Source organism: Paenibacillus sp. 1182, from assembly GCF_017833915.1.
Classification (GTDB): Bacteria; Bacillota; Bacilli; order Paenibacillales; family Paenibacillaceae; genus Paenibacillus; species Paenibacillus polymyxa_D.
Genome location: NZ_JAFICR010000001.1, coordinates 1 through 57671 on the forward strand (window position 1 = coordinate 1; position 57671 = coordinate 57671).

Genomic DNA, 57671 nt, shown 5'->3' on the forward strand with positions numbered 1-57671 from the left:
CCTGAATCTAGTGCAACAGCTTCTACTTGAAAACCAAAACGTTCTCTTTGGCGATCCAAACGGGACAAATAGGGGACAGAATCATGTACATTCCCCGGTGTCACATGCACGTCCGTAATCAGATTGTACTTCATATCCACCGTGCGGTGGTCCAGATAGAAGAAGCCTTCGGGCTTGCCATCACGGATCATATAGCCGCTGTCCGGGTCTGTTTTGCTCACTTTAATTTCTTTTTCTTCGTTCACTTCCTCTCGGGATTTTAAGGCTTTTTTCCGTGGTTTCTCCGGTCATCCTTCACCGCTTCGTTCAGCTCGTCCATATAGTCTTTAGTATTCTGCAACACTTGTTCTTTGGTGTACTGGTGCCTGTTAGCATTGGCTTTGACGTGTGTGGAATCGGTGACGAGAACACGCCCACCCACCATTCGGTGAGAGATCGCCTGCAGCACAATTTCATCGAAGATATCTTGAAAGATCGTGGTGTCTTTAAAGCGAGTACGACGATTCCAGCTAATCGTCGTATGGTCCGGAACTTTATCCGTTAAGCCCAACCTCAGAAACCAACGATAAGCTTGAATTTCTCGCTCGAGTTGCCGTTCTGAGCGAATGCCATAGAAATAACCGAGAAAGATCATTTTAAACAATACGGTAGGATCAATGGCAGGACGCCCGTTGTCTGCACAATACAGTGGTCGAACTTTATCATCGATAAACGAAAAATCGATATACTTATCTACTTTGCGGAGCAAGTGATCTTGAGGAACCAGATCTTCGATGGAAACAAATTCGTAGGATTGTTGTTTTTCGCGGTTGGAGCGTAGCATATCAACACCATCCGTTCTACAATAGTTACCTATATTATACAACATTAACGCGGTGTCGTCTTAAACAAAATTAACATAAAATAGGCTGTCGAGACTTTCTCGACAGCCTGAGCAGACCTTAGTAGGTCTTCTTTTTTTGGACTTAGATGCCCCTGTATACAAGGAATATGATGAACAAAGCAACATTCTGTCTTTTTTTGGCGCCTGAACGATGTATAATATAGAAAATGAAAAACAATAAGGAGGCCGTTCATAGTGCGGAAATTTCGTTGGATTTCAGCAGTTACAGTCTTCATATTTGTAGCCACCGCGCTTCCGGTTCAGGCGGCGACCATTCCTGCCGCCGCGGAAACGACGGATAAGCAGGTTGGGTCGCTAACTCCGACAGTGGTAAGCCGTTTAGAAAAAGCGGTGCAAGAACTCATCGGCTCGAAGACAGCATTTCAATTTGACGATGTGACGGATATGGGGAAAACTTGGATTGTAGAGGGCGGACTAGAAGATGGAACTGCTACGTTGCAGACAGAATATAATAAAGAAAAAAATAGAGTAGATTCTACAACCATACGATATAAAATAAGCAGCTTGGGAAAAGCGATGAACGCGCCACTCAAGACGAAAGTGCTAAACAGCGCCAAAGCGTTTGACAGCAAGCGTCCTTTGCAATTTGAAGCATTTTGGCGGGTCAAATCCCCTTATCAGTCCAACAAGCCATCAAATTACTGGGTATTTTGGGGCGCAGGAGAACAGGCTTCCTCGTTGTATGTGGATGTGGATCGAAGTAACGCTATTACCATCAACGCGGACTATGCGCTGAAGCGGGTGGACCCTCTGATACTGAACCGTGCAATGAATACATTTAAGCGTGTGAGTGGACAGCCAATTAAGGTGCAGCACGCTTCACGGTACAAGGACGAAGCGAAGGGGCTTTCATATTGGTCGTTTGAGGATGCAAACGAGGCCAGTGAGGTCAAAATTAGCGCGGTAACCGGTAAAGTGCTGGCCGTATCCACCTATGGGGTGGACTGGAATGATGACGCAGATTTCAAAAAAACATTTGCAAGCCCGAAATATACTGCCTCAGAAGCTTTGAAGCTAGTCAAGCCCAAGGCTCAGATGTTATTTAATATCAATTTGACCGGCTATAAAGTGAAAGTTCAAGGGAATCAATATACGTTCTACAAGCAGCAAAAGGGAACGGATTCTATTGTGGCTAAAGTGAATAAAAAAGGGACTTTTTACGCTTACTCTCTCCATTCTTCCAATGGGAAAATGTAGTGGGAAATAGAAAAGATGAATCAAGCCGCTCCACTCCTGATATCATATTGTCGGGGAGTGGGGCGGCTTTTTTAGTTTTTGGCTTATGTTTGAAGTCTCTTTATGTTACATTAGTATGAAAATAAAGAGCGGGGTGGAGCAGAGGACATGAAACCGGATTTGCGTACTGTGCTGAATCGTGAAATTATTGTCGGAGACGGCGCAATGGGGACTTTTTTATATCAGCTAGGATTTCCAGTAAATACGTCTTTCGAAGAACTGAACATCACTTCGCCTGATGTTATATCAGACGTGCATGGTCAATATTTAAGTGCAGGAGCTCGATTGCTGGAGACTAATACATTTTCTGCAAATGATTATAAGTTAGCCCGGTTTGGACTGGAATCTAAGGTAGAAGAGATCAATCGTGCTGGTGTGAGAATTGCCAGAGATGCGGCCGGACCTGAACATTATGTGGTAGGTGCAGTGGGTTCCATATGTGGGGGAAAGCGGCTTAACATATCAAAGCTGGAGCTGGCAAGAAACTATGAACAGCAAATTGATGCCCTTCTCTCCGAAGGAGTCGACGGTATTTTGTGCGAAACGTTTTATTCGCTGGATGAAATACGCATAGCGCTTCACAGTGTACGTAAATATAGTGATATTCCGGTGATTTGTCAGTTTGCGGTCGATCAGGTTGGTCGTACTCAGGATGGTTTTTTAGTGGCGGAAGCTTTTTCGGTGCTGCGTAATGAGGGGGCAGACATCCTTGGATTTAACTGTCACTCGGGTCCGCAGGGAATTATGAGTGTAATGGAGCAGCTGGACGGCCCTTTGTCTGTACCGTTGTCCGTATATCCGAATGCGGGACTAGCAGATTATGTGGACGGTCACTATGTATACGGTGCATCACCTGAATATTTTGGAGAATGTGCCAAATCCTTTGTAGACCTGGGAACGAGGCTGCTCGGTGGTTGCTGCGGAACTACACCGGATCATATTGCTGCTATATCCAAAGCCTTGAACCGTTTGCAACCGCCTCCTCTTGCTTCAAAAGAAGCTTTGTCGAAAGAGTCCTTTCAAGTGGCGGAGCAGATTGCAGATGAAGGGGAACGAGGAAATGGCAGACATACCAGTGAGCCCAACATCGTGGATCTTGTAAAGGAACGACATACGGTCATTGTAGAACTGGATCCTCCGCGCGATCTGGACATTACGAGGTTTATGCAAGGTGCTCATGCGTTGAAGAAAGCCGGGGCTGACGCGCTTACACTGGCTGACAACTCGCTTGCAGTCACTCGCATGAGCAACATGGCGCTTGGACATTTGGTCAGTATTGAATCAGGCTTGCGTCCATTAATTCATATAGCATGTCGTGATCGCAATCTGATTGGTACTCAATCCCACATGATGGGTTTTGACGCGCTCGGTATTGACCATGTACTGGCGGTTACTGGAGATCCGGCGCGGTTCGGTGATTTGCCAGGCGCCAGTTCGGTGTATGATATGACCTCTTTTGAAATCATACGCATGATCAAGCAATTAAATGATGGTGTCGCATTTTCCGGTAAGCCACTGAAGCAGAAAGCTAATTTTGTGGTAGGTGCCGCATTTAATCCTAACGTCAAGCATTTGGGTAAAGCCGTACAGCGGTTGGAGAAGAAAATTGCCTCCGGAGCCGACTATGTTATGACTCAGCCCGTATACGACCACGAGTTGATTGCAGCCATCGCGGAAGCGACACGACATTTGGAAGTACCGATTTTTATCGGTATTATGCCGCTGGCTAGTGGGCGCAATGCAGAATACTTGCACAATGAAGTACCAGGCATTCAGTTATCCGATGAGGTGCGTGCACGTATGTCTGGCCTTGAGGGTCCGGAAGGACGAGCAATGGGTGTGTCTATTGCCAAGGAGTTACTCGATACGGCAATGGAACATTTTAATGGTATCTATTTTATGACTCCATTTATGTTCTATGAAATGACAGCTGAACTGACTTCTTACGTATGGCAAAAATCAGGCCGCGCACAGGCCCCCTTGTTTCGACTATAATAATCAATTACAATAGTATAATGGATGTGATGCCGATGTCATTGAGTATGACCGGATACGGTCAAGCTATCCTTCATTATGAGGGCTATAAAGTGCGCTTGGAATTGAAATCGGTAAATCACCGCTATTGCGAAGTGATGATGAGAATTCCGCGCGAATGGACTCGTTACGAAGATGGCTTGAGAAGAACGGTTCAACAGCAGATTAAACGCGGTCGTATCGATGTCTTTATCCACAGGGAACGTGATGAAGAACAGATGCCCGCCGCGCGGTTAAATGACACTGTGGTGCAGGCTTACCTGCATGCAGCGGAGCAGCTGGCGGATCGTTATGGAGTGAAAGGAACGTTAGGGATAAGCGATATTCTTGCTTTGCCTGACGTTCTGGGTGAGCCTGGAGAGGCTTTCCATGGAGACGAAGAGGACTGGGAAGAGCAACTACAGCGAGCTTTGAATGAAGCTTTGCAAGGTTTACTGGAGATGAGAAGGCGAGAAGGCAGGCATTTGGCGCAAGATGTGAAATCCCGTATTTTACGTCTGGAATCCCTGCATCATGAAATGACGGTGCTGGCTCCTCATGTTGTGAGCGACTACCGTAACAGGCTGAAACACAGGCTTAAAGAGCTTCAGGACGGTTCATTTACGCTTGATGAACATAAGTTCGGAATGGAGATTGCGTTATTCGCGGATCGCAGCAATATTGATGAGGAACTTACCCGGCTTCAAAGTCACTTTGGGCAGTGCAAGGGGTTGCTGCTATCGGACGAGCCGGCCGGTCGCAAATTAGATTTTTTAATCCAGGAAATGAACAGAGAAGTCAACACGATCGGCTCCAAGGCTAATCATCTCAACTTGGTTAATTTGGTCGTTGAGATGAAAGCAGAGCTCGAGAAAATTCGTGAGCAGGCTGCAAATATTGAGTAGCTACCTGGTAGCGGCACGGCTGCAAGAGTCACATGTATAGGGGGAAAGACCTGAATATGGCAATCAAATTGATCAATATTGGTTTCGGCAATATCGTGTCGGCCAACCGAATTATCTCCATCGTCAGTCCGGAGTCTGCTCCGATCAAGCGGATTATACAGGAAGCCAGGGACCGTCATATGCTAATTGATGCTACCTATGGCCGCCGGACGCGGGCTGTTATTATTACAGACAGTGATCATGTAATCCTGTCTGCGGTGCAGCCGGAGACGGTCGCTCATCGCCTATCCACTAAAGATGATGACAATGACGAATAAAAATGGAGTGTACTATGGCTAAGGGATTATTATTTGTAATATCCGGACCTTCGGGTGTCGGTAAAGGGACGGTAGGCAACGCATTGCGTGACAAGCTACCAGAGATAACGTACTCCGTTTCTGCTACAACTCGAACACCTCGTTCAGGCGAACAGGATGGAGTGACCTATTTTTTTAAAACGCGTGAAGAATTTTTGGGTATGATTGAACGAGATGAAATGCTGGAGTATGCTGAGTATGTAGGGAACTATTATGGTACTCCACGTGATTTTGTAGATCAGACGCTTGCGCAGGGAAAAGATATTTTTCTGGAGATTGAAGTTCAGGGAGCGCTAAAGGTTAAAGAAAAATTTCCAGAAGGCATATTCATTTTTCTGCTTCCGCCTTCGCTAGATGAATTAAAGGATAGAATCCGGGGACGGGGCACAGAAACTCAAGCGACCATAGACCACCGTATGTCGGTAGCTGTGGATGAAATGAATCTGTTGCGTCACTATGATTATGCGGTCGTCAATGATGAGATTGATTTCGCTTGTAAACGAATAGAATCCATTATTATCGCCGAACATTGTAAGGTTCATCCTTAAACGAGGGCTTTACATATGCCAAGCGTACCTAAAGAGAAATAATACTGTATAAGCTGAGCTTGAAGGTGTACACTGGAGTTCAGCTTATACAGTCCTAAAACTACATGAAGAGGTGTCTATTCGTGCTGTATCCTTCCATTGATGAAATGATGAAAAAGGCAGATAGTAAGTATTCGTTGGTTGTAGCGGCTTCACGTCGTGCCAGACAGTTGCGCGAGGGTGAAAAGACGACCCTCAAGAATCCTAAATCCCACAAACAGGTTGGAGTAGCTTTGGAAGAGATCTATGCAGATCATCTTCTACTTGAAAGCGGCGAAGAAGAATAAGAATTATAGACAATCATTATAACCGGGCGTAATGCCAATTCCTTTGACAACCGCAAGGTTGTTATTTTTTTAGGTCAGGGGGAGTTAACGATGTTGAAGGGGAAAGTTATTATTCTTGGTATAACCGGTGGAATTGCTGCTTACAAAGGGGCTGCGTTATGTAGTAGGTTGACACAAAAGGGCGCCGATGTTCATGTGATTATGACAGCCTCTGCTAAGGAGTTTATTACCGAGCTTACACTGCAGTCGCTCTCTCGTAATCCGGTGTACAGTGATACGTTTGATGAAAGAGAGCCGTCCGTCGTATCCCATATTCATCTGGCAGATGCGGCTGATTTGGTGCTTGTTGCACCTGCAACTGCGAATATTATCGGAAAAATGGCGCATGGCCTTGCTGATGATATGTTGTCTACAACGTTGTTGGCTACAACAGCGCCTATTATGGTGGCACCTGCGATGAATGTACATATGTACACTCATCCGGCAGTCATGCAAAATATGGAGACGCTTGTATCACGTGGTGTGAAGATGATTGAGCCTGGTGAAGGATTACTGGCTTGCGGTTACGTTGGCAAAGGACGTTTGGAAGAGCCGGACACAATTGTGCAAACGATAGAGCACTTTTTTGATCAGCAAGCCCAGGAACAAAAAAACAACATTAAGTCTGAATCCCGATGGTTTGGTGGCGAATCTGTGGAGGCTCAAGTGCCTGAGTCACCTGTGAATGAGAATGAATCGGTGTTTTCAGGTAAAAAAGTCATTGTAACGGCTGGAGGCACGATCGAGCGAATTGATCCAGTGCGTTATATCACAAATGATTCATCTGGAAAAATGGGCTTCGCCATTGCAAAAGTGGCTCAAAAGATGGGGGCAGAGGTGCACTTGATTGCTGCCAATACCAGTGCGGAACCGCCTGCTGGTATTATGCTTGAAAGAGTCCAGTCGGCTGAAGACATGTACGCAGCTGTATTAAAACAATGGGAAACGAGCGATATGGTCGTTATGGCTGCTGCAGTTGCAGATTATCGACCACGTGAGATAGCACAGACCAAGATCAAGAAAAAAGATAGTGTATTTACGCTAGAGTTAGTGAAGAACGTCGATATTCTAGAATCACTCGGACGGAGTAAGAAACATCAATTTTTAATTGGCTTTGCAGCTGAAACTGAACATTTGGAGACGTATGCGAAAGATAAATTAGAACGTAAAAATTGTGATTTGATCGCGGCAAACGATGTAACTGTGAATGGTGCTGGTTTTGGCGTCGATACGAATGCTGTTCAAATTTATGACCGAAGCGGGATCGTTGAGCGTATTCCTGTACAGTCAAAGGAAGAAGTTGCGCGTAAGTTGCTTACTATAGCCGCGGGACGCATGGGTGGGGTGCTGCATTAATGGAGACGGGCAATTTAGTTGCCAAGGTCATTGTCGATGTACCTGCCAAGGATACGGACCGCACCTTCGATTATCTGATACCGGATTCAATGAGACCTTGGATTGAGCCGGGTAGTCGGGTAGCTGTGCCATTTGGCAAACGGACGGTGCAGGCTTTCGTCATCTCGGTAGTCCCAGCTGAGGAACCACCGAAATACAGGATGAGAGCGATTCAGGAGTTGCTGGATTTGGTGCCACCTTTATCTGCCGACCTAGTCGAACTGGGCAAGTGGATGAGTGAACGTTATGCTTGTAATCAAATTATGGCATTGCAAGTGATGATTCCTACCGCGCTCAAAGGCAAAGCAGAACGTTATATCTCAATTGCGGAACAGCATGAGTTAACGCATCCACAGCGTAGTATACAACCGAATCAGGGCGATGAGCTCGAATGGGCACTTCTGACCGACGATGGTATGAGTGATCCGACAGAGCGTCGGATTGTCAGCTTCATTCAGGAGAAGGAGCAAGTCCCGTTGCAGCAACTCAGTCGACGTTTCCCTGAGGAAGCGGAGGTTATTAAATCACTGTTACGCCGGGGTGTGCTTCAGGAAAGTCAAGTTATTAAAGACAAGCTTGGCAAAAAGACCATGAAATCCGTTGATCTGGCTATCGGCATAGACGAGGCATCAACGGTACTGGAGCAATTTTCTGCCAAAGCACAGCGTCAGCGGGAGGTACTTGCTTTTTTGCTGGAACGTAGCGAGTTTTTGCCTCTGTCGCTCAAGGAAGTCATGACCTCATTGAGTGTGTCTGCTGCAACGGTTAAGGCGCTGGAAGATAAGGGCTATGTGTTGCTGGAGGATGTCGAAGTGTTCCGCGACCCGTACCGGGGCAGACACTTCAAGCCTACAGAGCCACTCCCTCTCACAGCAGAGCAGCAGTCGGTGTATGAACGGATTATTCGCCAGCTGGACACGCGTGAGCAAGGAGCTTATTTGTTGCATGGAGTCACGGGGAGCGGTAAGACGGAAATTTATCTACAGACGATTCAACGTTGTATCGAGCAGAATCGGCAGGCCATTGTGCTGGTACCTGAAATATCGTTAACCCCACAAATGGTTGAGCGTTTTAAAGGTCGGTTTGGCGATCAGGTAGCAGTGATGCACAGTAGGTTGTCTGGAGGAGAACGGTACGATGAGTGGCGCAAAATACGCGAAGGCCGTGTGAAAGTGGCGATTGGTGCTCGCTCGGCAGTATTTGCGCCTTTTCGTGAGTTAGGTCTTATTATTATGGATGAGGAGCACGAAACGTCCTATAAGCAGGAAGAGACACCTAAATACCATGCGCGTGAGGTCGCCATTCGCAGAGCCCATCAGCATGGGGCTGTCGTTATTCTCGGCTCGGCTACACCGTCGCTGGAAAGCTACTATGCGGCTCGCTCACAAAGCAACGACGAGTTTGCGCCGTTGCTACTTGAAATGCCAACTCGCGCATTGGGGAACACGCTACCCGAAGTACATATCATGGATATGCGTGAGGAACTGCGTGCTGGCAACCGCTCTATGTTTAGCCGTGCGTTGCATAATGGGATTGCAGAGCGGTTAGAGCGTAAGGAGCAGACGGTGCTCCTGTTGAATCGGCGTGGACACTCCACATTCGTCATGTGCCGTAGCTGTGGCTATGTGGCGGGCTGTCCGCATTGTGATATTTCGCTTACGTATCATCAGCGGTCGAACAATTTACGTTGTCATTACTGTGGTTATTCCGAGCCTGTGCCTCAGACTTGCCCTGAATGCGGTAGTGAGCATATTCGCTATTTCGGTACAGGTACCCAGCGAGTGGAAGAAGAGCTGGCGAAGCTATTCCCCGGTATACGTGTTGTTCGAATGGATGTTGATACAACGACAGAAAAAAATGCCCACGAAAAGCTCCTCAAGCAATTTCGTGATAAAAAAGCGGACGTGCTGCTCGGTACTCAAATGGTTGCCAAAGGCCTGGACTTTCCCGATGTGACACTGGTTGGTGTCATTACTGCGGATTCAGCTCTCAATTTACCGGATTTTCGGGCTGCGGAAAAGACATTTCAGCTGTTAACACAAGTAGCTGGACGTGCTGGGAGACATCAATTGCCAGGGGAAGTATTCGTACAATCCTATACTCCAGAGCATTATTCGGTGATTCACGCAAGTCGCCATGATTATGCTTCTTTTGTGAGGGAAGAATTGAAACACCGCCGCAATTTGCACTATCCACCATATTGCCGTCTTATTTTGGTAACCTTTTCTCATGAACAACTCCCGGTGCTGGTCCGGCTGGCAGAGAATTATTCAGCAACACTACAGGGACGGGCCAGACAACGAGGCTGGTTCGGGAATATGGATCGTCTTACATCGGATGTACTCGACATTTTGGGGCCAGTAGCTTCTCCCATTTCGAGAATCAAGAATAGATACCGATTTCAATGTATGATAAAATGGCGTGGAAATATCGACGCGATTAGTTTGGCTCAGCAAGTAGCTGATGAAATGGCCGAATCCGCACAGGCGCAAAAGTTGCTGATTAGTCTGGATGTTGATCCACAAATGCTTATGTAGAGCGTTGCCACAAAAGTTATTAGCACAATTAATGCGGACAAGTCGTCCGTACATAGGATAATGTAGCAGTCGCGTTTGTGATGAATACAGTTAAGCCTAAACGAAGGAAAAAGGATAAAGAGGAAGGTGTTCTGTTGTCATGTCAATTAGAATTATAGTGTTGGAGCCGGATGATGTATTGCACAAAGTAGCAAAGGAAGTTACTAAAATTACACCTAACGTGCAAAAGCTGCTCGACGATATGGCAGATACGATGTATGAAGCGGAGGGTGTAGGTCTTGCTGCTCCGCAAGTAGGTATTTTGAAGCGTCTCATCGTTGTAGATGCTGGAGATGAACATGGTTTGATTAAAATGATCAACCCAGAAATCGTGGCCGAAGAAGGGGAGGACTTGGGTCCAGAAGGCTGCCTGAGTATACCAGGGTTGAACGGGGATGTGCGTCGTGCCGAGAAAGTTACAGTCAAGGGACTGGACCGCGAGGGTAAGGCCATTACCGTTACAGCGACAGGATTGCTTTCTCGTGCTTTTCAGCATGAAATCGACCATTTAAATGGAATTTTGTTCACGGATATTGCAGAAAAAGTATATGAGGTTGCGCTGGAACAGCCAGGACCGAACCGTCAGATAGGAGAGTGAGGTTCGATGAGTCAAGACATTCGTATTATCTTTATGGGTACGCCTGAGTTTGCAGTGCCATCGTTGAACATGTTATTGGATAATGGTTATAACGTGGTCGGTGTGATTACACAGCCCGATAAGCCACAGGGACGGAAAAAAATATTGACGCCTACACCAGTTAAGGAAGCGGCAGAAAAACGCGGATTACCTGTACTGCAACCGACCCGCCTGCGCCAGCCAGAAGCGGTGGCTCAGGTGGCGGAGCTGCGTCCTGATCTGATCGTAACCGCAGCCTATGGGCAAATTTTGCCAAAATCCGTACTAGACCTGCCTCGTTTCGGCTGCCTGAATGTGCATGGTTCGTTACTTCCCCGTTATCGGGGAGGTGCACCGATCCAGCGTGCGATTATTAACGGTGAGACCGTGACGGGTGTGACGCTGATGTATATGGCGGAAGGACTGGATACTGGCGATATGATATCGCGAGTTGAGGTTGCTATAGGACCGGAGGATACCTCCGGTACGATTTTTGAGAAGCTAAGCGTAGCTGGAGCAAAGCTTTTGCAGGGCGAGCTGCCTAAATTGCTGGCTGGGCAATCAGACCGTACGCCGCAAAACGAGGACGAGGCGACCTATGCTCCGAATCTGAACCGCGACGATGAGCGTATTTCGTGGAGTGACAATGCACAGCAGATATACAACCGGATCCGCGGCCTTGTTCCTTTTTCGGGCGCGTTTACGCTTTGGGAGGAAAATGTTTTTAAAATATGGGCTGCTGAGCAGCCTTTCATAAATAATGAAGTGAGTGGCTCAAATGCTCCAGCACCCGGAACGGTTCTTCAATTGACCGCTCGTGGCATTGAGGTGCAGACAGGCGAAGGAACTCTTTGGCTGACTCAGGTTCAACCGGCTGGCAAAAAGGTTATGGATGCCGGAACCTTTGCGCGCGGCGGACAGATGAAGCCAGGCACGGTGCTCGGATGAGCGGGAGTCACTCCCGTCAGGGAGGCAAAGGCAAGGGAGTGGGTGCCAGATCCGGCAATACTCGCAAACAGACGGCGCGGGAAGTTGCACTTGATGTGTTGACCGGTGTGGAGCAAGAGGGTGCGTATAGCAATCTTGAGTTAAATCGTCGACTTCAGCAGGCAGGTTTATCTGCAAGTGACGCTGGTCTGGCGACTGAACTTGTATACGGTACAGTCGCACGCCGAAATACACTTGATTATTTTTTGAATAAATTTGTTCAAAAAGGAACGGCCAAGCTTCAGGCTTGGGTACGTTCGTTGCTGCGGATGAGTGTGTATCAGGTGGTGTATCTGGATCGAGTTCCGGATCATGCAGTCGTTAGTGAAGCGGTGACCATTGCCAAGCGTCGTGGGCATCAGGGGATTTCCGGTATGGTCAACGGCGTGCTCCGCAGCATGCTGCGTGAGCCGGACAAGCTGCGTATTCCTGACGATTTGTCACCAGAGGAACGGATTTCATTAGAACATTCTCATCCACAGTGGCTGGTTAAGCGTTGGATTAAGCAATACGGTGCAGATACTGCTGAGGCTATCTGTCAGGCTAATAATGAGCCCCCTGCGGTCAGCGTACGGGTGAATACGACAATGACCAGCCGTGATCAGCTGCTGGACGAGATGCGCTCAAAAGGACTTGATGCCGTTCCTTCGGCAGTTAGTCCCTATGGGATTGTTGTTCGTAGCGGTGGCAATATGGCGCTTACCTCGTGGTATACGGACGGCTCGCTGTCCGTACAGGATGAAAGCTCTATGCTCGTTGCCGAAGCAGTTGCTCCTGAGCCCGGTATGCTGGTACTGGATTGCTGTGCCGCTCCAGGCGGCAAAACAGCTCATATGGCTGAGCTGATGAAGGATCGCGGTCGGATCGTTGCAAATGATCTGCATGCCCATAAGCATCAATTAATCCGTGAACAGGCTAAACGACTTGGCCTGGATGCCGTGGAAACAGTCACTGGTGATGCGCTAGAACTGAAGGAACGATATGCCCCAGCTTCTTTTGACCGTATTTTGCTGGATGCACCATGCTCTGGCTTTGGAGTAATTCGTCGTAAACCGGACCTGCGTTGGAGCAAAACTGCGCAGGATGTTCGCGACATTACACAGCTTCAGCATGAGCTGCTGGATAGTGTGGCGGGACTGTTGAAGCCAGGTGGCATTCTGGTATACAGTACATGCACGATTGAGCCGGACGAAAATGAAGGACAATTGACTCGGTTTTTAAGCGAACATTCGGAGTATGAATTGGCAGAGGGTCATTCCTTCCCGGACGTGAGCCGCGAAATGGATAGTATACAGGGAGGCTCGGTACAGCTGTTACCGCAGCATTTCCACAGCGACGGATTTTATATCGCGCGCCTACGTCGGGTGAAATAGAGCGGAAGAGAATTCCATGCAGCTGCCCACCAGCATTTCCACATTCCGCCGGAACATTTCCGGCGGTTTTTTGCATGAAGACGAAAAATTTTTACCCCCTCAGGGATTTGTGCTAAAATAGGAAGAATGAAAAATACGATCTGCGATCAAACAGAACTTAATGAAGAAGGAACGGGTGCAAACATTGATGAAACCTTTTATATATGATTTAACTTTGGAGGAGCTTCAGGACTGGGCCAAGAACAATGGCGAGCCTGCTTTTCGTGGAGGACAAATTTTTGACTGGCTGTATGTGAAGCGGGTCAATGATTTCAGCGAGATGACGAATTTGCCCAAGGCGCTGAGAGAGAAGCTTGAGGAGCAATTTAGTTTTGTGACGCTTAGTGAAATTACAAAGTTGGAATCTAAGGACGGTACAGTAAAATTCCTGTTCGGTTTGCATGATGATCATGCCATTGAAACGGTCATTATGAGACACAATTACGGAAACAGTATTTGTGTAACGACACAAGTGGGTTGCCGAATTGGTTGTACTTTCTGCGCTTCGACGCTTGGAGGCCTCAAACGGAACCTGACAGCTGGTGAAATTACTGCACAGGTAGTACAGGCTCAGAAAATTTTGGATAAAACGAATGAACGAGTGAGCAGCATCGTGATTATGGGCTCGGGCGAGCCTTTTGAAAACTATGAAGCGACCATGACGTTTTTGCGTACAATGGTTCATGAAAAAGGTCTGAACATTGGTCAACGTCATATCACAGTGTCGACCAGCGGTATTGTACCGAATATTTATAAATTTGCCGACGAGGATACCCAGATTAATCTGGCAATATCCATTCATGCGCCTAATGATGCACTTCGGTCGAAGCTAATGCCTGTAAATCGGCGTTATCCCTTTAAGGATGTTATGGATTCTCTACGTTACTATCTTGCTAAGACGGGGCGGAGAATTTCGTTTGAATATGCCCTGATTGGTGGGGTAAACGATCAGGCAGAACATGCTGAAGAGCTAGCGGATGTGTTAAAGGACATGCTGTGTCACGTTAATTTGATTCCAGTCAACCATGTGCCTGAGCGCAAGTATGTGCGCACATCGCGTAGCGATATTTTTAATTTTCAACGTATTCTTGCCGAAAAAGGCGTCAATGTGACGATCCGGCGTGAACAGGGTCACGATATTGCCGCTGCCTGCGGTCAGTTGCGTGCAAAGCATATGGAGTTGGGGTGAAACCATTTGATCAAAACAGTTCATGTCAGCCATGTCGGACGTGTACGTTCGGTGAATGAGGATTCTGCCTGGATCAGGCACTTAGAGCAAGGCTATATTCTTGGGATTGTTGCCGATGGTATGGGGGGGCATTTGGCCGGTGATACGGCCAGCCGCCTTGCGGTAGAGACACTTGCCGCTGATTTGGCGACGCTGGAGAGCGGATTATCCGCACATTCTTTGACGGCGGCGCTCAGCGACGCTATTTTGCATGCCAATGAAGTCATCTTCCAGACGGCTGCACGCGATGAGAAGTATCATAATATGGGAACGACAGTTGTTGCGGTTTTACTATACGACGCATCCGGAATTATCGGACATATCGGTGACAGTCGCGCCTATGTCATATCCAAAGGAGCGGTACGTCAGCTTACAGAAGACCATACTTTGGTTAACGAGCTGTTCAAAAACGGTCAGATCAGTAAGGAAGAACGGGAGAACCATCCTCGTCGCAATGTACTGACACGGGCGCTGGGCACTGATTCCGAGGTGAAAGTGGATATTGACTCCATTACGCTGGAAAAAGGCGATGTACTGTTACTGTGTAGCGACGGATTAAGCAATCTGGTAACGGAAGAACAAATCAGTAAAGTAGTAGGTGCCGCAGAGAATCCTTTGGAGGAGCGTGCGGATCGTCTGCTACATCTGGCGTTGCTTGCCGGAGGAGACGATAACATTACTGTAGCTTTGTTTGAATTGCCCGATGACACGGTTTCATTGAATGAAAAGGGGTGTGACGCATGATCGGGCACCTGCTAGGGGGAAGATACGAAATTATTGAGCGTATCGGTGGCGGCGGTATGGCTCTGGTGTACAAGGCTCAAGACATTTTGCTGAATCGCAATGTTGCAGTTAAAGTGTTGCGCCAGCAATTTGTTCATGACGAGGAATTTATTCGCCGGTTTCGGCGTGAGGCGCAGTCTGCGGCTTCGCTTTCGCATTCGAATGTGGTCAGTATTTATGATGTCGGCCAAGAGGATGAAATCCATTATATTGTAATGGAGTGCATCGAAGGTAAAAATTTGAATGAGATTATTAAAGAACGTGCGCCATTGCAAGTGGATGAAGCAGTACGGATTGCTTCCCAGATTTGTGATGCGCTGGAGCATGCTCACCAAAATCAGATCATTCACCGAGACATCAAGCCACATAATATATTAATTGGACGTAATGGACGGGTTAAGGTAACCGATTTTGGGATTGCTAGAGCTGTTACGTCAACGACCATTACCCAGACGGGTTCTGTTGTAGGTTCTGTTCATTATTTTTCACCTGAGCATGCAAAGGGTGTCGTCACCGGCGAAAAATCGGACTTATATTCTTTAGGTATTGTCTTATATCAAATGCTGACGGCGCAGCTCCCTTTCCTCGGAGAAAGTCCAATTAGTGTAGCGCTCAAGCATTTGCAAGAGGAGTTTGAGGAACCGCGTAAAATTAATCCGTTGATTCCGCAAAGTGTGGAAAATGTCATTCTAAAATCCATGCGCAAAAATCCAGAAGAGCGTTATCAATCGGCAGATGAAATGCTAAAAGATTTGGAAACCTGTTTGCTGCCGGGACGGCGTAATGAATCCAAGCTGGAGTTTACACATTTGGATGATGAGGATCAAACACGGGTTATTCCGGCTATTAAGCCTCAACAATTAGGGATGTCTTCTAGCGGGGAAGATGTACCTGCCCAACCGCGTGAGTCTGAACAGCTTCCGAGCAAGCAATCGTCCAAGAAAAATAGAAAAAAAGCGATCTTGTGGGTAACACTAGTGTTGGTGTTACTTCTGTGCATGGGCGGAGTGGTGTACTATGTGCAAAGTGTACTTGTCGTGCCTGAGGTAAAAGTACCAGGTGTATTGACACAAACAGAAGACCAAGCGAAGGTTAATCTCAGTAAAGCGGGTTTACTCATTGAGGAGCCAATCCAGCATGAATACAAAGAGGGGATCGCGCCTGGAATTGTATTTTATCAAAGCTATCCTGCAGATTCTTTAGTCAAGGAAGGAACCAAGATTAGTCTGAAAGTCGGGATTGCCAAGCCGCTCACCCCAATGCCGGATGTAAAAGGCCAAAGCTACGAGAATGCTGTTAAGCTGCTGACCGCCCAGCAAATTAAGGAGACGCAGATTCAGCAAAATGAGCAGTTCAGTGATCAGGCCGTTGGGACCGTCCTTAGTCAGACTCCAGCTGCAAATGAGCCATTTGATAAGGATTCAGTCCAAGTTGTGCTCACAGTCAGCAAGGGCGCTGACACTGTGAAAATGCCAAGTCTCGTAGGGAAAACGCAGAACCAAGCGGAAAATGAGGTCAAAAAGGCAGGGCTGAAGGTTGGCTCGATTAAAGAAGAATTTAGCTATGAGCAGGAAAAAGGAAGAGTAACCAAACAATGGCCGTCCGAGGCAGGCAGTGAGTTGCCACCAAATACGGAAATTACGTTTTATGTAAGCACTGGTTACCCGCCAGAAGCGATTACGCTGCCATTTAATGTGCCTGTTGCACCGAAGGAAGAGGGTAAAAACAGCAAAATTCGTATTACTTATACGGATGCACGTGGAGAAAATCAGGAATGGGGAAGCCGTACAATTAATACGACACAGGTGTTCACTATCAACCTGCTAATGGCTCCGAACAAAGACAGTGTTGTCTCAGTATTTAGAGATGGTGACTTTATTGATACGTATCCGGTCTCTTATATTGATGCGAAAAATGGAACAGTGACGATGCCTCAAATTGCCCCACCTGCTGGAACTTCACCAACGGATACACCTGATGGTAATTCCTCGCAAAATGGAAGTGGAAACGGCGAGGAAGGTGATAACGGGGGATCTTCTAATGATAGTGGTGACGGTGGAGGCGACTCGAACAATCAGGAGGGCACAGGAGGTAATGGTGACCCTTCTGCCTTTGTTCCTGGAACGAATTCCACGGGGGCTACGCGCAGTGAGTTGGCAGTTAGCCATAAAAACAACCAAGGTCACGCTTCCCACAAAAAGAAGGAAAAAGTGATTGAGGCTGTTCAGCATCAGTAAACGTGCAATAGGAGATGCTTAACCTGCTATACGCAATAAAACTTAAACATTATGAAGGAGGACATCTTACACATGCCTGAAGGTCTGATCGTCAAGGCGCTTAGCGGATATTATTATGTCTCCAGCCTGGATCAGGATGGGCGTCCGGTATCTGGCGAAGCTACGGTACAATGCAGAGCACGCGGCATTTTTAAGAAAAAAGAGATCACGCCTCTTGTCGGTGATCGGGTCGTTTACGAACTGACTGAGAACGGGGAAGGTATGGTCAAGGAGATTAGAAAGCGTACAACGGAGCTGATTCGTCCTCCGGTAGCTAATACCACGCTTGCTGTGCTGCTGTTTTCCTTACGTGAGCCGGATTTAAACCTGCCTTTACTGGATAAATTTTTAGTCCATATTGAGCACGCCGGGCTGGATACGATTATCTGTCTGACTAAGCGCGATTTGTATGAAGGCAGCCCTTCAGAGGATGACACCGTGCTGACCGTTCAGGAAATGTACCGGAAGATCGGTTATGAAGTGCTGGTAACCAGTGCCCGTACCGGAGAAGGAACGGTTGAGCTTAAGAAGCTGTTGGCTGGTCAAATCAGCGTGTTTTCCGGGCAGTCAGGTGTAGGGAAGTCTTCCATGCTTAATGCTTTGGAGCCTGGGTTAACGCTTGAGACGAGCGCCATAAGCAATAAGCTGGGCCGAGGAAGACATACGACTCGTCATGTAGAGCTTATTCCTTTAGACAACGGAGGGTTTGTAGCAGATACGCCGGGGTTTAGCCAGTTGGATTTTCTGGAGCTGGGTGTGGATGAACTATCTCCCTGTTTTCGTGAATTCCAGCAGTATGCGGAAGGATGTAAATTTCGGGGGTGTACCCATATTCACGAGCCTGGCTGTAAAGTAAGAGAGGCCCTGGAAGAAGGACATATTTCACAGGGACGGTATGATAGCTATTTGCAGTTCTATCAGGAATTAAAAGAAAAAAAACGGAGGTACTAAGTTTATGTTAAAAATAGCACCGTCGATTTTATCCGCTGATTTTGCTCGCTTGGGCAGTGAAGTTGCGGAAGCTGCGGCAGGAGGGGCAGACTGGATTCATGTGGATGTAATGGATGGGCATTTTGTATCCAATATTACATTGGGGCCACCTATCGTTCAGGCTATTCGTCCGCATACGACTCTTCCCTTGGATGTTCATCTGATGATTGAGCATCCTGAACGTTATATTGGCGATTTCGTAAAAGCAGGAGCCGATATCATCACTGTTCATGCTGAGGCGTGTGTTCATTTGCATGGTGTCCTTCACTTGATCAAGCAGCAAGGCGCTCTGGCTGGAGTGGCTCTCAATCCGGGTACTTCACCATACGCGATCAAGGAAGTGCTGCCAAATGTAGATATGATTCTAGTGATGACGGTCAATCCTGGCTTTGGAGGACAGTCCTTCATTCCAGAGACGTTGAATAAAATCAGACAAATCCGTGCTTGGTTGAACGAATTGGGTCGTCCAGACGTACATATCGAGGTAGACGGAGGTATTGCGGAGGAGACGGCACCAGCCGTATTTGAAGCGGGGGCTAACGTGCTGGTGGCTGGTAGTGCGGTATTCGGCAGAGCAGACCGCGCAGCGGCTATTGCTACGATTCGGGACAGTGCAGCTCGTTTGTCCAAGTGAAGCTGACCGAAGCATTGTGGATGACTGTCGCGAGCATGGCGACGGGGTTGACCCTTAGCTGTTTCTCGCTTGTGAAGGCTCCTTGGAATGCCGTTCTTTCACTTTTGGCTGTTCTAGTTGTGCTGTTTTATTTTCGTAAAAATGAACGGCGTGGTTTACGAATAGGTTTTGTGGTGTGCAGCGTACTTTATTATATCCTGTTTATTTTCATACTCTCAGCATATCTCTATGTTCGCGGACTTGTCTGATGGTATAGCCTGGGATGGTTGTGCATAAATATGGTTACATGAGCGGGATTCTCATGTAGCCTTTTTTTGTGGGGTAACAACCCTTGACAGGTTGCATAAACTACAGAGAACGGATGCAGGAGGATGATGGGGAGGGTGAGGCATGAAGTTTTACACAATCAAGCTGCCAAAATTTCTGGGTGGATTCGTTAAAGCCATTTTGAATACATTCCAGAAAAACTGAATTCAACGTAATGTAAACACAGGATGTAGGATGAAAGCTAGAGGTACACAGGGCACGCTTCCCGGGCATAACAGATAGGTAGCTCGGTAGTAAAAGATAAGAACGCACGGGAAGGTGCCTGACATTTTGTTCTCCTGAACTAGGCGGATATTACTTTTCGAATAACCAAAAAAGCACCCGTTTAAAACGAGGTGCCTTTTGTTTATAACGATATTTTTTTACGACTACACGCGAGTCACTTTACCGGCTTTCAATGCACGAGTGCTGACATAAACGCGTTTCGGTTTACCGTTAACGAGAATGCGAACTTTTTGTACGTTGACGCCCCAAGTACGGCGATTACGGTTGTTAGCGTGAGATACGTGGTTACCGCTGCCAGGCTTTTTGCCTGTTACAGAACATTTACGAGACATGATTCCACCTCCTATTCTGAAAATAACCAAATTCCATATGGAACGGGTCTCTCTTCAGGCCGACTGGGTCAGCCGGACTTTGTAAGTCACTAACCTGAACAAAACAATACTTAAATATAATATCATAGTCAAAAAAGCTCCGTCAACTGATTCAAAAACTTTATTTATTTCTCTTTCGCATTATAGTACAATATGGGATAGTTATTGTTGCGATTATTTTGTATTTAAATGGAATGTGAATTCTTATTCCAGTCATGCCGGCGGTTCAGAGGCGGGACTATAGTTATCATTCCAGCCGATGATTTATTGTGGGGCAGTTGACTGGTTTTTCATTGTATATGACCTGTAGAAGAACGACCAGACGTGAGTACAAGAGCTTATGAAAGTGTGACATTCGTATTCGTCGTCTGGCTTTAGTATAATTTAATTGAACCTGTAGGCACAGTTGAATAAGGTGTGGTGAAGGTTGATAGTAAAACAAGTGTATTAAGCTAGGAAGGGGAATTCTCTTGAGTAATCGTTCTTTGAATGGAACAGATTTTACCGCAATGGTTTTAGCCGGGGCGGAACAATTACAGCAGCATGCGGAACATGTCAATTCACTAAATGTATTCCCGGTGCCAGACGGTGATACGGGAACCAACATGAATTTGACGATGAGCGCGGGCGTAACGGAATTAAAGAGGGGGGATTCTTCCTCCATCGGTGTCATGTCCGGCATATTATCCAAAGGTTTGCTGATGGGAGCCCGCGGCAATTCAGGGGTTATCCTGTCTCAGTTGTTTCGTGGCTTCAGCCGTTACGCTGCCCCATACGAGGAATTGAATACCCTTCAGTTCGCATCGGCATTGCAGAGCGGGGTGGATGCGGCCTACAAGGCGGTGGTTAAGCCGGTGGAGGGTACAATTCTTACCGTGGCGAAGGAAGCGGCCAGGCATGCTGTGTTTTTCTCGCGCCGGACGAACGATATCACGGAACTGATGGAAGAAGTGCTTGCCAAAGCGAAGGAAACGCTTGCCATGACGCAGGACATGCTCCCTGTACTGAAGCAAGTAGGAGTTGTAGATTCGGGTGGGCAAGGTCTTGTGTATATTTATGAAGGCTTTATGCAGCATCTTGGAAGCGGCTTGGTGACGTCTCCAATTGCAAAAAGTGATAATGCGCGCCAGGTTTTTGCTCCTCACGTATCGGAGAGACCTACTGCTCCTGCAGTTGTTCCTTCCCCAGATGCGCCGATTTCTGCGCAAGCGAAGCTCGAAACGGATAATATTGAATTTTTGTATGATATGGAGTTTTTTATTAATCGACAACTGGGCGATGCGCAAGGTACCTATTTTGATGAGGAAGCCTTCCGGAAAGCGTTATCTGTAGATGGTGATTCTATTATCGTGATTTCAGACGATGACGTCATCAAGGTTCACGTGCATTCTAAGGCTCCTGGTGAAGTACTGAATTTGGCACTGCGTTACGGAGAAATTACACAGATTCGTATTTTAAATATGCGCGAGCAGCATCGTGATTTGTTGTCTGCGGGTATGGATGTTGCTCCTGAGCCTGAGTGGTTTGCTGAAATACCAACAGAGCCTGTACGTGAGGAAGAGCCGTCTGAGCCTCCCGCTCATGAACTGGCATCCTTTGGTTTTATAGCTGTGGCTTCCGGTGAAGGAATTGCTGATATTTTCAGAAGTTTAGGCGTCGATGTTGTCCTTGCTGGCGGCCAAACAATGAATCCGAGCACAGAGGACTTCGTTAATGCGGCCCGCTCGATTGCGGCTCAACATATTTTTATTCTTCCGAATAATTCCAATATTATTTTGGCGGCAGAACAAGCACGTGAACTGCTAGAGATGGAACGTTTGGTGTCGGTTATTCCGAGCAAAACAATTCCTCAGGGCATTGTGGCAGCATTTGCCTTCCAGGAGGAAGAGGCTTTTGAGGTAAATCAGGACAATATGCGTGACGCAGTCACCCGGGTGAAGTCTGGGCAAGTGACCTACGCGGTACGGGATACGACGCTTGATGATCTGCATATTACAGCAGGGCACTACATCGGTATTCAGGATTCCAAGATTGTTGCGACCGAGGAACACTTAATGGCAACGTCCCGTCTTTTGCTAGCGAAAATGCTGGTGAATGGCGATGAAATTGTTACGATTCTTACAGGTTCGGACGCGAATCAACAAGACACAGATCAGCTTGTTGCATGGATTGAAGAAAATTATGCGGATGCTGAAGTGGAAGTTCATGAAGGTGGTCAGCCGATTTATCCTTATTTGTTCTCAGTGGAAACCTGATGTGCTTTTGCGCGTCCATGGAAGTCCACTACAAAAGGAGGTCTGACTGATGAGTAGTACCATCATTTTGACGGATAGCACGGCTGATATTCCACCGGAATTAGCAGACCGTCTCGGTATAGTCGTTGTACCACTGACAGTGATGTTCGGCAGCACAACTTACCTGGACGGCATTGAGATGTCAGCGGCGCAGTTTTACAGCGAACTGGTACGGGCTGATGAGCTGCCTACGACTTCACAGCCTTCACCAGCCCGTTTTTTGGAGACATACACGACACTATTGGAGCAATACCCTGAGAGCCAGATTATCTCTATCCATTTATCCTCGGGTGTGAGCGGAACGTATCAGTCTGCTCTGCTGGGCAAATCCATGCTGGAGAAGCATGAACATAGAGTGACTGTGGTGGATTCCAAATCAGCTTCATACGGATACGGTATGCTAGTGGTTTATGCGGCAGAGCTGGCGGCAGCCGGGCACTCCCCGGCTGATATTGTTCGGGCTGTGGAACGTCGTGGAGAGCGCCGTTGTTTGTATTTCCTGGTGGATACCCTGCAATACTTACAAAAAGGCGGACGTATTGGTAAGGCAGCGGCAATGGTGGGCACGTTGCTTAACATTAAGCCGATACTTTCGATTGACAAAGAAGGCATTATTTATTCAGTTGATAAGGCGAGAGGGCATAAAAAAGCGACAGCGAGAATTATTGAACTACTGGAGCGGGACTTAAAAGGCCAAAAAATTAATATTGCTGTGGGCCATACGGCAGATCGCTCAGTGGCAGAAGCGTTCGTGGCTCAGCTGGCAGAGCATTTTGAGCTAGGAGATCGAATATATACTGAACTTGGCGCTGTGATTGGGACCCATGTAGGGCCAGGAACGATTGGCATTTTTGTGTGGCCGGCCGGAGATGAGAGGTAATATGCTGCAATTGGATCAAATACCTTTAAAACAAATACATGGCGTGAGTGCTCTCAAAGAGGGAGAGCTTCACGCTTTTGGCATTTTTAACATACAGGATATGCTGGAGTATTATCCGTTTCGGTATGAAGATTACCGACTGCGCTCGCTAAGCGAAGTGAAGGACGGAGATAAGATTACGGTACAAGCCAAAATTATGGGCATTCCAGTGCTTCAGCGTTACGGGCGCAAATCAAGGTTGACTTGTAAATTGATGGCCGAGGATTGGATGTTTACCGCAACGTGGTTTAATCGGCATTTCATGAAGGAACAGCTAACCTCAGGTCGTGAAATTGTGGTGACTGGTAAATGGGACCTCAAACGTATGCAGATGACTGTTGCAGATTCTGAGTTTCCTGATAAAGGAGTAGCCCGCTCGGGGACACTTCAACCGGTGTACTCTATAGGCGGCAAGATCACCCAAAGCTGGATGCGAAAAATAATGAACCAGACGCTCCAGCAGTTTGGTGAAATGATCCCCGAAATATTGCCTGAGTTGCTTGTACGCAAATATAGTATGATGCCGCGCAAGCAGGCTATTGCGGGTATACACCAGCCTCAGGACAACCGCGAGGGGCAAGAGGCTCGTCGGCGGATGGTGTATGAGGAACTGTTTTTATTTCAGCTGAAAATGCAGGCATTCCGGGCGTTAAATCGCGGTCGTGCGGACGGGGTGGTACATACGGTGGATAACGCCACGATTCGTGAATTTGTAAGGGCTTTGCCTTTTGAATTAACGGATGCACAGAAGAAGGTAGAGCTTGAAATACTGCACGATCTACGCTCACCTAATTGTATGAACCGTCTGCTTCAGGGGGATGTTGGGTCAGGTAAAACAGTTGTTGCTGCCATCGGTTTATTTGCCACAGTACGTTCCGGTTTTCAGGGAGCGCTGATGGTGCCAACCGAAATATTGGCCGAGCAGCACATGCGATCGCTTCACAAGCTGTTTGAGCCCTTTGGAATCAGCGTTGGTCTACTGACTGGGAGTACAACCGGGAAGAAGCGTAAGGAACTGCTAGCTGCTCTCCAAATGGGTCTGCTGGACATTGTAGTAGGCACCCATGCTCTCATTCAGGAGGATGTATATTTTCGTCAGCTTGGGCTTGTTGTAACGGATGAGCAGCATAGATTCGGAGTGAACCAGCGAAGTGTACTGCGTCGCAAAGGCTATAATCCCGATGTGCTGACGATGACGGCCACACCGATCCCTCGTACGCTGGCCATCACTGCGTTTGGCGATATGGATGTTTCTACGTTGTCAGAGCGGCCGAAGGGGCGTATTCCAATTTCCACCTATTGGGTGAAGCACGAACTGATGGATCGGGTACTTGGTTTTATTTCCCGCGAGGTAGACCAGGGACGGCAGGCTTATCTGATTTGTCCGTTGATTGAAGAGTCGGAGAAGCTAGACGTACAGAATGCCATCGATTTGCATATTCAAATGCAGCAGGCTTTTCCACATTACCGCGTTGGGCTATTACATGGACGAATGACTCCCGCAGAAAAGGAAGAAGTTATGCGTTCTTTCTATGCGAATGAAATTCAGTTGCTCGTTTCAACGACGGTTGTGGAGGTAGGGGTAGACGTTCCCAATGCGACACTAATGATCATTATGGATGCGGATCGTTTTGGACTATCCCAGTTACATCAATTACGTGGACGAGTCGGACGGGGTGCACATGCCTCGTATTGCGTATTGATCGCTGACCCTAAGTCGGAGGTTGGTCAGGAGCGGATGAAGGTTATGACCGATACGGACGATGGTTTTGAGGTGGCTAGACGCGATCTGGATTTGAGGGGGCCGGGTGACTTTTTTGGTACCAAGCAGAGTGGGCTACCCGAGTTTCGTTTAGCAGATATGGTAGCGGATTTTGAGGTGCTGGAAAAGGCGCGTGAGGATGCAACTGATCTGATCAAGGATGCGTCCTTTTGGACATCTCCGCAGTATGAAGCATTGCGCGGTTATTTGCAAAAAGAGCAGATTTTTCAGGGGGATCTCATCGATTAATCCACCATGAATTATGAGATTGTTTTAAACGTTTTAAACAGATAGGCACAATGGACAGGCTGGCCGTCATATATTTGGGAATGACCGAATGATATGGGAGGTGTGGCAACATTGAGCTATCAGCAATATGGAATCAGTCCGCAACTGGTGGAGCGGATTAAGTTGAAAATGAAGAATCGTGCGCTCAAGGAGCGGGTTAAGCAGCAGATTGAAGGTGTGACTAAAGCGGACCTGCAAAATAAAGCTAAGGTGCGTCATCTTGTGAAGTCCACTTCTGCTATTTTAAACGAGCGTTTGACGGCTGCGCAGGAGGAGCAATTGACCGCCTTCGTATTGGCACAAAAAATTGATCCGTCCAATACATTTCATCTAATCAAGCTGTGGGGAATGTTCCGTTGATTGCTATTTGAAGAGGTGCTTCAAAGCGTTCTCCATGTTTTTTTGTGAAGCACAGATAAAAAAAGGATTGCCTGATATCAGGCGATCCTTTTTGGTTTGTTTTAGTTCATTCCCCGGGCAATAGCTAGTGTGCACTTATCATGAGACTTTTTATTTGTAATGACCGCCAATTTTGATAGAGCGTTCCATGGCCTGCCCGGCATCTGTTAACGATGATGCTCGCATGATGATGGACTGACCATACCGATCCTTTAAAGTGTCCGTCACCTTTTCCAAAGCACGGGATCGCTCCTGATCCTCAAATAAATCCAACTGATATAGTTGATCATCCACCAATCCGCTTAAAGTAACCCCTGCGCGCTTCACGGGCATATGATTCCAAAAAGTATAAAAGATTTTTTTAACGGTTTCATATACTTTTTGGGTATGGTTTGTAGGATCGGGTATCTTCATTTGTCGGGAGAACCCAGTTGGTGCCTCGTAGGGACTGCATATACAATGAACAGTCACAACTGAGCCCATATATCCTTTGCGGCGGGCGTCCCGACACACCTCTTCTGTTAGTTCAAGCAGGATGGTTTCCACTTCCGCAGGCTGGAGATAGTCGCGGGGAAGAGTCATCATATGACCGATGGATTTGGGAGGTGTATTAAATGTTTCCGGCTTGACCGGGCTGTGATCGATCCCGTTAGCAGTCCGCCATATCACCTCTGCCTGAATATCGGACTGCTTGCCGAAATGAGACCGGAATCTGTCCTGTAGCCGGGGTAAGGGGGTACGTGCGATATCTCCAATGGTGTGTAGTCCAAGCTTCTCCAAATGCCGTTCCATACGCGAACCAATGCCGAACATAAGACGTACTGGCTGAGGCCACAGCAACGCTGCAATATCGGATGTAGGCAACAAGAAAATGCCACTGTCATTTTTTTTAGCCCATATATCTGTCGCGGTTTTAGCCAGCATTTTGTTGGAGCTGATGCCAATTCGAATCCATACTCCTGTTTGTGCCAGTACCTTTTGCTGAATTTCACTTGCAATACTCACCGGATCTCCGAACAGAGAGAGACTTCCGCTCATATCCAGAAACTGTTCATCAATGCTGAAAACTTCAACCAAATCCGTATATTCATTATAGATTTCTGTTATTTTTAATGAGACATCGATATAATGCTGCATACGCGGGCGTACAATGATAAGGTCAGGACATTTTTTCACCGCTTCTCCCAGACGTTCTGCTGTAGATATACCGTATTTTTTGGCCAGCGGACATGCAGCTAAAATAATGCCTGAACGAAGTGCAGGGTCACCGGCCACAACGAGTGGCTTATGTTGGTATTTGGGATCATCTGCTTTTTCGATGCTGGTATAAAAACTTTGGCAGTCCGATAAGAATATGGTTCTATTTCTGCGTTCCTTCAAAAATTCGACCTCCTCTCCTGATAGGTGTTGATCATCCTACCAAAATATTCTTGAATGTATACTCTTATAGTAGTATTATATACAGAACAAGTGTTCCTAATACAAATGTATTTTTTGGAACGTTAGAGTTTACGTAAAACCTAACATGGCGTATCATAATATCTTGAGCAAAAACAAGTTGGAAATGAATGAATATTGAGGGGAGAAAACCATTTTTATGAACCCAAAACGTCGACCATCATCTCAAAAACGCAGTAGGTGGCGTATTTTTGGCAGAGTTTTGCTAATTAATATCAAGTGGTTCTCGTTTGCGGGTGTACTTGGATTGCTATTTGCTGGAGGTCTTATATCCGGCTATGTAGCGGCACTGGTTCATGATGAACCTGTACGATCACGTCAGTTGATATATGAAAAGGTAAATGAGAACGCTCTGACCAGCTTTGTATTTTTTAATGATCAGGTAACTCCGGTTGGAAGAATGCGCATGGAGGAGGATCGACAGCTCGTTGATCTGAAGGATGTCCCTCAGTCGATTGTGGACGCCCTCATTTCAACGGAAGACAGCCAATTTTATGAGCACCGTGGTGTGGATTTAAAGGGAACAGCTCGTGCCGTTAAGCAGAAGCTTTTGAATGAAAACCGCCAAACAGGCGGCAGCACACTGACGCAGCAGGTAGCCCGAAGGGTTTTTCTCAGTCTGGATAAGACGGACAGCCGCAAGGTGAAGGAAATGCTGCTAGCATTGCGTATGGAACGGTTTATGGGCAAGGATAAAATATTAACGGCTTACTTAAACAAAATGCCTTTTGGTAATGGTTCCGCTGGTTACAATTTATATGGAATCAAGTCTGCTTCGTTAGGAATTTTCAATGTAAGTGATCTACATAAGCTTCATATTGCTCAGGCGGCTTATTTGGCAGGTCTCCCGCAACTGCCATCTGTTTATTCCGCTTTTGATGGTAAAGGGAACTTTGATGAAGAAGGCTTCAATAAAGCGATGGAGCGTCAACGTGTCGTGTTGGGAAGAATGCTGGCAACAGGTAAACTTACGCTATCCGAATATAATGAGGCGCTTCAATTTGATGTGAAAGCCACTCTTGCGCCACATCGCGAAAAAAGTTATAACACATTCCCTTATTTGATGCTGGAGACAGAGCGGGAAGCGGCCCAATTGTTAGCGCTCCAGCAAAATCCGGATATCACGCCAGCCGAAATTTCCAAGCCTGAGCATGCCGAGCTTCTTCAAAATACGCGAGAAGAGTTGCAAAGGTCCGGATATCGAATTTATACAACGATAAATAAGAAAATTTATAATAATATGCGGCAGATTGCAGCCAATCCACAAAACTTTTCTCCATACAGTAAGAAGAAGGGATTAGAGCAGATTGCAGCAATCATGATTGATCATAAAACAGGGGCTGTACTTGGTATGATCGAGGGCAGAGATTTTAATACCGAGCAAATGAACTATGCAACTCAAATGACACGTCAGCCCGGTTCTGCCATGAAGCCTATTGCTGCTTATTTACCTGCTTTGGAAAAAGGCTACACTCAGCCAGCCGGTCTTATTGATGATTCACAAATCATATTGAAAGACGGACGTAAAGGTTATCATATTCCTAAAAATTATAACAGACGGTACGAGGGGCTTATGACAGCCCGTGAAGCACTCAATCGGTCAATCAACATCCCTGCGCTGAGGCTGTTCTTATATGAAGTTAAAATTCCTAACGCTTGGAATTTTGTGCGTTCTCTTGGAATTACGACGATTCAGCCGCAGGATGAACATGCTCAGACAGGGGTTTTGGGTGGACTAAGTAAAGGGGTATCCGTCGAGGAACTGACCGCAGCATATGGAACGATTCCCAATATGGGTGTATATAATGCACCTCATCTGATCAGCAAAATTACGGATGCCAACGGGAAGATCGTATATGAATTTAAACCGCAGACGAGACGTGTATATTCGCAGCAAACCGCATTTTTGATGACGGATATGCTCAAAACGGTTATATCAGATCCGAGGGGAACTGGCAAACGTCTGCAAAATACTTTTAAAAGCTACGGTGACATTGATATCGCCGGTAAAACCGGTACGACACAAAACTTTGGTGATGTGTGGTTTATGGGGTACACACCTGACGTTACACTAGGCGTCTGGGCTGGTTACCGCCAACAGGTTAATACATTATCTCAAGAAGGTCATTCCAGAGCACAGTCAGTGTGGGCACTGATCATGAATGAGGCGGTCAAGGACCAGCCTGAGCTTTTTAAGAATAAGCACTTTATACAGCCGGAAGGTGTTGTAAGAGTTACGGTTTCTAGCCTTACAGGTAAGCTACCAGGGCGTTATTCCCGTCAATCGGGTCAACTCGTGACTGACTGGTTTAATCAAAAATATGTGCCTACCGAGGTTGGAAGAGAACAGATTCCGCGTTCTGCTAGACCAGTGGTCCCATCCAAACCAGATATCAAGGAAAAAGCAGTCCCAGAGGTTGAGGTCCCTGCAATAGATCAAGAGAAAATTCCACCAGAGGAAACGGATCCTGCTGTTCCTGACGCAGACACAGAGGTAGATATGCCTGATGAGAACAATGATGTGCCATCAACAGATACTTCGCAACCTTCTGTTGAAAATGAACAGGAGACTCCTTCTGAATCGGAAAGCCAGAGTGAGACTCCAAAAAACCAATCTGACGAAGTTACTTATCCAGAAATAATATCTGATCAACCCAAAAACTAAACGACAGGAACGGTTTAGTTTAAAATGCCGTTCCCAACAATGTCTACAGTGACCTGCGGATGAAAACGAACATTGGGGTATTCTTCATTCCAATCTACACTTTTCCATACTACTGGATGATGAGCGATCAACTGTCTGTCTACGCCAAAGGCATCACATCCATTTTCCTGATTGCTTTGAGGATCATCTACAGTCTCTAGCGTTTGCGACAACACGCCTTCAGGAGTGAGATCATAAGCTGATGCATTTGCCAATCGGGCATCCTTCAAATTGTTCTGATCCCAGCAGCCTGTTATAAATATGAGTAGAGCCAGCATTCCAAGCGCTCTGCTCTTTTTTATGTTTCAGGCCCCTCCTTTTTTTTGAAGAGATAGGATAGAATTAGCAGCGGAAAAAGGGAACACAATTAGCGGGAAATAAGTAAAATTATTGGGCGTAGAACCAATTCCTAGTTATTATTTGATGATATGCGCCAGCTCTAACGGCAAAATAGCTGGATGAAAAGTAATCGTCGCAATGTAAATGGCAAGCAGCGTAAAAGTGATTAAAAAGCTCGTCATTCGAATCGTTCTTAGAAATGAACTAATAATCCAACGAGCGTGATAATCGTCTGGGCTTTGGTAAAATGCAGAAAAAGAGATGGGAGCTATTAGAGTAGTTGGGCTACCATCAACCAAAATCGCAATCCGTCCCTCCATTAGATTGGCGGTCACACGATCCGGTCGTTCCGTCTGAGCTATTGAGGGAAGAGAATAAGAATTGTCCTCCTTAAATTCTTGAATAAAAACGGGAGGGAGCGCCATATCGGAGGAGATTGCTTTAATTCTCGTTTTCACTGCTTTCACCAGCTCAGGATTAGCCAAGTCTTGAACATAGACAATAACGATTTTAGTTCGGGTTTTAGATCCCACATAAAGAGCGTACAACCAGTGACGGGGTGACAATTTGTTTGCGAATCAGATTCAGATTGATGGATAACTGCTCAAACATTTCTGTTTAATTCAACGGAAGCTGCGTCATGTCCAGCCAAGAGAGCACCTCCTTTTGGATGAGATAGGCATAATGTGTGCCCAATGGACTGAGTTTATCCATGATCTGGTGACTTATCCATTCTTGAATCACCAGATTACAAGGAGGCTTAATCTTGCGTCGGATCAATTCCTAGATAGTGTCCCAGTTTCCGCCGGACCTCGCTGCGAGCAAAGGACGAAAGCATGAAAAATCGCCTTTGATAGCCACGGCATACATACAAAACCTCTACGCCTTCATGATTTCGGATTTCGCTGTAAATTTTAATTCCTAGTGTTTTCATTCGCGCTTTTGTCTCTGCTAATTGAACAGCTACGCGCTGTTGTACTCCAGTCAGGCTACGAACATACAAATCGGGCATTTTTAGAGGAGAGGTATTTATAATATGAATGTCTCGTTCCAGCACATCCAGAACAAGAGTTAAAAGTACACACATCTTGACCAGCCCTGTGTCTTCTTCAGAAGGTAAAGGAGCTTTGCTCTTGTGGTTCAGTATCTTTTGGCTTGGCATAAAAATCTCCTTTACTCCGAGTAAGAATACAATATATAATCAGTATATAGAACGTATGTTCTATTTATACCTCATCATAGGAATTTTTCCATGGTTAAAGCAATCATCAATTATTGGAAAAGTGATGGGGAGCGATACCCATGTGCCATTATGTAAAGAATCTTACGTTTATCGCCAATGACAGTCAAACAGAGTTTATGTTAAGCTAATGGATAAAAACTTACATAAAAGGGGAGATCGTTCTGACTGCGGTCAGCCTTTACTATTTAACTTAAGAAAGTGGAGAAAGAAGGTATACATATTGTCACGTTCGTTATATGCAGCTTTATTACTGTTGAGCCTCATTTGGGGCGGTTCGTTTATGTTTATCAAGGTGTTGTTGCTACATCAGGTAGGGCCGTGGACTATTGTATTTCTCAGGTCCAGCTTTGGGCTTATTTTTATTGTCTTGTTAATGATACTTATGCGCAGGCCGTTTAAAATCAAAAGCATTCCGTGGAAATCGGTTACTCTGGTAGCTTCGGTCAACATGGTCTTGCCATGGACATTGATCGGTTTTAGCGAGACCAGAATAGCTAGCAGCATGGCTTCTGTATTGAATGCTACCACGCCCATATGGACCATGTTGGTGGGGCTTGTTTTTTTCGGAGCTATTTTTCATCGAATGCAGTGGTTAGGAATGGGTCTCGCTTTTGTAGGAATTATTATTTTATTGGGTATTAATCCTGCATCTATTATTTCTGTTGATCCTGTGGGTTTTGGGTGTATGCTGCTTGCGACTCTTTGCTACGGATTTGGAACACAGCTCTCCAAACGTTTTCTTTCCAATCTTTCCATGTATCAGGCTACCTTTGCGACACTGCTTGGTGCGGCGGTAGGGGGTGGCATTATGATGGCAATGGTGGAGAGACCTGATTTGTCGATTGTTTCTGATTCAGGTGTATTGGGTTCTCTTATAGGACTGGGAGTTTTGGGATCAGGAGTAGCATATATTTTGTTCAACTACATGATTTTGCGGGGGAGTGCGGAATTTGCTTCTTCGGTGACGTATTTTGTACCAGTAAGTGCCATTGTATGGGGCTTTTTGCTCTTGAATGAACATATCGGCTGGAACGTTCTAACCGGGCTGGTCCTTATACTTGGAGGAGTGTTTATGGCCAATCAGCGTAGAACCGCCAAATTAAGTGGATAATAATCTAAACAAAAATAAAATACGATTTGGGTTATATTAAATGTACATTCGCCAAACCTTCGGTATAATGCGTTAATTCACACATACAATAAAGCATGCTCACGCATAAAATAAAATATGGTGCAGCAAAAAAGCAAGCTGTTTAGCAGGTGACAAGGTGTGGTATAATAAATTATAGAATTATATGTACCACAGAAATGTCGGAGTTTTATTCCACAAAAGAAAGGATCAGGATACCATGTGTCCCCGAAGGATACTTCCCCAAAGGACGATTTGGAAACGATTTGATCTGTCTTATACTTAGCTTTTCCGCGGAGTAACGTCAAGTTGCGAAAGCCAACTCTGCGGAAGAGGGGATTGTACATGCGAAGGACCAAGTCCTCCAGGCACATCTTACCTGGTAGTTTCCGTAAGAGTGGGTTCATCCACATCAAACTTACGAGAAACCGAGGGAGCCTGTATGAGGAAAACTTACGAATCTATCGTGAACAATGGAGCATTGAGACAGATTGCTGTCATGTTGCTCGGAACATGCATTTTAGCTTTTACGTACTATCACATTAATGCCCAAAATCATTTGTCAGAAGGCGGATTTGCAGGCTTGGCCCTGCTGGGACATTACGCGTTTGGCATATCTCCAGCATGGAGTATGTTGCTGCTTGATATTCCCGTCATATTGCTGGCATGGGTACTGAAGGGCAAAAGATTTATGCTGCTTGCGTTAATCGGAGCCGTCGCTTTTTCACTGTTTTATGCAGGATTTGAGAAGTATTCGACTCTGGTTATAGATCTACATGGAAATCTGCTGATAGCTGCTCTACTTTGTGGGGTGCTTACAGGTTTGGGAGCCGGAATCGTACTGCGATTCGGTGGAGCAACCGGGGGCGATGATATCTTATCTCTGCTGATCAGTGAGTGGCGCGGGTGGAAAATCGGCAACGTGTTTATTGTCAGTGACATCATCGTACTGGGATTATCACTCTTGTATCTGCCTATGAAGGAAACAATGTTTACAATACTGGCTGTGTGGCTTGCCGGAAAAATAATTACATGGACGACCACGTTCCAACTGCACCGACCTGTGAAAAAGGTACTGCCAGCGGCTATTCCCGCTAAAAAGGTAGTTGCCAAAACAGTGCCGGTCGTCCACAGCCTTCGTCAATAAGGAAAGGGTGTTACGTTAGGAGAGAAATCTTCTTACGTAACACCCTTTCGCTGTATTCAGCTTCTATCAGGAAGGTTTTAAAGTAGACTGAATGCGTCCGTTTTATATTTTTTCTACTGTTTCTCATCTTGCTCGGCTGGATGATTATCGTTCCATTCCTCGGCTTGGGAAGTGGCAATCGCAATCGAGCGACCTTCTTCGTAGCCGTCACGGAGTAGAGCGTTAGCAATATCAACGGCTTTTTCTCGCACACGAGGTTCCAGGTTTTTCATGGATGGAGGGTAATCATGTTTGTTCCAAGGCATAGTTGCACACTCCTTATAGCAGATGATGTACTATGTATTACCCGTTGTAGGATTAAACAAACGGAAATCAAAGAAATGAATATATTGTAAAATGTATCTTGAGAAAAAGCGTATAATGGTGTGCAGAATACCAGAAAAAGGAGTGAAGCATTTGCTTGCCTGGGGTTTTGTTTTTTTGCTGACTATCATCATTCATACTACAGATAGCTTGTCCTATGCTCTGCGGCTTGGTGGTTTGCGAGCGCGTCGGATTGGATTAGCGTTAACCGTTGCGGGAATGCTGCTGTTGGTTTCACGCACCTCTAACATGGCGCAGGGGCCTTTACTCGGAGGGATGGTCGATCAGGCTAAAGCAGCAGCACAAGTGGGCGGAACGAATATTAGACTGGAACTATATATGCATGGGGTACTGCTGGCAGCAACCGTTGGAACCATACTTGCTATATTACTGTATCCAACAGTGGTACGCATGTCAGCCAGATGGATTGTGCATTTGGAGCATACCGGATCTATTCCGGCTTTGGTGCGTCATTTAATGCTGCGAAGTCGCTGGAAACATGCAGGCTACTACATAAAACGTCCCACCTGGTCTATGCTTACTTCATTGATTAGCGGAGCGATACCCAAACGTCTAATTATTCTGAATATAACCGTTACTGCGATTTATACAACAGGAGTAGTATCTGCTTTATATGCTTCATTCCTGTGGCCTGCACAAGGTACAGCAATGTCAATGTCGTCAGGTCTAATCAATGGCGTTGCAACGGTATTATTGACCTTGTTAATTGATCCAAGATTGGCGGTACTGTCGGAGAAAACGCTACGAGGGGAGCTACCCTTAACTCGGATGAACAGTATGTACGGCTGGATGATCATGTCGCGTTTGGCAGGTACTTTATTAGCTCAGCTATTGCTAGTACCGTTAGCAATTTGGCTTGGATGGGTAATGAGTTAATTGCTAGCTTTCGTAATGATGTGCTGCTGTCATATCCCAAAAAAAGGCTGACCCGTGATCATCTATTAAAGATAGATCGCGGGTCAGCTCCAATGATTTTATGGATACTTACTGTTCAAATAATGACTTATATGCTCCGTATCCTTCACGTTCCAAGTCTGCTTGAGGCACGAAGCGGAGCGCGGCGGAATTGATGCAATAACGCAGACCATCTGGACCTGGACCATCATCGAATACATGCCCTAAATGGGAGTCAGCTTCGCGACTTCGCACCTCGGTACGGATCATAAAATGGCTGAGATCGGTTTTTTCTTTGACATTATAGCTGCGCAGCGGACGGGTAAAGCTGGGCCAACCGCAACCTGCATCATATTTGTCCAATGAACTGAACAAGGGCTCTCCTGATACGATATCTACGTAAATGCCTTCACCCTCATGATCCCAAAACTCATTTTGAAAAGGACGCTCGGTCGCGTTTTTTTGTGTTACTTCGTATTGAATAGGCGTCAGCCGATCTTTAAGATCGGATTTATCAATCTTGCCAGACCAATTTTGTTCGATAAAATCTTCACGTCCCGAACCTTTGCGGTAGCGTTTGTAATGAACGGGGTTTTTCTTATGGTAGTCCTGATGATATTCTTCTGCTTCATAAAAAGTGGTCGCAGGCAGGATCGGTGTAGCAATGGGCTTGTCGAAGCGGCCACTTTGAGCCAAAGCTTCTTTAGAAGCTTCTGCCTTGATTCGCTGCTCTTCATTATGATAGAAAATAACCGTTTGGTAAGATGAACCTCTATCGTGAAACTGTCCACCTTCATCCGTCGGATCAATCTGCTGCCAGAATAGCTCCAACAGTTTTTCATACGGGAAAACTTGTGGATCAAATGTAATCTGTACGGCTTCCACATGCCCCGTTGTTTCAGAGCATACCTCTTCATAGGTAGGATTTTCGGTATGTCCCCCTGTGTATCCAGATCTAACCTTCAAAATACCGGGTAATTCCTCAAAAGGGGAAACCATGCACCAGAAGCAGCCACCTGCAAAAGTTGCTTTTTCTACCGTGTGTGGATTGTTGGTGCTCATATTTGTCACTCCAATCTGAGAATGTTTAATTAGTTGTTATTTAAATAGTTTACAATTAAATTATATACGAGATTTTTGCAAAATCCAACGAAACGTCAGAAACCAAACGGCGTGTAACTGGCTCTGTCCTCAAAATTGCCATGAAACATCCTACAGAAACGGTAGCAAACTGTCGCATTAAATTCTATTGATGCGTTGAAGCCTTTTTCGGTAGAGTATAAAGCCGCCGCCCACCAATGCAGTATATAGCACCAAAATGAGCAAACCAGTGATTGGGTGTTCTGCAAAGGTGCCGCCAGCATAAGCGTACACCGCAATTGCGGGAAGCTTGCCAATAGCTGTACCTAGGATAAAGCTCCAGAACGGAAAACCCGCTACTCCAGCGTATACATTTACCGCTGCCTGGGGGATGACCGGAATCAGGCGAGCCAGCAGAACAGCAGCAAAAGGCTCCCTTTCCATGACCCGATTGAAGCGCTCCAATGCAGGAACCCGCTTCAAATAGGCTCGTCCTTTGTCACGAAACAGGGTACGTACTGCAATGAAAACGACCAGTGCAGCCATGGTAGTGCCTAGCCAGCAAATCAGAGCACCTTGCCAAGGACCTGCGGCATAAGCAATAGAAGCGATAATCAGCTTGTAAGGCACAAACGGTATTAACGCGAATAAAAATGCGAGCAGTAGCAGAACTGGAAAGGAGGTTTGCTTGTCCGCCCAGGCGAGCCAATCATATCTGTAGATAAACGCGATGCAAAGCAGCGAAACATAAGCAGCGGCAAGTAGCCATTTTTTCATTTACATACCTCTTTCAATATCCCTGTACGGCTTATCGCTTATACAGAAAAAAATAGGGTTCACATTCCTAATAATGTGTGCTATACTGCCACTAATAGAATAGTTCCCAAAGGGGAGTAGCTCAACGAGTAAAGTCGTCATTACGGGATTTTTAATCCCCGGCTTTATTGGCAACGTAATGTTGTAAGCGAGACCTTTGCCAGGATTTTAGGAATCCGGGTAAATGGTCTTTTTTTGATGCCAAATTTGGGTCAGCGCCGTTTCCGGATTCCGTGAAATGGCGCTTTTTTAGTATAAAGCGCTGAACTATGTACAGTATAACAAATAAATAAAAAAGGTGGGAGAAACGTATGGATTTGTTGTCAATTGAGTTTTTAACCGCATTAGTATCCATCATTATCATTGATCTGGTGCTAGCTGGTGACAATGCAATCGTAATCGGTTTGGCGGCTCGCAATGTTGATAAGGCCAATCAAAAGAAGGTCATTATTTGGGGGACGGTCGGAGCGGTCATCATTCGTGTGATTGCTACGGTGCTGGTCACGTATTTATTGCAAATTTATGGATTGCGTTTGATTGGGGGACTCGCACTTATCTATATCGCCTATAAGCTACTGGTCGAAGAGAAGAAGCATGAAATTTCAGCCACGAATCAAATGTGGGCAGCGATCCGCACCATTATTATCGCGGATACGATGATGGGGCTCGACAATGTACTTGCTGTAGCGGGCGCAGCTCATGGAAATATGCTACTCGTTATATTGGGTCTTGCAATCTCTGTTCCAATCATGGTGTGGGGAAGTACGATTATCTTGAAGCTGACAGAACGTTACCCAGTAGTTATTACGATTGGGGCTGCTGTACTTGCTTATACTGCTGCCAAAATGGTGGTGGCGGAACCGTTGATTGCACACTGGTTTATGAACGGGGTCGTTAAATACGGCTTTGAGGTTCTGGTTGTGGTTCTGGTTGTAGCCATTGGGATGCGTGTTAAAAAAATCAAAAGTGAAAAAACAAGAAAGCAAGTGCAGCACGCCTAAGCTAACTTACATTGAGGTAAACTTAGCTGAAGCTGAATGTTCATGCCATAGAGGCTGTTCCGTTATTGTCCAACTGGACCCGGAGCAGTCTCTTTTCTTTACTTGTCAGCAGACTTCCATGTAAACTAGACAACAGATGAATGAGTGATTAGAGGTGGGAATGATATGGACAAGCAAACGAAGACAAGGGTAGCCATTGCGGGACTGGGTGGTATTGCTCGTAAAGTATATTTGCCGTTACTGGCTGCACACCAAGGTGTAGACATTGTAGGTGTCATGAACCGTTCACAGGAGCCGGTAAGTTCCGTCATGGAGCAATATAGGTTGCCTAGAGGAACGACAGATGTGAAGGAGATGCTGGCATGGGAACCGGAAGCTGTATTTATACATGCCGCGACCGAAGCTCATTTTGATCTGGTTATGGCGTGTATTGAAAAAGGGATTGCCGTGTATGTGGATAAACCGTTGTCCTATGATGTTCGTCAGAATCTGGAAATGACCGCTTTTGCGGAAGCACAGGCCGTGCTGCTGGCGGTGGGATTTAATCGGCGTTTTGCCCCGCATTATGTTGCTGCTAAGGCTTGGTTAGAGGAAGCGGGTGGATTCAGTCAATGTGCGGCTATTAAACATCGTACTGGATATGATCGAAGACCGGCGGCACAGACGGTTTATGATGATTTAATTCATATGCTTGACTTGCTTTTGTGGCTGGGTGGCGATGATTATGAACTGCTGCATAGTAGTCTGAATACGACGAGTGAAGGATATATGGATGCTGCGTTCGGGACTGTACGTTTGGGAAATGCCACCGGAAGCTACAGTATGAGTAGACAGGCAGGAGCTGACATAGAAAAACTGGAGCTTCACGGGGCAGGACGGTCTGTTGAAGTAACAAATATGGAACAGGCTGTTTTTATGCAAAAAAATCATTCACCATTAACGCAAGCTTTTGGAAGCTGGGATACGATTTTGGAAAGACGAGGATTCACAGGAGTCGTGAATCATTTTCTGGAGCATATTCATCGTCCGGAGGAGTGTGCTGTACGAGCTGGAAAAGTATTGGAAAGCCATATGCTGGCTGACGAACTGATCAACCGTTTGAGTGATTAATATGGAACGTCCGAACATGATCTTAACAGTCCAGACAGACATCAAGAATTAGGTTGAAGGAGAAATGAATGAATGGAAGAAGATAATCGTGGTAAACAGCTAGAAGAAGCCATCATCGAAAATTATAAGCAAGAAGAAGATATGATGATTCTTGTATTTGCGCAATGGTGTATCAATCACGGGTTGGAGCCAGAGGAATTATATCGTGTAGCGTATCCGCATCAGGATAGCAACGAGCGTCTGCTACGAGTACGCAAATTGACTGTATCGCGTGAAGAAGCGGGTGATATTCCGCTGGATACAGTATTAGGGGTACTATCCATGTTCGGAAATGAGGACTTGGCGATGGTCGTATCCGAGGCGGCTGCCAGCCTTCCGTCGGAACGGAAATAGGGCTAGCCAGAATAAAGGATATACTGTTATCATTTATGGCATCATGGACTCACTATATTTACTTAAGACATTGTTGATGGGGAGGTAAGCTGACGATGGAAGATATACCTGTGCCAAGCACCTGCAAAGGTTGTGAAAGAGATATCTCGATATCGGAAGAGCAAATTACCAGAATTCTAACCAACATGAGACCCAAAATGGAATGTGTAAACGATGAAGTGTACGAAGCCAGACTGTTGGCCTGCTCACAATGTGAAGAGTTAATGTCCGGACATACGTGTGGTATCAGCGGAAGTATTGTTCGTGTACGTGCTTTGGCGGCAGCTCAAAATTGTCCCAGTTACCATGGTTCACGGTGGATAGGAACAGCCTAAAAGATACAATGCTCAGGCTCGGCTGAACCTGGATTACGGGTTAAAGTAGTCATACCTTGGTCTGCCTTAATGGCAGGCTTTTTGGTTTGATTGGACCTTTTCTTAACGATTGACAAAAAGTAGACAATAAAATATATTAAACACGTGAAATATTTTTGTTTAATTATTAATATTTATATTAATATTTACTAAAAGTAATGATGCGTAAAAATTAAGATCGAAAGAAAATCGGTGGTATGAGTGGTATTTAGGCCAAAATGAAAGCGCAAACATTTGTGCGGGTGTTCCAACAATCTTAATATTTTTGGGGAGGGTTTGTTGTGAAGGGTTCTATTGTTGTTAATACCGATTGGAAACAAGGCATTATTAATAAAAACATTTATGGACAATTTGCTGAGCATCTTGGACGTTGCATTTATGAAGGCATATGGGTTGGAGAGGACTCACCGATTCCGAACACAAACGGAATTCGTAATGATGTGGTGGAAGCGCTGAAAAAGCTGAATATTCCTGTGCTGCGCTGGCCGGGAGGCTGTTTTGCCGATGAATATCATTGGAAAGATGGTATCGGACCCAAAGGAAATCGTAAGAGAATGGTAAATACGCATTGGGGCGGTGTGGTTGAAAATAATCATTTTGGCACACATGAGTTTTTTCAATTGTGCGAGCTGTTAGATGCAGAGCCTTATATTTGTGGAAATGTCGGCAGTGGTACAGTTCAGGAAATGTCGGAATGGGTAGAGTACATGACCTTCGATGGAGAGTCCCCAATGGCTGCATGGCGTCAGGAAAACGGTCGTGAGAAACCATGGAAGCTCAAATATTTTGGAGTGGGTAACGAAAACTGGGGTTGTGGCGGTAACATGCGCCCAGAATATTATGCCGATCTGTATCGCCGCTATCAGACATATGTCCGTAACTATGGCGAGAACCGCATTTATCGGATTGCAGGTGGGGCGAATGTGGACGATTATCGTTGGACCGAAGTGTTGATGCGTGAAGCTGGGCATCTTATGGACGGTTTGAGCCTGCATAACTATACGATCCCGGGAAACTGGGAAGGGAAACGGCAAGCACTCGGCTTTGATGAAGCGGAATGGTTCGAGACGATGAAAAAATCACTGCACATGGATGAATTGATTACTCGTCATTCTGCTATTATGGACCAATATGATCCTGACAAAAGGGTCGGACTGATCATCGATGAATGGGGAACTTGGTTCCTGACTGAGCCAGGGACCAATCCGGGCTTCCTGTATCAACAAAATACGATGCGCGATGCGCTGGTAGCTGGGCTGCATCTACACATTTTCCATAATCACCATGACCGAGTACAGATGACGAATATTGCTCAAATGGTCAATGTTTTACAAGCAATGGTTCTGACCGAAGGTCCTGCTATGCTGTTGACGCCGACATACCATATATTTGAAATGTTTAAGGTGCATCAGGATGCGCAAGCACTGGCTGTTCATGTAAAGGTAGGCGATTATGAATATGACGGGGATTCCATCCCGCAAGTAAGCGTGTCCGCCTCCAAGGCGCAGGATGGTAATATTCATATCAGCTTTTGCAACGTCCATCCGGGCGAGTCGGCAAACTTGAATTTGGAGCTAAGAGGACTGGAAGAGGTTAAAAAGATCAGTGGTGTTGTCCTTGCCAACGACGATATGCAGGCACATAATACGTTTGATCAGCCAGAGCGTGTGAAAAAGGAAGCTTTCACATCCTATCAGCTTCAAGGTCAGCATTTGGATGTTACACTGCCACCAATGTCAGTAGTGATGCTGACAATTGCTCCGTAAAAAAGCTGGGTCGTGGTATGTAAGCAGTATCCACTATTATTGGTTATGAACAAAGAGAGCGTTCAGGTAAACGCTCTCTTTGTCCTACAATTGCTCGCGGTGAATCACCCTGAATTCTTTGGGCGACATACCGAAGCGGGAACGAAATACACGGTGAAAATACGTGTAATTTGCAAATCCTGACGATTCGGCGGCTTGTTCCAGTGACATGGGACTGAAAATGATTCGTTCTCTCGCCATGTTAAGCCTGATGTCCAGCGTGTACTGCATAATGCTCGTATCGAATGTTTCCTTAAACAGATGTACTGCTCGGGATACGCTGATACCGACGTGTGAAGACACGTCATCCAGTTTGAAGTTAGAGGATGCATTTTCTTCAATATAATTTTTAATCTGATACGCAAGATAGTTATGATGAGTAGCGATAGGATGATCGGATAGCATACGGTCAAACTCCAAACATAAAATGCGTATGTAATAACTTGATATTTCCGGGTAAGGATTAGAAATACGTCGTTGCTCCATCACAAGCTGACGAAATAGGCCAAGCAGGGCTTCTGTGAGCTGAACCTTAATTCTGTTGGGTCGTTTATGATGGTTCCACCACTCATCTACCCAGGAACCACCGAAAAAAATGTGATAATCTCCGCTTTCCACGACCAGCTCTCCCATGGGATTCAACTCACTATGAATATCCAGTTCATAAGGCTCGGTAGGATTGAATAACAGTAGGTCACCTGCCTCAATCCGTGTCATTTCCCCGTTAATGCGGGCTTGGCAACGTCCATCTGTTTGCAAACGGAATAAATAATTTTTGATCCCCTCAGGCTGGTTCGAATAAAAGGGCTTTCGATGGAAGGAATAGCCTGCGGTAAGAACCTGACAAGGCTCGACGATAGACATGATGATGACTCCTTTGGGCATATGGCTGTTTCAAATATTGACCAGATTGTTCATGTTTTAATCATATTATTCATTTTAAACGAAACAGAAATAGAATACTATGTGAACTGTAAAGCTTACATGTTAGATGAGAAAGTACATGTTGGAGGCCAAGGAGTGTGACGACGTGGAACGAATGAAGGCCGGGATTATCGGATGCGGTACTATTAGCTCGGTATATCTTGAAAATCTCCAAAAGAGCCCACTCATTGAAGTGGTGGCCATCGCTGATTTACTGGATGAGAGGGCAAAGGAGAGGGCCGATAAATTCAACATTGAAAACGTATACAAATCGGATGAATTACTGCGCCAGCCTGAAATTGAGCTTGTATTTAATCTGACCGTGCCTGGCAGCCACGTATGGTCAGATATAGCGATACTAGAGGCAGGCAAGCATGTGTACAGTGAAAAGCCTTTGGCGCATTGAAATTCACGGACCATCGTGCCAATGCTGAGCTGGCCTACCATGTGTTAGAAGCCATGCATGCTTTTCAGCACTCATCATTGGAAGGCAATACATTACGCTGGTAAGTACGTTCAAGCCGGACGAGGATGTGTATTATGGAACAGATATAATGGTTCCTAACTTAAAGAGGTGAAGGGTAATGGCTAAAGTAGGATTGCAATTGTACACCGTAAGGGAAGAGCTTGAACAGGATTTTGAAGGTACATTGCGCAAGGTAGCTGAGCTTGGCTATAAAGGAGTAGAATTTCATACCTTTTTCGGACGCAATGCCAAGGATGTCAGAGCGCTCTTGGATGAACTGAATCTGGAAGTTGTCGGAACTCATGTACAATATTCTCGCTTGCTGGATCATTTGGATGAGGAGATTTCATACCACAAAGAATTGGGCAATAAGTACCTAATCGTTCCTTATTTAACCGAAGAACAGCGGGAGTGGGATGAACTTTTTGCTAATTTAAATCGTATTGGTGAAAAAGTGAAGGAACAGGGTTTGATACTGGCTTATCATAATCATGATTTTGAATTAACAGAAAAGATCAATGATCGCCCAGTATTCGATGCTTTATATGATGCAGTTTCCGATGATTTGTTACAGGTCGAAATGGATACTTGTTGGGTATACTACGGGGGCTATGATCCAGTGGAATACATCGGACGTTATAATGGACGCCTGCCTATCATTCACTTAAAGGATATGGCACGTGACGAGCAGCAAAAAGCAGTGACTGTAGAGCTTGGCAAAGGCGAAGTGCAGCTTCAGGCCATTACAGACGCCGCTATTCAGGCAGGTGTGGATTGGGTCGTCGTGGAACAGGATTTCTGCTCAAACCCTCCAATCGAAAGCATTGAAACCAGCATTAAATGGCTCCAACAATACGCAGCTCAGGGAGGAAATATTCATGTCTAAAACACTTAAAATCGGGATTATTGGTTGTGGAGGCATTGCCAACGGCAAACACTTGCCGAGTCTTGCCAAGCAGAAGCGTGCGGAGATCGTTGCATTTTGTGACATCATTCAGGAGCGCGCTGAAGAGGCAGCAGAAAAGTTTGGTGTTGATGGCTCGCAAGTTTATAGCGATTACCGTAAGCTGTTAGAAAATAAAGACATTGAAGTCGTACATGTATGTACACCTAACGACTCGCACTCGGAAATTACCGTAGCGGCGCTTGAGGCAGGTAAGCATGTGCTGTGTGAAAAGCCGATGGCTAAAACTGCTGAGCAAGCACGGGAGATGCTTGATGCGGCCAACCGCACAGGTAAGAAGCTGTCCATAGCGTATCAAAACCGTTATCGTGATGACAGTTTGTACCTGAAGCAATTAGTCGAGCAAGGAGAGCTTGGAGAAATTTATCTGGGCAAAGCCATTGCTCTACGCCGTCGCGCGGTTCCGACTTGGGGAGTATTCTTGGATGAAGAGAAGCAGGGCGGTGGTCCTCTTATTGATATTGGCACGCATGCACTAGACCTGACACTCTGGCTGATGGATAATTACAAGCCTAAAAGCGTACTAGGTTCAACTTTCCATAAGCTAGGGGATCGTAAAGATGCGGCAAATGCCTTTGGGCCTTGGAACCCTGAGGAATTTAAGGTAGAGGACTCAGCTTTTGGTTTTATTACGATGCAAAATGGAGCTACGATTGTACTGGAATCCAGCTGGGCATTGAACGTTGTAGAGTTTGGCGAAGCGAAGACACTGTTATGCGGTACCGAAGGCGGAGCCGATATGCAGGATGGATTGCGCATTAACGGAGAAAAGAACAGCCGTTTGTTTGATACGAAAATAGATCTGGATGCAGGTGGTGTTGCCTTTTACTCTGGAGAGACGGAAAATGAAGCAGACCGCGAAGCCCGCCTGTGGATCGAATCTATTCTGGACGACAAAGAACCTCTTGTGAAGCCGGAACAGGCACTGGTTGTTACTGAAATTTTGGAAGCTATCTATGAATCGGCACGTACGGGAAAAGCTGTCTATTTTGACTAAGCCGTAATTATCCCGAATAGACCATCGTTATAATGAAAGCAGCTTTTTTCACATATGATACAGGGGGGATTTCTTTTGAAACTTGGAGTATTTATGGTGTTGTTCGGTGGCCGTTCGCTGGAGGAAGCGTTGGATTATGTGGCTTCTCAAGGATTGGATGCTGTAGAAATCGGTACAGGCGGCAACCCGGGGGATAAGCATTGTAAGCCGGATGAATTGCTGGAGAATGATGCAGCGCTCAAAAATTTTAAAAAGGCAGTAGAGTCCCGCGGACTAACGATTAGCGCACTTAGCTGTCACGGCAATCCTCTTCATCCGCAAAAGCATTTGGCCCAGGCTGATCATGATACGTTTCTTAAAACCGTTCGATTGGCAGAAAAGCTGGAAGTTCCAGTTGTGAACACTTTCTCCGGCTGTCCGGGAGATCATGAGGATGCGAAATATCCAAACTGGCCTGTGGCTCCGTGGCCTAATGATTTTCAAGAAGTGTTGAAGTGGCAATGGGAGAATAAAATTATTCCTTACTGGACCGAGACGGGGAAATTTGCAGCAGATCATCATGTTAAAATTGGACTGGAGCTACACGGAGGCTTCTCCGTTCATACACCAGCGACCTTGCTTCGTTTACGTGAAGCTGCGGGAGAGGTTATTGGTGCTAATCTCGATCCGAGCCATATGTGGTGGCAGGGAATTGACCCAGTGCAGGCAGTTCAAATTTTGGGCCGAGAGGGAGCTATTCACCACTTTCATGCCAAGGATACGACGATTGATCCAATTAATGTAAATAAATATGGACTTACCGATATGCAGGAATATACGAAAATGCTAGATCGCGCTTGGCAGTTCCGTACTGTGGGTTATGGACATGATGTAAAAACCTGGGCAGATATTATCAGTGCTCTGCGTTTGGTGGGATACGATCATGTAGTGAGTATTGAGCATGAAGATGGTCTGATGTCCGTGGAAGAGGGCTTTACTAAGGCTGTCCACAATCTTCGCCAGGTACTGATTGAAGAACCGCTGAGCGAGATGTGGTGGGTCTAACCTAATAGGGGGAAATGTTGATGATTAACGTCACCATTTGGAATGAATTTTTGAACGAAAAGTTGAATGATGAAGCCAAACAGATATATCCTGACGGGATACACAAAGCGTTGGCTGACGGCCTGGCAGGAGAGGGATTTGCCATTCGAACAGCTACACTGCGTGATGATGCAGAGCATGGTTTGGGAGAAGAAGTCTTGAATTCCACAGATGTGCTGCTGTGGTGGGGGCATAAAGCCCATGATCAGGTGAGCGATGAAGTTACGGCGCGTGTTGTCAAGCGAGTGCAGGAAGGAATGGGCTTAATCGTGCTGCACTCAGGCCATTTTTCCAAGCCATTCAAAGCCCTGATGGGCACTAGCTGCGATCTGAAATGGAGGGTGGCAGGTGAACAGGAGATTATTTGGTCGGTGAATCCGTCACATCCCATTGCAGAAGGCATTGACGCCAAAATATTGTTGAAGCAGGAAGAGATGTATGGCGAGTTCTTTGATATTCCAGCGCCAGATGAATTGGTATTTGTTAGTAACTTTGAAGGTGGCGAAGTATTTAGAACCGGATGTACTTTCCGTCGAGGTAGTGGTAAAATATTTTATTTTCGCCCAGGCCATGAGACCTATCCGACTTATTACCAGCCTGATATTTTGAAGGTTATTGCCAATAGTATTCGTTGGACTTCTCCAACAAGTATTAACAAACCAATATATGGTAGAAGTGAACCGGTAAGACCTCTCGGTGGAGTGTTGGTATAATGACAATCATCACATTTTGATGAGCTATATAATGAATAGATTGAAAGGCGGAACCTCTAGGGGATTCCGCCTTTTTTGATTTAACGATTTAGACATATACCTGCTGTGTTGGTTTGTTGTATAATCAGTTTTGGTCATGGCAACTTTATCGGCGCAGGTATTTAATTTAAGAAGAAAGTGTTTTCTTTCGGGATAAAGTATGCTAAAATGATATATACTAACAAAAGGAAAGCTTTATCAAACCGAAATGCAAAAGAAGGTGAAAAATTTGGAGAGTCAACCGCAATGTACAAAAATGTGTCCGCGTTTTGAAACCGCCTTTTCATGTTTGGGCAAGCGTTGGAATGGATTAATTATTCAATCCATGATGAGCGGTCCTAAGCGGTTTAAGGATATTTCCAATCTGATTCCCACAATGAGTGACAAAATGTTATCAGAGCGGATGAAAGATTTGGAAAATGAAGGAATTCTTACACGTCATGTATATCCAGAAACTCCTGTCCGCATTGAATACGAGCTAACAACCAAAGGCCGTGCACTTCAGCCGGTTATGGAACAGATTCAATTTTGGGCTGAGGAATGGATTAGATGAGCACCAAACTAAATAAGTGTTTTTCATAGCAAAACAGCCTTTTCCTAGAAAAAAGGCTGTTTTTTATATTGCGTTTAGGACTACTTATCCATTTTGCAGAAATGATGTGCTTAGGCAGCACGACTTAATAGCCTTTGACGCGCCCTGCAACTGAGAATAATGCTGCTGTTGCACGGCGAGGCACGCGGGTTTGAATATCCAGCGCGGCCGAACGGAATGTACCCAGACAGGAATGACAAAGTCTCCCTGCATAAATAGGGGAACGGCAGGACTCACAAGGATAATCAAGCTGACTGTATGTGGAGGGAAATTTGCCTGCTCTTACCCAATCTGTGAGCAATTCTATAGGTGTACCAGTTACGTCACTGAGCTGGCGAGTATGAGTAGAAGGATGCTTCCATAGATAGTTAGAACAGCGGTCCAAGAATATATTTTCTTCCTGAATACAAGTACTACAGAGGTTTCTAAGGTTTTGACGAAAAACGGAACCGCATTTTGGGCAATTAGAAGTATGTATCTCCATGGAAACCAGTCCTTTGTATCGAAATAAAGTGAAATTTTAAAATTTATTAGTTACATATTACTATGACATTATACCTATATCAATCTTTATTTATAGAATCTTTGACCTTTAAGTGTATGTTAAAATCTGTGTTGACATGACTCTGTTACTTATGTATCATTACTTACATAAAGTTACTTGATGAATAAAATAAATTGTTGATGATAAGGGGATCTTTATATGATGCCATCTTTATTTTTGGCCCATGGCTCACCGATGCTTGCTATTGAACAGACGGACTATACTTCATTTTTAGAGCAACTGGGGAAAAGTATTCGTCCTAAAGCAATAGTTATCTTTACTGCTCATTGGGAAACACAAACGTTGACGATCAGTTCGATGGATGACGTGTACGATACCATTTATGATTTTGGCGGTTTTCCACCGGAACTGTACACAGTGAAATATCCAGCACATGGTTCTGTGGAACTGGCCAATAAGCTGAAAAAATTATATGAACAAAAGGGCATTGACGTAGAAACTGATCGGGTGAGGGGTTTGGATCATGGATCTTGGACATTGTTGCATCGTATGTATCCTGAGGCAGACATTCCGGTAGTTCAGATCTCTGTAAATCCATATCTCTCGCCCAAAGCACAATATGCTATTGGTGAAGTGCTGCGAGGACTGGGAGAACAGGATATTCTGGTCATTGGTAGTGGCGTGACTGTTCATAATCTGCGTATCGTCAAATGGGGGGAAACGAAAACAGAACCTTGGGCTATAGATTTTGATGATTGGATTATTGAAAAAGTACAAAGTAGAGATATAGAGGCTTTGGATCACTATGAAAGCGAAGCACCGTATGCTCGCCAGGCCGTACCCAGAGCAGAACACTTTGTACCGTTGTTTATTGCAATGGGGAGTGGCAATCCTGCAAACAAAGCCAAGGTTATCCATAGAAGCTATGAGATGGGGAATTTAAGTTATCTATGTTTACAGTTTTAAAGAGTGTTGCCAGAAGAAGGACTGTCATTAAAATGCTTCGCTACTGCTCCTGTATAAGTAGGGGAGTGGAAATAAATTAGGGAGTGTTATAAGCTATAGTGGCTTATAACACTCCCTTTTACATAAAAAAACGATTTATTATATCCGGCAAATCTCACGAGGGCATAGTTCACAATGACATACACCTTGCAGCATTTCCAAATCTTTGACAACAATCATACCATTATCATATTCAACTGCATTTTTCTTACGTAGATCACTAAGCATCCGGTTTACGCTTTCCCGGGTCGCACCGATCATATTTGATAAGTCAGTATGAGTAATTTTTTTATGAATCAGGATATGTTCGCCGTGAGGCTCACCATAGGTATTGCATAGACGAATGAGCGTTGAACATAAAGCGCCTGGCTTGCCGTACATCATCAAATCGCGGAACTTAGTCTGAGTAATGCGGTGATGTGAACCCATCCATTTCATAAAGTCAATCGCAAAATCACAATGCTGGCAAATAAGCAGTTCCAAATCTGTATGATCGATTACGCCAATATCACTGTCTTCCAGAACCTCAGCAGAAAAGGAATGCTTAGTACCGAAAAATGGATCGGCTTGACCAACAAGATCGCCGCTTTGATACATATATAGAATAAGTTCCTTGCCCTCATCCGTTGTTTTGGTTACTTTCACGCGTCCGCGCTTAATATAAAACAGCTTATCCGCTGTATCTCCTTCCCAGAACAGATGCGAGCTTTCTGGCATAACTCGATCTTTCATCATTACTTGCAATCGGTTGAAGCTGGCCTCCGAGAAGCAACAGGTGTTGCCGCGGGCTTCCATTACATTTGTAGGGTTTCTCATCGTCCATTTCCCCTTTGTATCCTATGTTTTTTATCTGCAACTTGATCAATTCAAATTCATTATATACTTGTGCAATGAGTTTTTGGGGCAAGAAGAGGGGGTAAAAGTGGCAGAATTCCAAACTTTGTGATTTAATTCACTTCATAAAATAAAATTTTAAATAGATTGTGAAAAAAATCACAATATATCTTGAAAAGCTGTGTTACGATCAGTGCGTGAACAAGAGATAGTACACGAGATAACAGGAGGATGAGGGAAATGGCTGTTAAAAACGAGGTTATTCAAAAAGAGCAAAGCGCAGAGCAGTATATTCAAACGCTGATTGACCGGGGGAACCGGGCACAGCAAGCTTTCATGAGTATGAATCAGGAACAGATTGACGAAATCGTACAAGCTATGGCACTCGCAGGGATGGATAAACACATGTACCTGGCGAAGTTGGCTGTTGAAGAAACAGGACGCGGTGTGTACGAGGACAAAATCACCAAAAACATGTTTGCAACAGAATATATCTATCATAGTATCAAAAATGAAAAAACCGTCGGTGTCATTGAAGACAATGATTTTGACAGTTTTCAAAAGATAGCAGAGCCAGTCGGTATTATCATGGGGATCACTCCAGTGACAAACCCGACTTCGACTACGATGTTCAAAGCGCTGATTGCCATTAAAACACGTAACCCAATCATTTTCGGTTTCCATCCATCTGCTCAATCGTGTAGTGCGGAAGCAGCCCGCGTCTTGCTCGAAGCAGCTGTTAAACATGGTGCTCCGGCCGATTGTATTCAATGGATTGAAGCACCTTCGATGGATAAGACCAATGTATTGATGAACCACCCTGATGTGGCGCTAATTTTGGCAACTGGTGGATCAGGCATGGTTAAGGCAGCTTATAGCTGCGGTAAACCAGCACTTGGTGTAGGTCCTGGTAACGTGCCTTGCTTTATTGAAAAAACAGCAGATATCAAACAGGCCGTGAACGATCTTATCCTCTCGAAATCTTTTGATAACGGTATGATTTGTGCTTCGGAGCAAGCGGTTATTATCGAAGAGCCAATCTTCGAACAAGTGAAAAAATTGATGATCGCTAACGGTTGCTATTTTGTAAATAAAGAAGAAGCAGCTAAGCTCACTCAAGGAGCTATGAATGTCGAGAAATGTGCAGTGAACCCAGCTATTGTCGGGCAGTCTGCTGTGAAAATTGCTGAAATGAGTGGTATTACAGTACCAACAGGAACTAAAATTTTGGTCGCTGAGATTGAAGGGGTAGGAACAAAATTCCCATTGTCTGCGGAAAAATTGAGTCCTGTATTGGCTTGCTATAAAGTAAAAAATGCGGAACAAGGTATTCAACGCGCTGCTGAAGTCGTGGAATTCGGGGGCATGGGTCACTCGTCCGCTATTCATTCGAACGATGAGGATGTTATCGCTCGGTTTGCAAACCGTTTGCAAACAGGACGTATCATTGTAAATGCACCTTCCACACATGGTGCGATTGGCGACATTTACAACACCAATCTTCCTTCGTTGACACTTGGTTGCGGTTCGTACGGTCGTAACTCGACTTCGTCGAACGTATCGGCAGTCAATCTGATTAATGTGAAAAGGGTGGCGAAACGGACGGTGAATATGCAATGGTTCAAAGTACCTTCCAAAATCTATTTTGAAAAAAATTCGACACAGTATCTTGCTAAAATGCCTGATATCACACGTGTAGCTATTATCACAGACCCTATGATGGTACAACTGGGATATGTAGATCGTGTTATTCATTATCTGCATCAGCGCCAAACACCAGTAGCTATCGAAGTGTTCTCTGAAGTAGAGCCAGATCCATCGACAGTTACGGTAGAACGTGGTACTGAAATGATGAGACGTTTCCAACCGGATTGCATCATCGCACTGGGCGGCGGTTCGCCAATGGATGCCGCTAAAGGCATGTGGATGTTCTATGAATATCCAGATACTGATTTCAATAACTTAAAACAAAAATTCATGGATATCCGTAAACGGATTTACAAGTACCCACGTCTGGGCCAAAAAGCACAATTTGTAGCTATCCCTACAACATCGGGTACAGGTTCCGAAGTTACATCGTTCGCAGTAATTACGGACAAAAACCTGGGCGACACGAAGTACCCACTGGCTGACTATGAGTTGACTCCTGATGTGGCAATTATTGACCCAGTGTTTGTATATTCGCTGCCTAAAACAGCTGTAGCGGACACAGGTATGGACGTTCTGACACATGCTATCGAGGCTTACGTGTCCGTAATGGCTAATGACTACACAGATGGTCTGGCAATTAAAGCCATTCAATTGGTATTCCAATACCTAGAACAATCGGCTCTGACCGGTGATAAGCTGGCTCGTGAAAAAATGCATAATGCTTCCACACTTGCTGGTATGGCGTTTGCTAATGCATTCTTGGGCATTAACCACAGTCTTGCACATAAATGGGGTGGACAATACCATACAGCGCATGGCCGCACGAATGCCATTTTGATGCCGCACGTTATTCGTTATAATGCGAAAAAACCGACAAAATTTGCTTCGTTCCCTAAATATTCGCACTTTGTTGCGGATGAGCGTTATGCAGAAATCGCGCGCATACTGGGACTGCCTGCACGCACCACCGAAGAAGGGGTTAACAGCTTGATCGAAGCAATCCGTAAAATGAACAAAACACTCGGTATCGAGGAATCGTTCCAACAAATCGGTTTCGATGCGAAAGATTTCGAATCACGTGTAGATTATCTGGCTGACCGCGCATTTGAAGATCAATGTACAACTGCGAATCCTAAGTTGCCACTGGTTACTGAGTTGGCTGATGTCTATCGCAATGCCTTCTACGGACGTTTTGACCAATAATATAATAGGTAAGAAGAGGCTTGTGAAAAAGCATTTTCTCGTTCAATACCGATGCAGGCTCTCTATATAGAGGGCCTGTTGGTTTGGGAAGGGAGGTGAAAGGCAAGGCTAAGGATATAGGCGCGAAGCTAGGGAAAATAAAGTGACAAAAATCACTCATATTGTGATTTTTGTCACATACTACACTCTATCATTATTCTACAATAAGGGTGTAAGAAAGGTCCCGACACTGAGCGTAAGGCATCGGTGAACAGGCCGGGCTCAAGAAATAGCTTTATCGTGAAAAAAATCACAAGTCCGGAAGACCAAACAATTTGGAGGGATTTACATGTCGGTGATTGAGAGAGAATTACAAGAGCAACAATCTGGCTGGAGAGGTTTTAAAAAAGGCAAATGGACTAAAGAAGTCAACGTCAACGATTTTATTGAAACCAATATCTTACCTTATGTTGGCAATGAAGAATTTTTGGTTGGTCCTACGGCCAACACAACTGCATTGTGGGATATTGTATCCGATCTTACCAAAAAAGAGTTGGCAAACGGCGGCGTGCTTGATGTAGACGTGAATACGCCATCCACTATTATTTCACATAAACCGGGTTATCTAGACCGGGATAAAGAGCAAATTGTCGGTGTACAAACAGATGCTCCATTCAAACGTTCTTTACAGCCGTTTGGCGGAATTCGAATGATGATCGACGCTTGCAAAGCCTATGGTTTTGAAGTGCCAGAAAGTATCATTGATATCTTCACTCATATTCGTAAAACTCACAACCAAGGTGTATTTGACGCTTATACAGATGAAATGAGAGCAGCTCGTAAAGCTGGTATCATTACTGGTCTGCCAGATGCATACGGCCGTGGTCGTATTATCGGTGACTATCGTCGTGTAGCTTTATACGGTGCAGACTTCTTGATCCAAGATAAAAAGCTGCAACTGAAAAGCCTTGAAGTTGATTCCATGGAAGAAGACGTAATTCGTCTGCGTGAGGAAATTTCCGAGCAAATTCGTGCTTTGAATGAACTGAAACAAATGGCTGCTGAGCACGGTTTTGATATTTCAAAACCTGCTAACAATGCGAAAGAAGCTTTCCAATGGGTATATTTTGGATATCTTGCAGCAATCAAAGAACAAAATGGTGCAGCAATGTCCTTAGGACGTGTATCTTCCTTCCTTGATATTTACTCTCAACGTGATATGGAAGAGGGTACAATGACAGAAGAACAAGCTCAAGAACTGGTCGATCATTTTGTTATGAAATTGCGTATTGTTAAGTTCTTGCGCACACCTGACTATAATGAACTGTTCAGTGGAGATCCAACTTGGGTTACTGAGTCCATTGGTGGTATGTCCGTAACTGGAGAAACTCGGGTAACTAAAAACAGCTTCCGTTTCCTGCACACCCTCTACAATCTGGGACCTGCACCGGAACCGAACCTGACTGTACTGTGGTCGGAAAAATTGCCTGAAGGCTTCAAAAAATATTGTGCGAAAGTTTCTATTGAAACTAGCTCCATTCAGTACGAGAATGACGATCTGATGCGTCCGATTTATGGAGACGACTATGGTATTGCTTGTTGTGTATCGGCAATGAAAATCGGTAAACAAATGCAATTCTTTGGTGCTCGTGCTAACTTGGCTAAAGCTCTGCTGTATGCAATTAACGGTGGTAAAGATGAAAAATCTGGCGTCCAAGTAGGGCCTGAATTCCCAGCCATTACAGGTGAAGTTCTGGATTATGAAGAAGTGTTGAGTCGCTTCAAACCTATGATGGAATGGTTGGCAAAACTGTATATGAACACTTTGAATGTTATTCACTACATGCATGATAAATATAGCTACGAACGCATTGAAATGGCGTTGCATGATCGTGATATTCTCCGCACCATGGCTTGTGGTATTGCGGGTCTGTCAGTTGCTACCGACTCCTTGAGTGCCATTAAATTTGCAAAAGTTAAACCAATCCGTAACGAAAAAGGGATTGCTGTGGACTTTGAAATTGAAGGCGAATACCCTTGCTACGGTAACAACGATGACCGTGTAGATAACATCGCTGTGGAACTGGTCGAGAGCTTCATGAGCATGATTCGCAAGCATAAAGCTTATCGTAATGCGCTTCCTACTCAATCTGTACTGACTATTACTTCTAACGTGGTGTATGGTAAGAAAACAGGTACAACACCGGATGGACGTAAAGCAGGCGAACCGTTTGCACCAGGGGCAAACCCAATGCACGGCCGTGATAAAAAAGGTGCTTTGGCATCTCTGAGTTCCGTAGCCAAATTGCCTTATGAACACAGTCTGGATGGTATCTCGAACACCTTCTCTATCGTGCCTAAAGCACTGGGTAAAGAAGAAGAAACACGCAAAACAAACCTCGTTTCGATGATGGATGGTTATTTTGGAAGCCACGCACATCATCTGAATGTCAATGTGTTTGCTCGCGAACAACTGTTGGATGCAATGGAACACCCAGAAAACTATCCACAGCTGACGATCCGTGTTTCCGGTTATGCCGTTAACTTTATCAAGCTGACTCGTGAACAACAATTGGATGTTATTAACCGTACTTTCCACGGTACAATGTAAATAAGTATTACAATGACGCACGCATAGCGGATGCGGGAAGGATGATGCAACATGTTGAAAGGACACATACACTCATTGGAAACCTTCGGGACCGTCGATGGTCCCGGCATCCGCTTCGTGCTCTTTATGCAAGGATGCTTGTTGAAATGTCAGTATTGCCATAATCCGGACACTTGGGCCTTGAATGAAGGCAATCCAATGACCCTAGAGGAAGTATTGGCTGAAATTGAACCGTATTTAGCCTATTACCGTTCTTCGGGAGGCGGATTGACCGTATCCGGTGGAGAACCGACATTGCAAGCTCATTTTGTAGCAGAGCTGTTCAAAGAAGTGAAACGTCGCTGGAATTTGCACACGACACTGGACAGTAATGGCTTTAATGATGCGGGCCGTATCCATGATCTGCTGGACGTAACAGACTTGGTGTTACTTGATATTAAGCATATTGACAACGACAAGCATATTAAGCTTACAGGCAAGTCCAACGACCGTATGCTAAGCACAGCTCGCTGGTTGTCTGAGCAAGGGCGTAAAATGTGGATTAGACACGTATTTGTACCGGGTATTCATGATGACGAGCAAGATTTATTGAATTTGGGACGGTTTATCGGAACGTTGAACGGAGTCGAGAAATTCGAAATTTTACCTTACCATCAAATGGGTGTTTACAAGTGGGAAATGCTCGGTAAGGAGTATCCGTTGGAGGGAGTTCCATCTCCTACAGACGAAGAAGTTCAACGTGCTTACCGACTCATTGAAGAGGGTCGTCTGGAGACTGCAGGAAAGAATGCTGTCTGTCGTCCATCATAATGTAAATGGTGCAAAAGCTATTTCTTAGTAATGAAGCCGCCGCCACATCAGGTCAGATGGGTGGCGGTTTTTTGTTGTTGAATTTTTTGCAGTCACAGGAGAAAGTTCCCTTTTTTTCATGATAAGCAAAATTTCCAGAAACTTTTTAACAACTGACGCGTCTAATAGTATGACTTTTTACGGGAATGATAATAATTTGGTGATAGAAGGAGACAGACAATGAATTTCAAGAAATGGACCATGCTCACCGCTTTGGCGGTAGCTCAGGTGGCCGCAGTAGCCCCTGTAGGAGCAGAAGCAGCATCAACAACCGTTCAATCCACCGATTCGGTTAGCGCACAGCAGGCTCAGACCAATGTTGCTGATTCCAGCGTTCAGAATAGTATCGGAGCTCAAGAGGGAACAGGCACACAAAACAACACGGTAACACCAGATAACACAGGCGTAACCAATGATCCATTGACTGGCCTACCTACGGATACAACCAACGGATCGAACGTATCCAATGATGTATACGGTGGAGACGGAACGATCACCAATCCTGGTGGAGCTCCAACAAACATGGGTGCTAATCAACTGATTTTGTATTTAAACAGCGCGAAAATGGAACAAAACGGACAGGTGTATACGGCAACTCAGCCGATGACTGTTAAGGACGGAGTTTCCTATGTAGCTATCCGTTCACTTGTCAGCCGTGTCGGATTGCAGTTTAGTTATGACACTGCCACCAAAGAAACCGTAATCACACAAGGAACAAATGTCATGCGCTTCAAAACAGACAGCAAGGTTTATACGGTTAACGGTGAAGCCAGACAAATGAAGGGACCGGCTTTTCAGCAAAAGAACGTATTTATGGTGCCGTTGACCTCGATTACACAGGCCTTAAATATTCCTTATACTGTGAATAATACGACTAAACAAGTTATCATGGATTTGAATCAGAAGCCTAAAGCTTCCTTCACGGTTCAGCAAAAAGATATCTATGCGGGCGAAACCCAAGTTACGTATTTGACGAAGGAATCTTCTCCTACAGGTCTACCGATTGTGAACCAACGTTGGGAAGGTAAGCAGGACGTATTTCAGGAGCCGGGTACATATGTAGTTACCTATTCTGTTCTTGACTCTGCTGGAAACTGGAGTGATCCTTACTCAGTTACAATTACAGTAAGACCGCCGAACCAACCGCCAGTCGCTCTGTTTACTACAGATAAAAAAGAGTACAAGATGGGTGAAAAGATCACCATTACGGACCTGAGTACGGATGATGAGAATGCTATTACTAAGCGTGATTGGGAGAACAAGAAACTTGCCTTCTTCCAACCAGGTGATGTAACGATTACGTTAACCGTGACTGATAAGCACGGCGCAACAGGTACCAAAAGTGAAACGATTAAAATTACGAATGAACTGCTGTACAACGAAGATGATTTCAATAAAATCTTCACACCATATGGTGATAAATATACAGTAGACGGCAGTCAGGTGCCTACCATGGCTACCATTCCTTTGACAAGTACATCTTCACCGCGTCTTTTGATCCGTGCTAACAGCCCGGAACGTGTATTTCAGGA

At 45.4% G+C, this 57671-nt stretch carries 51 protein-coding genes and 2 pseudogenes (1 of these 53 running past the window's edge); 41 read left to right on the forward strand and 12 right to left on the reverse strand.

Annotated elements, in window-relative coordinates; translation table 11 throughout:
- Positions 1-823: pseudogene (locus JOD82_RS00005) on the reverse strand (IS1182 family transposase); the annotation flags it as partial.
- Positions 824-1078: 255 nt separating this feature from the next.
- On the opposite strand from JOD82_RS00005, the gene JOD82_RS00010 reads away from it, so the two are divergent.
- The 17 genes from JOD82_RS00010 (at position 1079) to spoVM (ending at position 19695) form a co-directional block, all read left to right on the forward strand.
- Entirely contained in the window at positions 1079-2101 is a 1023-nt protein-coding gene (locus JOD82_RS00010; protein WP_069012753.1) for a hypothetical protein, read from the forward strand.
- A gap of 147 nt (positions 2102-2248) precedes the next feature.
- Positions 2249-4135: a bifunctional homocysteine S-methyltransferase/methylenetetrahydrofolate reductase gene (locus tag JOD82_RS00015; protein ID WP_069012752.1), complete on the forward strand. Its 1887-nt coding sequence runs from the start codon at positions 2249-2251 to the stop codon at positions 4133-4135.
- 35 nt (positions 4136-4170) lie between these two features.
- A complete protein-coding gene (locus JOD82_RS00020) occupies positions 4171-5058 on the forward strand; it encodes a YicC/YloC family endoribonuclease (protein WP_069012751.1) in 888 nt (295 codons plus the stop codon).
- Between the two features lie 56 nt (positions 5059-5114).
- Positions 5115-5375, forward strand: coding sequence for an extracellular matrix/biofilm regulator RemA (gene remA / locus JOD82_RS00025; protein WP_005548256.1), 261 nt, complete (start codon positions 5115-5117; stop codon positions 5373-5375).
- Positions 5376-5389: 14 nt separating this feature from the next.
- Positions 5390-5962, forward strand: a complete 573-nt coding sequence (gene gmk, locus JOD82_RS00030; RefSeq protein WP_013310894.1) for a guanylate kinase — start codon at positions 5390-5392, stop codon at positions 5960-5962.
- A 122-nt stretch (positions 5963-6084) separates the two neighbouring features.
- Positions 6085-6288 (forward strand): DNA-directed RNA polymerase subunit omega, encoded by a 204-nt coding sequence (rpoZ, locus tag JOD82_RS00035; RefSeq protein WP_039270867.1) that lies wholly within the window; start codon positions 6085-6087, stop codon positions 6286-6288.
- A gap of 90 nt (positions 6289-6378) precedes the next feature.
- Positions 6379-7683 (forward strand): bifunctional phosphopantothenoylcysteine decarboxylase/phosphopantothenate--cysteine ligase CoaBC, encoded by a 1305-nt coding sequence (gene coaBC / locus JOD82_RS00040; RefSeq protein WP_029517199.1) that lies wholly within the window; start codon positions 6379-6381, stop codon positions 7681-7683.
- Positions 7683-10259: a primosomal protein N' gene (gene priA, locus JOD82_RS00045; protein WP_069012750.1), complete on the forward strand. Its 2577-nt coding sequence runs from the start codon at positions 7683-7685 to the stop codon at positions 10257-10259. Before coaBC ends, priA begins: the two co-directional genes overlap by 1 nt.
- Before the next feature lie 139 nt (positions 10260-10398).
- A complete protein-coding gene (gene def, locus JOD82_RS00050) occupies positions 10399-10896 on the forward strand; it encodes a peptide deformylase (protein WP_029517201.1) in 498 nt (165 codons plus the stop codon).
- Positions 10897-10902: 6 nt separating this feature from the next.
- The gene (gene fmt / locus JOD82_RS00055; RefSeq protein ID WP_069012749.1) at positions 10903-11862 is read left to right on the forward strand and encodes a methionyl-tRNA formyltransferase; all 960 of its coding nucleotides are present in this window, start codon (positions 10903-10905) and stop codon (positions 11860-11862) included.
- Entirely contained in the window at positions 11859-13274 is a 1416-nt protein-coding gene (gene rsmB, locus JOD82_RS00060; protein ID WP_029517203.1) for a 16S rRNA (cytosine(967)-C(5))-methyltransferase RsmB, read from the forward strand. The genes fmt and rsmB overlap by 4 nt, the downstream gene beginning before the upstream one ends.
- Before the next feature lie 187 nt (positions 13275-13461).
- The gene (gene rlmN, locus JOD82_RS00065) at positions 13462-14502 is read left to right on the forward strand and encodes a dual-specificity RNA methyltransferase RlmN (RefSeq protein ID WP_029517204.1); all 1041 of its coding nucleotides are present in this window, start codon (positions 13462-13464) and stop codon (positions 14500-14502) included.
- Between the two features lie 6 nt (positions 14503-14508).
- Positions 14509-15285: a Stp1/IreP family PP2C-type Ser/Thr phosphatase gene (locus tag JOD82_RS00070; protein WP_069012748.1), complete on the forward strand. Its 777-nt coding sequence runs from the start codon at positions 14509-14511 to the stop codon at positions 15283-15285.
- Positions 15282-17561, forward strand: coding sequence for a Stk1 family PASTA domain-containing Ser/Thr kinase (gene pknB, locus JOD82_RS00075; RefSeq protein ID WP_069012747.1), 2280 nt, complete (start codon positions 15282-15284; stop codon positions 17559-17561). The genes JOD82_RS00070 and pknB overlap by 4 nt, the downstream gene beginning before the upstream one ends.
- A gap of 72 nt (positions 17562-17633) precedes the next feature.
- On the forward strand, positions 17634-18551 hold the full coding sequence (gene rsgA, locus JOD82_RS00080) for a ribosome small subunit-dependent GTPase A (RefSeq protein WP_029517207.1): 918 nt from the start codon (positions 17634-17636) through the stop codon (positions 18549-18551).
- Positions 18552-18555: 4 nt separating this feature from the next.
- Complete coding sequence (rpe, locus tag JOD82_RS00085) at positions 18556-19224, forward strand: ribulose-phosphate 3-epimerase (RefSeq protein WP_029517208.1); 669 nt, start codon at positions 18556-18558, stop codon at positions 19222-19224.
- 390 nt (positions 19225-19614) lie between these two features.
- Positions 19615-19695, forward strand: a complete 81-nt coding sequence (gene spoVM, locus JOD82_RS00090) for a stage V sporulation protein SpoVM (protein WP_010345573.1) — start codon at positions 19615-19617, stop codon at positions 19693-19695.
- 224 nt (positions 19696-19919) lie between these two features.
- Here the strand turns inward: spoVM and rpmB are convergent, their stop codons facing one another.
- Positions 19920-20108, reverse strand: coding sequence for a 50S ribosomal protein L28 (rpmB, locus tag JOD82_RS00095; protein ID WP_013310881.1), 189 nt, complete (start codon positions 20106-20108; stop codon positions 19920-19922).
- Between the two features lie 509 nt (positions 20109-20617).
- Here rpmB and JOD82_RS00100 point away from each other — a divergent pair.
- The 4 genes from JOD82_RS00100 to JOD82_RS00115 all read left to right on the forward strand — a co-directional run bounded on the left by JOD82_RS00100 (position 20618) and on the right by JOD82_RS00115 (position 25770).
- Complete coding sequence (locus JOD82_RS00100) at positions 20618-22402, forward strand: DAK2 domain-containing protein (RefSeq protein WP_069012746.1); 1785 nt, start codon at positions 20618-20620, stop codon at positions 22400-22402.
- A 49-nt stretch (positions 22403-22451) separates the two neighbouring features.
- Complete coding sequence (locus JOD82_RS00105) at positions 22452-23321, forward strand: DegV family protein (protein WP_069012745.1); 870 nt, start codon at positions 22452-22454, stop codon at positions 23319-23321.
- Position 23322: 1 nt separating this feature from the next.
- A complete protein-coding gene (gene recG, locus JOD82_RS00110; protein ID WP_069012744.1) occupies positions 23323-25371 on the forward strand; it encodes an ATP-dependent DNA helicase RecG in 2049 nt (682 codons plus the stop codon).
- Between the two features lie 111 nt (positions 25372-25482).
- Positions 25483-25770, forward strand: coding sequence for a stage VI sporulation protein F (locus JOD82_RS00115; RefSeq protein ID WP_013310877.1), 288 nt, complete (start codon positions 25483-25485; stop codon positions 25768-25770).
- Positions 25771-25920: 150 nt separating this feature from the next.
- Here the strand turns inward: JOD82_RS00115 and JOD82_RS00120 are convergent, their stop codons facing one another.
- A complete protein-coding gene (locus JOD82_RS00120; protein ID WP_029517212.1) occupies positions 25921-27189 on the reverse strand; it encodes a DNA polymerase IV in 1269 nt (422 codons plus the stop codon).
- A 217-nt stretch (positions 27190-27406) separates the two neighbouring features.
- Between JOD82_RS00120 and JOD82_RS00125 the strand changes: the two genes are divergently transcribed.
- A complete protein-coding gene (locus tag JOD82_RS00125) occupies positions 27407-29932 on the forward strand; it encodes a transglycosylase domain-containing protein (RefSeq protein ID WP_069012743.1) in 2526 nt (841 codons plus the stop codon).
- Between the two features lie 14 nt (positions 29933-29946).
- Here JOD82_RS00125 and JOD82_RS28910 read toward each other — a convergent pair whose 3' ends face one another.
- The 3 genes from JOD82_RS28910 to JOD82_RS00140 form a co-directional block, all read right to left on the reverse strand.
- On the reverse strand, positions 29947-30249 hold the full coding sequence (locus tag JOD82_RS28910; RefSeq protein WP_069012742.1) for a Ger(x)C family spore germination C-terminal domain-containing protein: 303 nt from the start codon (positions 30247-30249) through the stop codon (positions 29947-29949).
- Positions 30250-30387: 138 nt separating this feature from the next.
- Positions 30388-30843, reverse strand: coding sequence for a spore germination protein (locus JOD82_RS00135; RefSeq protein ID WP_256026139.1), 456 nt, complete (start codon positions 30841-30843; stop codon positions 30388-30390).
- A gap of 227 nt (positions 30844-31070) precedes the next feature.
- A complete protein-coding gene (locus tag JOD82_RS00140; RefSeq protein ID WP_069012741.1) occupies positions 31071-31472 on the reverse strand; it encodes a YhjD family protein in 402 nt (133 codons plus the stop codon).
- Positions 31473-31773: 301 nt separating this feature from the next.
- Between JOD82_RS00140 and JOD82_RS00145 the strand changes: the two genes are divergently transcribed.
- Entirely contained in the window at positions 31774-32664 is an 891-nt protein-coding gene (locus JOD82_RS00145) for a DMT family transporter (protein ID WP_029517216.1), read from the forward strand.
- Between the two features lie 460 nt (positions 32665-33124).
- A complete protein-coding gene (locus JOD82_RS00150) occupies positions 33125-33829 on the forward strand; it encodes a YitT family protein (protein ID WP_029517217.1) in 705 nt (234 codons plus the stop codon).
- A 113-nt stretch (positions 33830-33942) separates the two neighbouring features.
- On the opposite strand, the gene JOD82_RS00155 is transcribed toward JOD82_RS00150, so the two are convergent.
- Positions 33943-34134, reverse strand: coding sequence for a DUF2188 domain-containing protein (locus JOD82_RS00155; RefSeq protein WP_029517218.1), 192 nt, complete (start codon positions 34132-34134; stop codon positions 33943-33945).
- A gap of 151 nt (positions 34135-34285) precedes the next feature.
- On the opposite strand from JOD82_RS00155, the gene JOD82_RS00160 reads away from it, so the two are divergent.
- Positions 34286-35089, forward strand: coding sequence for a lipid II flippase Amj family protein (locus JOD82_RS00160; RefSeq protein WP_069012740.1), 804 nt, complete (start codon positions 34286-34288; stop codon positions 35087-35089).
- A 108-nt stretch (positions 35090-35197) separates the two neighbouring features.
- Here JOD82_RS00160 and msrA read toward each other — a convergent pair whose 3' ends face one another.
- Positions 35198-36169 carry a peptide-methionine (S)-S-oxide reductase MsrA gene (gene msrA, locus JOD82_RS00165; protein ID WP_039270899.1) on the reverse strand — a complete coding sequence of 324 codons (972 nt, stop codon included), beginning with the start codon at positions 36167-36169 and terminating at the stop codon, positions 35198-35200.
- Between the two features lie 177 nt (positions 36170-36346).
- Positions 36347-36964 carry a TVP38/TMEM64 family protein gene (locus JOD82_RS00170; protein ID WP_029517221.1) on the reverse strand — a complete coding sequence of 206 codons (618 nt, stop codon included), beginning with the start codon at positions 36962-36964 and terminating at the stop codon, positions 36347-36349.
- A gap of 350 nt (positions 36965-37314) precedes the next feature.
- Here JOD82_RS00170 and JOD82_RS00175 point away from each other — a divergent pair, with 350 nt between their 5' ends.
- The 5 genes from JOD82_RS00175 (at position 37315) to JOD82_RS00195 (ending at position 41686) form a co-directional block, all read left to right on the forward strand.
- Positions 37315-38004 (forward strand): TerC family protein, encoded by a 690-nt coding sequence (locus tag JOD82_RS00175; protein ID WP_029517222.1) that lies wholly within the window; start codon positions 37315-37317, stop codon positions 38002-38004.
- Positions 38005-38169: 165 nt separating this feature from the next.
- On the forward strand, positions 38170-39114 hold the full coding sequence (locus JOD82_RS00180) for a Gfo/Idh/MocA family protein (protein WP_029517223.1): 945 nt from the start codon (positions 38170-38172) through the stop codon (positions 39112-39114).
- Between the two features lie 72 nt (positions 39115-39186).
- Entirely contained in the window at positions 39187-39507 is a 321-nt protein-coding gene (locus JOD82_RS00185; protein ID WP_013310862.1) for a hypothetical protein, read from the forward strand.
- A gap of 95 nt (positions 39508-39602) precedes the next feature.
- A complete protein-coding gene (locus JOD82_RS00190) occupies positions 39603-39881 on the forward strand; it encodes a DUF6171 family protein (protein WP_029517224.1) in 279 nt (92 codons plus the stop codon).
- Between the two features lie 320 nt (positions 39882-40201).
- Complete coding sequence (locus JOD82_RS00195; protein WP_069012739.1) at positions 40202-41686, forward strand: alpha-N-arabinofuranosidase; 1485 nt, start codon at positions 40202-40204, stop codon at positions 41684-41686.
- Between the two features lie 84 nt (positions 41687-41770).
- Here the strand turns inward: JOD82_RS00195 and JOD82_RS00200 are convergent, their stop codons facing one another.
- Positions 41771-42589, reverse strand: a complete 819-nt coding sequence (locus tag JOD82_RS00200; protein ID WP_029517226.1) for an AraC family transcriptional regulator — start codon at positions 42587-42589, stop codon at positions 41771-41773.
- Positions 42590-42755: 166 nt separating this feature from the next.
- Between JOD82_RS00200 and JOD82_RS00205 the strand changes: the two are divergent.
- The 6 genes and pseudogenes from JOD82_RS00205 to JOD82_RS00230 all read left to right on the forward strand — a co-directional run.
- Positions 42756-43049: pseudogene (locus tag JOD82_RS00205) on the forward strand (Gfo/Idh/MocA family protein); the annotation flags it as partial.
- A 184-nt stretch (positions 43050-43233) separates the two neighbouring features.
- The gene (locus tag JOD82_RS00210) at positions 43234-44001 is read left to right on the forward strand and encodes a sugar phosphate isomerase/epimerase family protein (protein ID WP_029517228.1); all 768 of its coding nucleotides are present in this window, start codon (positions 43234-43236) and stop codon (positions 43999-44001) included.
- Positions 43994-45076 (forward strand): Gfo/Idh/MocA family protein, encoded by a 1083-nt coding sequence (locus tag JOD82_RS00215; protein WP_029517229.1) that lies wholly within the window; start codon positions 43994-43996, stop codon positions 45074-45076. Before JOD82_RS00210 ends, JOD82_RS00215 begins: the two co-directional genes overlap by 8 nt.
- Positions 45077-45151: 75 nt before the next feature.
- Positions 45152-46120: a sugar phosphate isomerase/epimerase family protein gene (locus tag JOD82_RS00220; RefSeq protein ID WP_029517230.1), complete on the forward strand. Its 969-nt coding sequence runs from the start codon at positions 45152-45154 to the stop codon at positions 46118-46120.
- Between the two features lie 20 nt (positions 46121-46140).
- Positions 46141-46872 (forward strand): ThuA domain-containing protein, encoded by a 732-nt coding sequence (locus JOD82_RS00225; RefSeq protein ID WP_029517231.1) that lies wholly within the window; start codon positions 46141-46143, stop codon positions 46870-46872.
- Between the two features lie 247 nt (positions 46873-47119).
- Positions 47120-47464 (forward strand): winged helix-turn-helix transcriptional regulator, encoded by a 345-nt coding sequence (locus tag JOD82_RS00230; protein WP_034095058.1) that lies wholly within the window; start codon positions 47120-47122, stop codon positions 47462-47464.
- 124 nt (positions 47465-47588) lie between these two features.
- Here JOD82_RS00230 and JOD82_RS00235 read toward each other — a convergent pair whose 3' ends face one another.
- Positions 47589-47888 carry a hypothetical protein gene (locus JOD82_RS00235; protein ID WP_223821919.1) on the reverse strand — a complete coding sequence of 100 codons (300 nt, stop codon included), beginning with the start codon at positions 47886-47888 and terminating at the stop codon, positions 47589-47591.
- A gap of 318 nt (positions 47889-48206) precedes the next feature.
- Here JOD82_RS00235 and JOD82_RS00240 point away from each other — a divergent pair, with 318 nt between their 5' ends.
- On the forward strand, positions 48207-48974 hold the full coding sequence (locus JOD82_RS00240; protein WP_029517232.1) for a DODA-type extradiol aromatic ring-opening family dioxygenase: 768 nt from the start codon (positions 48207-48209) through the stop codon (positions 48972-48974).
- A gap of 138 nt (positions 48975-49112) precedes the next feature.
- On the opposite strand, the gene JOD82_RS00245 is transcribed toward JOD82_RS00240, so the two are convergent.
- Positions 49113-49829: a Crp/Fnr family transcriptional regulator gene (locus JOD82_RS00245; RefSeq protein WP_013310849.1), complete on the reverse strand. Its 717-nt coding sequence runs from the start codon at positions 49827-49829 to the stop codon at positions 49113-49115.
- 258 nt (positions 49830-50087) lie between these two features.
- Here JOD82_RS00245 and adhE point away from each other — a divergent pair, with 258 nt between their 5' ends.
- The 4 genes from adhE to JOD82_RS00265 form a co-directional block, all read left to right on the forward strand.
- Positions 50088-52700 carry a bifunctional acetaldehyde-CoA/alcohol dehydrogenase gene (gene adhE / locus JOD82_RS00250; RefSeq protein ID WP_069012737.1) on the forward strand — a complete coding sequence of 871 codons (2613 nt, stop codon included), beginning with the start codon at positions 50088-50090 and terminating at the stop codon, positions 52698-52700.
- A 328-nt stretch (positions 52701-53028) separates the two neighbouring features.
- Positions 53029-55290 (forward strand): formate C-acetyltransferase, encoded by a 2262-nt coding sequence (gene pflB / locus JOD82_RS00255; protein WP_029517234.1) that lies wholly within the window; start codon positions 53029-53031, stop codon positions 55288-55290.
- Positions 55291-55341: 51 nt separating this feature from the next.
- A complete protein-coding gene (gene pflA, locus JOD82_RS00260) occupies positions 55342-56100 on the forward strand; it encodes a pyruvate formate-lyase-activating protein (RefSeq protein WP_029517235.1) in 759 nt (252 codons plus the stop codon).
- 219 nt (positions 56101-56319) lie between these two features.
- Positions 56320-57671, forward strand: partial view of a copper amine oxidase N-terminal domain-containing protein gene (locus tag JOD82_RS00265; protein ID WP_029517236.1) — the 5' portion only. Its footprint extends 871 nt past the window's final position; only the first 1352 of its 2223 coding nucleotides appear in the window; the start codon lies at positions 56320-56322; the stop codon falls past the right edge of the window.

Excerpts from the sequence above, each read along its gene's own strand:
- JOD82_RS00125 (WP_069012743.1), top strand. The coding sequence starts at position 27,407 with ATGAACCCAAAACGTCGACCATCATCTCAAAAACGCAGTAGGTGGCGT.
- rpe (WP_029517208.1), top strand. The coding sequence starts at position 18,556 with ATGTTAAAAATAGCACCGTCGATTTTATCCGCTGATTTTGCTCGCTTG.
- JOD82_RS00245 (WP_013310849.1), bottom strand. The coding sequence starts at position 49,829 with ATGAGAAACCCTACAAATGTAATGGAAGCCCGCGGCAACACCTGTTGC.
- gmk (WP_013310894.1), top strand. The coding sequence starts at position 5,390 with ATGGCTAAGGGATTATTATTTGTAATATCCGGACCTTCGGGTGTCGGT.
- recG (WP_069012744.1), top strand. The coding sequence starts at position 23,323 with ATGCTGCAATTGGATCAAATACCTTTAAAACAAATACATGGCGTGAGT.
- JOD82_RS00150 (WP_029517217.1), top strand. The coding sequence starts at position 33,125 with ATGAGGAAAACTTACGAATCTATCGTGAACAATGGAGCATTGAGACAG.
- pknB (WP_069012747.1), top strand. The coding sequence starts at position 15,282 with ATGATCGGGCACCTGCTAGGGGGAAGATACGAAATTATTGAGCGTATC.
- JOD82_RS00140 (WP_069012741.1), bottom strand. The coding sequence starts at position 31,472 with ATGCCAAGCCAAAAGATACTGAACCACAAGAGCAAAGCTCCTTTACCT.
- pflB (WP_029517234.1), top strand. The coding sequence starts at position 53,029 with ATGTCGGTGATTGAGAGAGAATTACAAGAGCAACAATCTGGCTGGAGA.
- JOD82_RS00180 (WP_029517223.1), top strand. The coding sequence starts at position 38,170 with ATGGACAAGCAAACGAAGACAAGGGTAGCCATTGCGGGACTGGGTGGT.
- adhE (WP_069012737.1), top strand. The coding sequence starts at position 50,088 with ATGGCTGTTAAAAACGAGGTTATTCAAAAAGAGCAAAGCGCAGAGCAG.
- msrA (WP_039270899.1), bottom strand. The coding sequence starts at position 36,169 with ATGAGCACCAACAATCCACACACGGTAGAAAAAGCAACTTTTGCAGGT.
- rpmB (WP_013310881.1), bottom strand. The coding sequence starts at position 20,108 with ATGTCTCGTAAATGTTCTGTAACAGGCAAAAAGCCTGGCAGCGGTAAC.
- def (WP_029517201.1), top strand. The coding sequence starts at position 10,399 with ATGTCAATTAGAATTATAGTGTTGGAGCCGGATGATGTATTGCACAAA.
- JOD82_RS00230 (WP_034095058.1), top strand. The coding sequence starts at position 47,120 with ATGCAAAAGAAGGTGAAAAATTTGGAGAGTCAACCGCAATGTACAAAA.
- rlmN (WP_029517204.1), top strand. The coding sequence starts at position 13,462 with ATGAAACCTTTTATATATGATTTAACTTTGGAGGAGCTTCAGGACTGG.
- pflA (WP_029517235.1), top strand. The coding sequence starts at position 55,342 with ATGTTGAAAGGACACATACACTCATTGGAAACCTTCGGGACCGTCGAT.
- JOD82_RS00240 (WP_029517232.1), top strand. The coding sequence starts at position 48,207 with ATGATGCCATCTTTATTTTTGGCCCATGGCTCACCGATGCTTGCTATT.
- JOD82_RS00020 (WP_069012751.1), top strand. The coding sequence starts at position 4,171 with ATGTCATTGAGTATGACCGGATACGGTCAAGCTATCCTTCATTATGAG.
- JOD82_RS00015 (WP_069012752.1), top strand. The coding sequence starts at position 2,249 with ATGAAACCGGATTTGCGTACTGTGCTGAATCGTGAAATTATTGTCGGA.
- JOD82_RS28910 (WP_069012742.1), bottom strand. The coding sequence starts at position 30,249 with ATGCTGGCTCTACTCATATTTATAACAGGCTGCTGGGATCAGAACAAT.
- JOD82_RS00190 (WP_029517224.1), top strand. The coding sequence starts at position 39,603 with ATGGAAGATATACCTGTGCCAAGCACCTGCAAAGGTTGTGAAAGAGAT.
- JOD82_RS00210 (WP_029517228.1), top strand. The coding sequence starts at position 43,234 with ATGGCTAAAGTAGGATTGCAATTGTACACCGTAAGGGAAGAGCTTGAA.
- JOD82_RS00175 (WP_029517222.1), top strand. The coding sequence starts at position 37,315 with ATGGATTTGTTGTCAATTGAGTTTTTAACCGCATTAGTATCCATCATT.
- JOD82_RS00200 (WP_029517226.1), bottom strand. The coding sequence starts at position 42,589 with ATGTCTATCGTCGAGCCTTGTCAGGTTCTTACCGCAGGCTATTCCTTC.
- JOD82_RS00215 (WP_029517229.1), top strand. The coding sequence starts at position 43,994 with ATGTCTAAAACACTTAAAATCGGGATTATTGGTTGTGGAGGCATTGCC.
- coaBC (WP_029517199.1), top strand. The coding sequence starts at position 6,379 with ATGTTGAAGGGGAAAGTTATTATTCTTGGTATAACCGGTGGAATTGCT.
- spoVM (WP_010345573.1), top strand. The coding sequence starts at position 19,615 with ATGAAGTTTTACACAATCAAGCTGCCAAAATTTCTGGGTGGATTCGTT.
- rsgA (WP_029517207.1), top strand. The coding sequence starts at position 17,634 with ATGCCTGAAGGTCTGATCGTCAAGGCGCTTAGCGGATATTATTATGTC.
- JOD82_RS00155 (WP_029517218.1), bottom strand. The coding sequence starts at position 34,134 with ATGCCTTGGAACAAACATGATTACCCTCCATCCATGAAAAACCTGGAA.
- rsmB (WP_029517203.1), top strand. The coding sequence starts at position 11,859 with ATGAGCGGGAGTCACTCCCGTCAGGGAGGCAAAGGCAAGGGAGTGGGT.
- JOD82_RS00105 (WP_069012745.1), top strand. The coding sequence starts at position 22,452 with ATGAGTAGTACCATCATTTTGACGGATAGCACGGCTGATATTCCACCG.
- priA (WP_069012750.1), top strand. The coding sequence starts at position 7,683 with ATGGAGACGGGCAATTTAGTTGCCAAGGTCATTGTCGATGTACCTGCC.
- JOD82_RS00185 (WP_013310862.1), top strand. The coding sequence starts at position 39,187 with ATGGAAGAAGATAATCGTGGTAAACAGCTAGAAGAAGCCATCATCGAA.
- JOD82_RS00170 (WP_029517221.1), bottom strand. The coding sequence starts at position 36,964 with ATGAAAAAATGGCTACTTGCCGCTGCTTATGTTTCGCTGCTTTGCATC.
- fmt (WP_069012749.1), top strand. The coding sequence starts at position 10,903 with ATGAGTCAAGACATTCGTATTATCTTTATGGGTACGCCTGAGTTTGCA.
- JOD82_RS00225 (WP_029517231.1), top strand. The coding sequence starts at position 46,141 with ATGATTAACGTCACCATTTGGAATGAATTTTTGAACGAAAAGTTGAAT.
- remA (WP_005548256.1), top strand. The coding sequence starts at position 5,115 with ATGGCAATCAAATTGATCAATATTGGTTTCGGCAATATCGTGTCGGCC.